We start from the raw sequence: 57671 nt of genomic DNA, 5'->3' as shown, positions 1-57671 counted from the left end.
TTCAGCATGCCCGGGGTGATGGCCGCGCGCAGCTCCTCCACGGTCGGGAATTCCGAGGTGGAAAGGCCCGCCAGATCGCTCAGCTGCCGGCGCACCGCCAAGGTCAGCGGTTCCAGGCGATCGAGATATCGGGTGAGCGCCTCGACCACTTCACGGGTCGGATTGCCACGCTCACCCTTCTCCAGATGCGTTATGTAACTCGCGCTCACGCCCGCGTTGAAAGCCAGGCGTTCGCGGGAAAGGCCCCGATCGTCACGCAGCCGCCGCAGCAGATTCCCGAAACTCGGAGCTTCGATTTCCCGAGAATCCCGCCCACACGCCGCATCCGCGACCACCGCAGCCTCCTTCACTTCGCCCGGCCACAACCACCCCCGTCGAGGTACGGCCGAGTACAGATTCAGTGGGGATGGTTCCACGATCGCGTGGTAGGAGGCGTGCTGAAAACTGTCCCTGTTTGTATCAGTGGGGAATCCTGTCAGGAAATCCCTATGCGCCCAGCGCCAGTGCGCGCGGCGGAGTTTCCGGCCGCCGTCGCGCCGGATCCGGTGCGGGCACCGCATCCAGCAATCGGCGAGTGTAATCCTGGCGCGGTTGCCCGAAAACCTCGCCGACCAGGCCGGTCTCCACCATTTCACCGCTTTTCAGAACGACCACGCGATCGGCCACCTGATGCACTACCGCCAGATCATGACTGATGAAGAGGCAGGCGAAGCCATATTCGGCGCGCAAGTCCGAAAACAGGTCCAGGACTTGCGCTTGCACCGAGACGTCGAGGGCGCTGGTGGGCTCGTCGGCGACCAGTAGGCGCGGGGCCAAGGCCAGCGCACGCGCCAGTGCGACGCGCTGCCGCTGACCGCCGGAGAGCTCACCGGGCCGGCGGCCGGCGTAATCGCGTGGCAGGCGCACCGATTCGAGCAGGTCGCCGACGCGGGACCGGAGCAGTGCACCCGAGGCGACGCGATGGACCAGCAGCGGTTCACCGATGGAGTCTGCCAGGGTGCGGCGGGGATCCAGCGAGGCGGTGACGTCCTGGTGCACCAGCGCGACCTGTTTGCGCAGGCCGCGCAGTTCTCGTGCGGACAGTCCGGTCAGCGGGGTGCCCTGGAGGACCACTTCGCCCGTGGTGGCCGGGACCAGGCCGAGTGCGGTGCGGCCCAGGGTGCTCTTACCGGAACCGGATTCGCCGACCAGGCCGATCACCTCGCGCGGGGCCACGGTCAGGGCGACGTCGCGCAGGGCCTGGAAGTGCTTGCGGCCCTGACGGTAGACCACGGAGACATGGTTCAGGCGCAGCACCGGCTCGGGTTCGGGTTCGGACCTCGCGGGCGGCGGCACGATATCGAGGGCGGCGGGCTCCTTCGGCAGCGTGGGCACCGCGGCCAGCAGGGTGCGGGTGTACTCCTCGCGCGGATCGGCGAAAAGGTCGTGCACGGTACGGGTTTCGACGATTTCCCCGGCGTTCATGACCACCACGCGATCCGCGATGGCCGCGACCACGCCGAGATTGTGGGTGATGAACAGGATGGCGGTGTCGTTGCGCCGCTGGAGATCTCGCAGCAGTTCGAGGATCTCGGCCTGCACGGTGACATCCAGGGCGGTGGTGGGTTCGTCGGCGATCAGCAGATCGGGTTCGCCGGACAGGGCCAGTGCGATGACCACGCGCTGCTTCTGACCGCCCGAAAGCTGGTGCGGGTACCAGTCGATGCGCTTCTCGGGTTCGGGGATGTCCACCAGCCCGAGCAGTTCGACCGCGCGGGCCCGGGCCTCGGCCTTGCCGATCGGGCGGTGCGCGCGCAGCGCCTGGGTGATCTGGGTGCCGATCTTCTGCACCGGGTTCAGGGCGGTCTGCGGTTCCTGGAACACCATGGCGGCACGGGTGCCGCGCAGTGGGCGCAGTTCGGCGTCGCTCGCGCCGACGATCTCGTTGTCGCCCAAGCGAATCGAGCCATCCACTCGCGCGCCGTCGGGGAGCAGCCCGAGTACGGCACGAGCGGTCAGTGACTTGCCCGAACCCGATTCGCCGACCAGCGCGACGGTTTCGCCGCGACCGACTTCGACATGCACCCGGTCCACCACGACGCGTTCGCCGAAGCGCACTACCAGGTCGCGGATTTCGAGCAGGGGCCGCTGGTCTTCGTCGCTCATCCGATCCTCCGGGCGCGGCCCAATGCCTGGGCGATCAACAGGAATCCGAGGGTGAGGCCGGAGACCACCAGCAGCGGTCCGACCGCGAACGCCGGATTGGCGTCCAGATCGCCGATGGATTCGGCGATGATGGAGCCCAGTGACGGGTCCGGCGGGCGGACGCCGATACCGATGAAGCTCATCGCGCCCTCGACGAACACCGCCAGCGACATGGAGAGCGCCAGCTGCACGGCCAAGGGCTCGATCACATTGGGCAGCACATGCTTTCGCAGTGTCCACCAGGTGCCCGCGCCGATCACCTCGGCCGCCTCCACGAACGGCTGTTCGCGGACGGCGAGGATGGCGGTGCGGATCTGGCGGCCGAAGATCGGGATCTCGGCGGCCACGATCACGATGATCACCGCGTGCGCGCCCGGGCCGGTGACGGCCGACAGCGCGATGGCGAAGATGAGCGCCGGGAACGCCAGGATCAGATCGAAGACGCGCTGGGTGATGACGTCGGCGACGGTGTTCACGCTGGCCAGCAGTCCGGCCAGGGCGCCGATCAGCGCGCCCAATGGCACGGCGATCAGGCAGATGAGCAGGTTGATGCGAATGCCGTAGAGCACGCGGGTGAACACGTCCCGGTTGACATTGTCGGTGCCGAGCCAGTGCTCGCCGCTCGGACCGAGCAGGTTCGCGCCCGGAATCTGTTCCAGCGGACCGTATTTCGTGAGCACTCCGGCGAACAACCCGGCGGCAGCGATCAGCCCCACCAGCAGCACGCCGGCCAGTCCCTGACCACGGGTCAGCGCCCGCAGCAGCGGCTTGGACGGATTCGATTCCCGCCCGACGATGTCGATCGGCTCGGCCACCGTATCGGGTGCGATGACGAGTTCACTCATGCCCGGCCGCCGATCCGGATGCGCGGGTCGAGCCAGGCGTGCACGATATCGGTGGTCAGCTGGATCGCCACGAACACCGCCACCGAGAACAGCAGCAGCGCCTGCACCACCGGATAGTCGCGCCGGTTGATGCCCTGTTCGATGAGCTGCCCGATGCCCGGCCAGGCGAACGCCGCCTCGACCAGCACCGCGCCGCCGAGCAGCTGGCCGGTCTGGATGCCGAGCGCGGTCAGCATGGTGGGCAGGGCATTCCGCAGCGCGCCCCGGGTGACGATCTGCCGGTGCGAGATGCCGAGCGCCCGCGCGGTCAGTACGTACGGCTTGCGGAGTTCGGTGCGCAGCGATTCGGTGAGGAATCGGGTGAGGGCGGCGGCGACCGGCAGCGCCAGGCAGATCGAGGGCAGCAGCAGGTACTGCACGGTGATATCGGGTTGCGCGGCGAAGCCCCGCGGCGGGATGCCGCCCGCCGGCAGCACCGGCAGGATGATGGCGAACACCAGCACCAGCAGCACGCCGGTCACGAAGACCGGCACCGCCACCGCGACCGTATTCGCCGCCGCCACAATGGCATTCAGCCAGCGCCTGTCCCACAGCACGGATGAGACGCTGACCGCGAGGCTGACCACGACGGCCAGCAGTAGCGCGGCGGCGGTGAGCACCAGGGTGTTGGTGAGCCCGCGCCCGACCAGGTCGGAGATCTGGCCGCCGATGATGTAGGAGCGGCCGAGGTCACCGGTGAGCACGCCGTGCAGCCAGGTCAGGTACTGCGCGGGCCAGCTGCGGTCCAGGCCGAGCTGATGCCGGATCGCCGCAATGGTCTCCGGGGTGGCGTCGGGCCCGGCCAGGGTGGTCGCCGGATCGCCGGGCACCAGCCGCAGCAGCAGGAAGATCAGCACCGAAGCGCCGAACAGCACCGCCAGCGCGGACGGCACCCGGCGCAGCAGATAGGCGATCATGCCAGGAAGGTCTCTCGCAGATCCAGTTCCCGGCGCTTGGTCCAGCCGACGCCGTGCAGCCGCTTGCTGGTCGCGCCCTGCGCCCAGCGCACGCCGATCTCGATGAGGAACAGCCCGTCCAGGAGCTGGTCGCTGAGCGCCTGATACGCCTTGACCGCGTCCGGTCCGGTGCCGCTGGGCAGCTTCCAGGCGGTGTCGGCGGCGGCTACGTAGGCGGGAGAATCGTAGTGGGAGGCATTCTTTCGCGCATTGAACGGGTAGGCGCTGACCGTCAGGGTGGAGGGCACGAACTGCGCCCAGGAATGGTCGGTGATCCACAGGCCGGGGAATTGCGCGCCGATCAGCTGCTTGACGAAGGTGGCGTTCTCGGTGGGCACCAATTCGGTGTCGATGCCGATCTCGGCCAGATTGGCCTGCACGATCTGCGCGGTCGCCTCATAGGTGGAGACGCCGGCATTGAACGCCAGCGGCAGCTTCGGCGGCTTGGGCAGGCCCGAGAGAATCTGCTTGGCCTTGTTGACATCTCGCTTGAATCGGATGTTGCGGGTTTCGTCGTAGGCGGGAGAGTTCTTGGGCCACGGCACATTAAGCGCGTAGCCCGCACCCCGGAACACCTCGGCGATGATCCGCTCACGGTCGATGGCGTACGCGATCGCCTGCCGGAGTTTCACGTCGGCGAGCGCCGGATCCTGCACGTTCGCGCCGACGTACAGCTGCAATTCCGCGCCTTCGTACGGGATCACCTTGAAACCGTCGGTCTTGGCCAGGTTCTCGTTGTCGCGGTAGCTGATGCCGTCCGCGAATTGGATCTGCCCCGACTTGAGGGCATTCAGCTGCGCCTGATTGTCGCTGATCACACTGAATTCGACGCGATCCAGGTAGGGCCGCTCCGGCACCCAGTACGCGGGGTTCTTCTCGAAAATCAACTGCGAGTTGGGGATCCGGCTGACGAACCGGAACGGTCCGGTGCCGACGATCTTCTCGCCGCTGCCCAGCTGTTCGATCGATTCGCTGTCCAGGATCGGTGCGGTATCCAGCAGATCGAAGAGGTTCCCGACCGGATGCGCCAAAGTCAGGGTGATCTTGTGCGGGTCGGTGGTGTCGAATCCGGTAATGGCCGCGGCGGTGCTCTTGAGCTGCGCCGACCATTTCGGATCGGCGTAGGTGCGCAGCGAGAACTCCACATCCTTGGAGGTGAACGCGCGCCCGCTGTGGAATTTCACGTCATCGCGCAATTCCAGGGTGATGGATTGCCCGTCCGGCGCGAGCGTCCATTTTTTGGCCAGCAGCGGCTGCGGCTCCAGCTTGTCGTGCGGGTACCGGACCAGCGTCTCGAAGACCAGACCGACCACCCAGGGCGTGGTGCCGGTATTGGTGAGAATGTTCGCGGGCACCAGATCGAACTGCACGCCGTACTTCAGGGTGCCGCCCTTGACCGGCTGCGCATTGTCGTCGCCGCCGCCCTTGGCCTGCTCGACCGCCGAATTGCAGGCCGCGAGCGCGCCGCCGCCGAAAATGGCCAGGGCCGCCACGGCCGAGGAGCGCAGGAAACGACGACGATCGAGTCCGCCGGGGGACGAAGTCATGGAAAATCCTCGAGATACGAGCCGCACTACGCGGCGGGGGTGCCGAAAGCACCTGGGGGACTGTGAGAGCGGAGGGGACGCGCGGGCCTGCGCGTCAGGCACAAAGACGACAGTCGGCGCCGGGCGCGCAAAGGTGACCGGTGTGCATGGTGAGCGACGCTAACAGCGGGTGAGCGGGCGATCAGCGGTTGCGCGCAGCCAGAATCAAACCCTGGCGAGCAGGCCGGATCCGGTTCTTTGCTGAAAGCATGCCTGTCCCCCCTCATGCTCGTGGCTACGAAAACTTCACCGGCGAGATCGGCCGCACCACCGCCGAATCCACGCCGGAATGGCTCTACCCTCCGCAGGCCCCGGAGGGTGCGCCCAATATCATCGTGGTGCTGGTCGACGATATGGGTTACAGCGATATCGGGCCGTTCGGCTCCGAGATCGACACCCCGACTTTGGATCGCCTCGCCGCCGAAGGTTTGCGGCTCACCAACTTTCACACCACGCCGCTCTGCTCGCCGTCGCGGGCGGCATTGCTGACCGGTGTCAATTCCCATCGCGCGGGCTTCGGTTTCGTCGCCAATGCCGATCCCGGCTATCCGGGGCTGCGGCTGGAATTGGCCGATGATGTGCTGACGTTGCCGGAGATCCTGCGCGCCAACGGTTATGCCACCTACGCGGTCGGGAAATGGCATCTGGTCCGCGATGCCACGCTGCACCCGGCCTCGCACCGCGATTCCTGGCCCACACAGCGCGGATTCGATCGCTATTACGGGTCGCTGGAGGGGCTGAACTCCTTCTACCATCCGAATCAGCTGATCTCCGATGCGTCGGCGGTGGATTTCGAGGAGTACCCCGAGGGCTACTACCTGACCGACGATTACACCGATCGCGCCATCGGGTATCTGAAGGATCTCCGCGCGCACGACGCCGGCAAACCGTTCTTCCTCTACTTCGCGCACACCGCCATGCACGGGCCGTTGCAGGCCAAGCCCGAGGACCTCGCCAAGTATCGCGGTAAGTACAAGGAGGGCTGGGATCGCCTGCGGCAGAGCCGTTTCGCGTCCCAGCTGGCACAGGGCCTGTTCCCCGAGGGCACCCAGCAGAAGCCGCGCAATACCGAGCCGGGATACGAAGCGCAGGAATGGGATTCGCTCACCCCGGAGCAGCAGTCCCGGTTCGAGCGTTACATGGAGGTGTACGCGGGCATGGTCGACAGCATCGACCAGAGCCTGGGCCGGATCGTCGAAACCCTCGAAGAATTCGGCGAACTCGACAACACCATCATCGTCTTCACCTCCGACAACGGCGGCACCGCCGAGGGCGGCCCCGAGGGCACCCGCACCTACTTCGCGCAATTCGCCCAGGTGGACGAACCGGATTGGGAGCGCGACGTTCCGCACGACGACGAACTGATCGGCACCGCCAAGCTCGGCGTGCACTACCCGCGCGGCTGGGGGCAAGCCTCCAACACCCCGTTCCGCTTCTACAAGGGCCAGACTTTCGCCGGCGGCGTCCGCGTTCCCTTCCTGCTCTCCTGGCCGAAGGGCCTGCCGCGCACGGCCGGGGACAACGGCATTCGCCAGGAGTACACCTACGTGACCGACCTCGCCCCGACCCTGTTGGAGCTGGCCGGACTGCAACGCCCGACGGTTCGTAATGGCCTGCCCGCCAAGGAATTCGACGGCGTCTCGGCGGTCGATGTACTCCGCGACCCCGAGGCTCACACCCGGCACACCGAGCAGTACTCGGAGATGACCGGCCACCGCGGCTTCTATCGCGACGGCTGGAAACTCCTGGCCCTGCACGAACCCGGCCGCGATATCGACGACCCGCACTGGCAGCTCTTCGACGTCCGCACCGACCCCACCGAACTCCACGACGTCTCGGCGCAGTTCCCGGAGAAGGCCGCCGAACTCGCTGCCGCCTGGGACGAATCAGCTTGGCACAATACGGTTTTCCCGCTCGTCACCCGCAAGGACCTGGCCCGCCGCCGCCCCGAGGAATCCCGGCTGCGCGATCAGGTGCGCATCCTGCCCGGCACCCCGACCCTCGAGCGCTACCGCTCCCAGCAGTTGATCGCCTACCGCGACTTCACCATCGCGATCGAACTCGACGGCTATCGCCCCGGCGACGAGGGCGTACTGGTCGCTCACGGCGACCCCCAGGGCGGTTATCTGCTCTACATCGAGACCGGCCGACTCCTGTTCGGCTACAACGCCTACGGCCGCTACACGGTCGCCGATGCGGGCCCGGTTCCGGTGGGCAGCCGCCTGCTGACCGTCTCCGCCACCGTCCGCCCGCACCTGCGCTGGGATTTCGGCATCGGCATCGACGGCGTTCGCGCCGCCGACCTGCCCGACCGCGTCCAACTGGTCGGCATGGCGCCGTGGACCGGCATCTCCGTCGGTCTCGACGCTCGCGGTCCGGTCGCGTGGGAACTGCGCGAACGGCGCGGCGTCTTCCGGTACACCGGCGCACTGCGTTCGGTCACCTACCGCCCCGGTGCGATCGGCGTGGACGAGGACACCCGCCGAGCCCTCGATACCGAGGCGGAGCTGGTCGCCGAGTAGGCGATGCCGTCGAAGGTGGCCCGGACCGGGATGCGACCGCCGCCGCCGAGCGCCGCGATGATCTCGGTGGGAATGGGGATATACGCGCCGCCACCGTTCGCGGCTGCGATCGTGCCCTCGAATCGCTGCATGTTCGCACCCTATTGTGCCGCCTCCGGCAGCGCCGGTAGGGCAATGCCGCAACTTCCCGGCTATCCGGAAAACGTGTTAACAAATGTAAACCGTCGAAGAACCAGCCGTTTCCAAAGCTTCACCGATGGCGCGCCGAAACGCCTGGCAGTGGCAGCATTTCACGCGTTCCGAAGACATTTCGCCAGGTCAGCGCTACCCTTGCGAACCCCGGGGGCTACCGTCCAGTGACCGGGAGGTTGCGCCGACCTCACAGCTCACAATCCCCTCGAGCGCACTGTGAGAGAACCGTTTTGATGGCTGCTGGGACGTCTTTACAGTCGATCCAGCAGCCCGGTTTTTCACACTTGTTAGGGGCGTCATGGCTAACACGAATACCGCATCTTCGTCTGCGGATGCCCTGCTTCGGCTCGGAAAATACTTCAATCGCGGTGAGGTTTCCAGCGATCTGCGCACGGTGCACAAGACCGGCGGCCGCAGCGCGGACGAGTTCTACCGGGATCGATGGGCGCACGACAAGGTGGTGCGGTCCACGCACGGTGTCAACTGCACCGGATCGTGCTCGTGGAAGATCTACGTCTCCGACGGTGTGATCACCTGGGAATCGCAGCAGACGGACTACCCGTCGGTCGGTTCGGACAAGCCGGAGTACGAACCGCGCGGCTGCCCGCGAGGCGCGTCGTTCTCCTGGTACACCTACTCCCCCGCCCGCATTCGCTACCCGTACGTGCGCGGCGCGCTACTGGAGTTGTACCGGGAGGCCAAGGAGCGGCTCAAGGATCCGGTGCTGGCCTGGGAAGCCATCGTCGAGGATCCGGAGCAGGCCCGGACCTACAAACATGCCCGCGGCAAGGGCGGTTTCGTGCGCGCCGAATGGTGGGAAGCCGCCGAGATCGCCGCCGCCGCCCACGTGCACACCATCAAGAAGTACGGCCCGGACCGGGTGGCCGGCTTCTCCCCGATCCCCGCCATGTCGATGGTCTCCCACGCCGTCGGCGCGCGCTTCGTCTCGCTCATCGGCGGGTCGATGCTGTCGTTCTACGACTGGTACGCCGACCTGCCGGTGGCCTCGCCGCAGGTCTTCGGCGACCAGACCGACGTGCCGGAGTCCGCGGACTGGTTCGACGCCGGATACCTGATCATGTGGGGCTCCAACGTCCCGGTCACCCGAACCCCGGACGCGCACTACATGACCGAGGCCCGCTATCGCGGCCAGAAGGTCGTGGTGGTCTCCCCCGACTACGCCGACAACACCAAGTTCGCCGACGAATGGGTGGCCGCGCGACCGGGCACCGACGCGGCGCTCGCCATGGCCATGGGTCACGTGACGTTGCGAGAGTTCTTCGTGGACAAGGAAACTCCGTACTTCACCGACTACGTCAAGCGCTACACCGACCTGCCGTACCTCATCACGCTGGAGGACAAGGACGGCGTCGCGGTGCCCGGCAAGTTCCTCACCGCGGCCGACCTCGGCCACACCGGTGAGGGCGTCGAGCATCAGACGGTGCTGCTGGACGCGGATCGTAATCCGCGGGTGCCCAACGGTTCGCTCGGCCATCGCTTCACCGAGGCCGGCAAGGGCAAGTGGAATCTGGATTTGGGGGACGTGGATCCCCTGCTGACCCTGCACGGTCACACCGAAGATGCTGCGGCCGTGCAGTTCCCCCGCTTCGACGGGCCCGCCGCGGATGTGCTCACCCGCGGCGTGCCGACCACCGTGGTGGCGGGCAAGCGGGTGACGACGGTGTTCGATCTCCTACTGGCGCAATACGGTGTCGCGCGGCCGGGCCTGCCCGGCTCCTGGCCGACCGGGTACGACGATGCGAGCGAGCCCTACACCCCCGCCTGGCAGGAATCGATCACCGGCGTCCCCGCCCAGCAGGCCGAACGCATCGGCCGCGAATTCGCCGACAACGCAATGCGTTCCAAGGGCCGCTCGATGATCCTGATGGGCGCGGGCACCAACCACTGGTTCCACTCCGATCAGATCTACCGCTCCTTCTTCACCCTGACCCTGCTCACCGGCTGCCAGGGCGTGAACGGCGGCGGCTGGGCGCACTATGTCGGACAGGAGAAGTGCCGACCGGTAACCGGCTGGGCCACACTGGCTTTCGCCTCCGACTGGCAGCGGCCGCCGCGCCAGATGCAGGGCACCGTGTTCTGGTACCTGACCAACGATCAGTGGCGGTACGACCCGTTCACCTCCGAAGCCTTCGCCTCGCCGCTGGGCGACGGGCGCTTCGCCGGGCGGACGGCGGCCGACAATATCGCGCTGGCCTCGCGGTTGGGCTGGATGCCGTCCTACCCGACGCTGAACCGCAATCCGCTCGACCTCGCCGACGAGGCCGAAGCCGCGGGCATTCCGGCCGCCGATTACGTCGTGCAGGGCCTGAAGTCGGGTGAACTGCGTTTCGCCTGCGAGGATCCCGACGCTCCCGAGAACTTCCCGCGCGTGCTCACCGTGTGGCGCGCCAACCTGCTCGGCTCCTCCGGTAAGGGCAACGAGTACTTCCACAAGCACCTGCTGGGCGCGGACTCCAACCTCCAGACCGGCGAAACCACCGGGGTGCGGCCGCAGGAGCTGGAGTGGCGGGAGGAGGCCGCCACCGGCAAGCTGGATCTGCTGCTGTCGCTGGACTTCCGCATGACCTCCACGACGCTCTTCTCCGATATCGTCTTCCCGGCGGCCACCTGGTACGAGAAGCACGATCTCTCCTCGACCGATATGCATCCGTTCGTGCACGCCTTCACCCCGGCCATCTCGCCGCCGTGGGAGGCCAAGACCGACTTCGAGGCGTTCCACCGCATCGCGCGCGGGTTCTCGTGGCTGGCCGAGAAGCACCTGGGCGTGCGCAAGGACATTGTGGCCGTGCCGCTTCAGCACGACTCCGCCGACGCGCTGGCGCAGGCGGGCGGCAAGGTGCTGGACTGGAAGTACGGCGAATGCGAGCCCGTTCCGGGCAAGACCATGCCGAAACTCGTTGTGGTCGAACGCGACTACCCGAATGTCGCCGAGAAGATGGCGGCCCTGGGTCCGCTCGTCGAGACCCTCGGGGTGACCACCAAGGCCGTCACCACCATTCCCGACGCCGAGGTCGAGTACCTCAAGGGCATCAACGGGACCGTCGTTTCCGGTATCGCACAGGGGCGTCCGTCGCTGGCCAAGGACACCCATGCCGCGGAGACCATCCTGGCGCTCTCCGGCACCACCAACGGGCGGCTCGCGGTGGAGGGGTTCCACGCGCTCGAGCAGCGCACCGGCACCCAGCTCGCCGATCTGGCCGCCGAGCACGAGGGCAAGCGAATCACGTTCGCCGACACTCAAGCTCGCCCCGTTCCGGTCATCACCTCGCCGGAATGGTCGGGCAGCGAGACCGGCGGACGGCGGTACTCGCCGTTCACCATCAATGTCGAGCGCAAGAAGCCCTGGCACACGCTGACCGGGCGGCAGCACTTCTATCTCGACCACGATTGGATGGTCGAGCTGGGCGAGCAGCTGCCGATCTACCGGCCGCCCCTCGATATGACCGCGCTGTTCAGTGAGCCGGGCATCGGCAAGGTGAGCGAGAACGGTGTGACGGTGCGCTATCTGACGCCGCACTCCAAGTGGTCGATCCACTCGGCGTACCAGGACAACCTGCACATGCTCACGCTTTCCCGTGGCGGCCAGGCGATCTGGATGTCCGACGTCGACGCCGCGAAAATCGGTGTGGCGGACAATGATTGGATCGAGGCGATCAACCGCAACGGCATCGTGGTGGCGCGCGCCATCGTCTCGCACCGCATGCCCGAGGGCACGGTTTTCATGTACCACGCCCAGGACCGCGCGGTGAACGTGCCGCGCATCGAAGGCGCGGACGACACCAAGGCCGGCAAGGGCAAGCGCGGCGGCATCCACAACGCCCTGACCCGCATCATGATCAAGCCTTCGCACTTGATCGGCGGTTACGCCCAGCAATCCTTTGCCCTGAACTACCACGGCCCCACCGGAAATCAGCGCGACGAAGTGACGACCATTCGTAAGCGCTCGCAGGAAGTGGAGTACTGATATGCGCGTCATGGCTCAGCTCGCCATGGTCATGAACCTGGACAAGTGCATCGGGTGCCACACCTGCTCCGTCACCTGCAAGCAGGCGTGGACCAACCGTGGCGGCACCGAGTACGTCTGGTTCAACAATGTGGAAACCCGTCCGGGGCAGGGTTATCCGCGCCGGTACGAGGATCAGGAGAAGTGGAAGGGCGGGTGGGTTCGCGACAAGAAGGGCCGCCTGTCACTGAAGTCCGGGTCGCGAATGAAGCGGCTGCTCAATATCTTCGCCAACCCGGATCTGCCCACCGTGTCGGATTACTACGACCCGTGGAGCTACGACTACGACAATCTGCTGTCCGCCCCGCAGATGGACACCACCCCGGTCGCGCGGCCCAAGTCGCTGATCACCGGTGAGAACACCGATGTCACCTGGGGTGCGAACTGGGACGACTCGCTGGGCTCCGGGCCCGAGCAGGTCGGCAAGGATCCCTTGCTGGCCAAGCTGTCCGAGCAGGTGAAGCTGGAGTTCGAAGAGACCTTCATGTTCTACCTGCCGCGCATCTGCGAGCACTGCCTCAACCCCTCCTGCGCGGCGGCCTGCCCGTCCGGGGCGATCTACAAGCGCTCCGAAGACGGCATCGTGCTCGTCGATCAGGACAAGTGCCGTGGCTGGCGGCAGTGCGTGTCCTCCTGCCCGTACAAGAAGATCTACTTCAACCACAAGACGGGGAAGGCGGAGAAATGTACCTTCTGCTACCCGCGCGTGGAGGTCGGCATTCCGACCGTGTGCTCGGAGACCTGCGTCGGGCGGCTGCGCTACATCGGCGTCATGCTCTACGACGCGGACAAGGTCCTGGAAGCGGCCTCGGTCGAAGAGAACAAGGACCTGTACCCGTCACAGCTGGGCGTGTTCCTCAACCCGCACGACCCGCGCGTGATCGCCGAGGCCGAGCGGGCCGGTATCTCGCCGGAATGGATTCAGGCCGCCCAGGATTCGCCGGTCTACAAGCTGATCGTCGACTACAAGATCGCGCTGCCGCTGCATCCGGAGTACCGCACCATGCCGATGGTCTGGTACGTGCCGCCGCTGTCGCCGGTGGTGGATGTGCTGTCGCAGACCGGGCACGACGGGGAGGATCACAGCAACCTCTTCGGGGCCATCGACGCGCTGCGAATCCCGGTGGAGTACTTGGCGGAACTGTTCACCGCCGGTGAGATCGAGCCGGTGCGCGACTCGCTGCAACGACTCGCGGGCATGCGGTCGTTCATGCGCTCGATCAACCTCGGGCAGGAGCCCGACCTCTCCATTCCGGAGGCGGTCAACCTGGAGCCCGAAGAGATCGAGGCGATGTACCGGCTGCTGGCCATCGCGAAGTACGAGCACCGGTACGTGATTCCCTCCGGCGCGACTTCCCGTGCGCACGAACTGGATTCGCTCGCCACGGGCTGCTCGCTCGATACCGACGGCGGCCCCGGCATGACCGCCTACGACTATGTCGCCGAGAAGTTCCATCTCTCCGACACCAATGGCGCTGCGCCGGACGCGAAGTCGTCGCGCATCAACCTGCTCAACTGGGACGGCAAGAAGACCGACGGTCTATTGCCCGGCAGCGGAAACGGCAACGGCGGCAATGGGAACGGCAACGGCGCCAACGGTCACGCCGCCACCGACGCCGAATCGACGGCTCCCGAACCCACCGGAGCCCCGCGATGAGCCTGCTCAAGCTGCGCCGCCGCCCCGAACCGGCGGTGAGCATGACCGACCAGCAGCGACGCGTGGTCTGGCGCGCCGCCGCCCTGCTCCTCGACTACCCCGGCGAGCAGACGCTGGCCCTGGTCGACGAGCTGGCCGCGGTCGTTGCCGAGCTGCCGGAATCGGTTCGAGCCCAGCTGAATCCGATCCTGGACCACCTTCGCCACACCTCCCCCATCGCGCTGGCCCAGGAGTACGTCGAAACCTTCGACATGCGCCGCCGCGCCAGCCTGCACCTCACCTTCTACGCCTACGGCGACACCCGTAAGCGCGGCATGGCCCTGCTCCGCTTCAAACACGCCTACCGTCACGCGGGCGTCGAACTGGGCGACGAGGAACTCCCCGACCACCTGGCGGTGCTGCTCGAATTCGCCGCCACCGTGGACCCCATCGGCGGCGAACGCCTGCTCGGCGAACACGTCCCCGTGCTGGAACTGCTGCGACTCTCGTTGTCCGACACCGGATCCCCGTACTCCGGCGTCCTGGGCGCGGTAACCGCCACCCTCCCCCCGGTGACCACCGCCGACCGCCGCCGCATAGCCGAATTGGCCGCCCAGGGCCCACCCGAGGAAGAGGTCGGCCTCGACCCCTTCGCCATGGACCCCGTCAGCTTCACCGGATCGGAAGCCCGTCGATGACCCCCACCCTCTGGCTGATGCTGCCCTACGTGGCCTTCACCTCCTTCATCCTGGGCCACCTCTGGCGGTACCGCACCGACCAATTCGGCTGGACCACAAGGTCTTCCCAGGTCTACGAATCCCGCCTGCTCCGCCTCGGCAGCCCCCTGTTCCACTTCGGCATGCTCGGCGTGATCGGCGGCCACGTCCTGGGCGTCCTGATCCCCGAGTCCTGGACCGAGGCGGTCGGCATCTCCGAACACCTCTACCACGTGGTAGCGGTCTCGGCCGGAACCGTCGCCGGCATAGCGGTAATCGCCGGCATCGCCATCCTGCTCTACCGCCGCTGCACCGTCACCGCGGTCCGCAAAGCCACCACCACCAACGACAAGTTCATGTACGTCCTGCTGGCCGGTGCGCTGATCACGGGCCTGCTGAATACGGTCGGCAGCAACCTGCTCTGGGGCACCTACAACTACCGCGAAACCGTATCCCCCTGGTTCCGTTCCCTTTTCACCCTGCACCCGGAACCGGAACTGATGGTCGGCACCCCCTGGACCTTCCAAGCCCACGGCCTGATCGTCCTGACCCTCATCGGCGTCTGGCCCTATACCCGCCTGGTCCACATGTTCTCCGCCCCCATCGGCTACCTGGTCCGCCCCTACGTCGTCTACCGCAGCAAGGAAACCAACGCCCTCGACAAGCGCCGCTACGCCCGCGCCTGGGACTCCCCGGTACTGCCCCCTCGATAGTCGTCCAGCTCGAAGATGATCACGTTTATCTGTGATTCGTCCCTTTGATCCACTTCGACGCCCCACGACACGCCGAGACCGCCTAACCTCGCGGGTGCACAAGTGTTGGCTGGAAGGTGGCAGTAGGCGTGATCGGTACGCGGGCGAAGCTGGATGAACTGGTAAAGATCCTGGAGATCGCTGCGGAACCGGCGGGTGAGGCCGGGGTCGCGAAGCGGGCGAAGAAGGGGATTCCCAGTGTTCGCCAACGGGTGGAGATGCTGCTCGATCGGGGCACCTTCGTCGAGACCGGGGCGCTGGCCCGGCAGCCGGGGCAGCAGGACGCGCTTTACGGCGATGGGCTGGTCACCGGGCACGGGCTGATCGGGGGACGGCCGGTGGTGGTGATCTCGCATGATCAGACCGTGTACGGCGGGTCGGTGGGTGTCACTTCGGCGCAGAAGTTCATGCGGGCGTTGAAGTTCGCGTACGACAATGCGTGCCCGGTGGTGACGATCAACGATTCGGGTGGGGCGCGGATTCAGGATGCGGTGGGATCCATCGCTTCGTTCGGCGATATCTCGCGGGTGCTGGAGAAGCTGTCGGGGTATGTGCCGCAGGTTTCGATCATTCTCGGCAAGTGCGCGGCGGGGTCGGTGTACGGGCCGATCAATACCGATGTGCTGATCGGGACCAAGGATTCGTACATGTTCGTCACCGGGCCGGATGTGATCAAGGCCGTCAACGGTGAGGATGTCAGCGCCGAGGAGCTCGGTGGGGCGGCGGTGCAGGCGCGGCGCGGGACGCTGCACCATGTGGCCGAGACCGAGGAGGCGGCTTACGAGTGGGCTCGGAACTATCTGAGCTACATGCCGACGAGTTGTCTCGAGCAGCCGCCGATCGTGAATCCCGGTCTGGAGCCGGAGATCACGGCGAGTGATCTGGAGCTCGACAAGATCATCCCGGACTCCGATCGCGCCGGCTACGACATGCACGAGATCCTGCTGCGGCTCTTCGACGATGGTGAATTCCACGAGGTCCGGGCCGCATTCGCACCCAACCTGATCACGGGGTTCGCCCGCGTGGACGGCTATCCGGTGGGCGTGATCGCCAATCAGCCACTGGTGCTGGGCGGTTCGATCGATGCGGCCTGCTCGGACAAGTCGACCTACTTCATCCGGCTCTGCGACGCCTTCAATATTCCGCTGGTGTTCGTCGCCGACACCCCGGGCGTGCTGCCGGGGCTGTCGGAAGAGGAAGCGGGCGTGATCATTCGGGGCGGGCGGGTGCCGCGCGCGATCATCGAAGCCACGGTGCCGATCATCAACCTGGTGGTGCGCAAGTCCTACGGCGGCGCGTACGGCATGATGGCGGCCCGGCAGGTCGGGGCCGATATCAGCTTCGCCTGGCCGACCGCCCGCATCGCGGTGATCGGCGCGGAGAGCGCGGTCGATCTACTGGGCAAGCGCCAGCTGGCGGCGGTGGCCGAGGAACATCGCGCCGCGGCGCGCGAGTTCCTGGTCAACCAGTACAACGAGAACATCGCCACCCCGTGGATCGCCGCCGAACGCGGCTACATCGACGCGGTGATCGAACCCTCGACCACCCGTCTCGAAATCCGCAAGGCGCTGCGCCTGCTGCGGGACAAGCCGCCGGTCAAGCCGGAATTCAACCCGCGCAAGCACGCCATCTACCCGATGTAGGGGCTACTTCCCGTACTTCTGGTAGATCGCGTTCGCGACCACCGCATCACCCTGACTCGACGGGTGGAAGAACAGCCCGTCGAGATCGGTGCGGGGATCGAAGACGCCGTTCACCCAGGGCTGCGCGCTGCACAGACCGTGGCCGGCGGTCAGTGTCCGGGCGTCGAGGAAGTCGATGCCCAGCGTGCGGGCGGCATCCTGCTGAGCCTGGTCGATGCGTTCGAAGTACTCGACCACGGCCCGGCCCCGCGGCTGGATGAACGGTGCGACGCCGAAGAAGTTGAGGCAGATGGTCTCGGTGCCCACGGGGAAGAGTTCCTGGTAGCCGACCAGGACGATGCGGGCATTGGGTGCGTAATAGCGGATGTAGGCGACCGTATTGCGCATCCGGGACGCCAGCAGGGCCGCGGAGACGCCGTTGTAGTCGGTCATCCGGCCTTGCGCGACCGACTCCGGACCGCAGCCCTCCGCCAGGTTGAAGACGCAGGTTTGCAGGGACTTCCAGAGCGTCTGGTCGGAGTCGCCCCAGCGATCGTTCAGGCCGAATTGCAGGGTCACCAATTTGGTCCGCGGCCCGAAACCGCCTGCCTCATCGGCCTTTTTGGCCTCCTGAGCCATGCTCCAGCCGGGTCCGCTGTCGATCGAAGCGCCCGGACAGGACACATCGACCATCTGATCGGTGCCGAAGACGCCCATCAGCTTGCCCAGCTGCGCGGGGAAGGCGTTCTTGCCGCGGCGCAGGCAGGTATTGCCCTCGTCCATGAAGTCCCAGGCGTTGGCGGTGAACGAATCACCCAGTACTACAAGTTCTTTCCCCTCGGGGGCCGGACCCGCCCCCACGTTCGCGGCCCCCGTCACCGAGGCCGTGACCGCCACCGCGGCGGCGCACAGCCAGCGTCCACTCTTGCCGAACACCTGAATTCCCTTGTCCCTCTCAGTATCCGGCGCGCGGTTCGAAACCGGGGACGTCGAGGGTGGGCGGGGCCTGCTGGGTCTGCGGCGCCTGCTGGGTCTGCGGGGCGGGCTTGGGTGCGGCGGCCGGCTGGGTCACCACGGGTTCGGGCGCGGCGGGAGCGGCGGGCGCGGCCGGTTCGGTGGCGGCGGGCGCGGGGGCCGGAGCCTCGGTGGTCGGCGCGGGCGCGACCGAGGTGGCCGTGGGCGCCGCGGGGGCGACGACCGCGGTGGTGGTCGTGGGCGTGGCCTCCGATCCGCCGGACGCCTTCTCACCGCCGCAGGCCGCCACCGTACCGAGCAGCAGCACCCCGCCGATCACGGCCGTCACGGCACGCGCGGCGAACATACCCCGGGAAACAGACATCGTCACTACCTCGAATCAGATTCTGAAGTGTCCACATTTCACTTCAGCGGGGATTGTACAAACCCCATCCCCGTTTCCGCCCCGAATCGGAGAACTCCGAGGTAGCGCCCGACGCGGATCAGCTGGCCAGCTCGGCCAAGTTCGGGAAGTTGCTGACCTCCCAGCCGCCGTCCACCACCAGTTCGGTCCCGGTGATGTAGGAGGCGTCGTCGCTGGCCAGGAAGAGACAGGGCGCGGCCACCTGCTCCGGGGTCGCGGCCGCACCGAGCGGGATCCGATCGAGGAACATCTGTTTGGCCGGATCGTAGCCCATGATCGCCGCCACCAAGGGCGTGTCGACGAGGCCGGGCAGCACCGCATTGACGCGAATCCGGTGCGGGGCCAATTCCAGGGCGGCGTTCTTGGAGAACATCACCACGCCCGCCTTGCCGGTGGCGTACGCGCTGCCGCCGGGCATGGGGATGCGGCCGTCCAGCGACGAGATGTTCACGATGGCCCCGCCGCCGCTGTCGCGCATCAGCCGGGCCTCGTGCTTGGTGCAGAGGAAGACGCTCTTCTGGACCAGATCGACGGTGAAATCCCAATCCTCCACGGCGAGATCGGTGATCGCGCCGATCCGGGAGCCGCCCGCCACATTGAACGCCGCATCCAGGCGGCCGAAACGCGCCGCCGCCGCGCCGATTCCGGCTTCGATCTGATCCTCGGCGGTGACATCGGCGACCACGGGCACGAAGGCTTCGCCCAGTTCCGCGGCCTTCTTCCGGAGACCGGGCTCGTCGATATCGAGTCCGACCACGTTCGCGCCCTCGGCGATCAGCGCGGCCGTGATGGCCGCGCCGATGCCGGAGGCCGCACCGGTGACGACCGCGGTGCGGCCATCGAATCTACGTGCAGTCATGAGGTTCTCTCCGAGTTCAGTGCCGGCCGGCGCGCAGGAACTCGCCGGTCCGTTCGGTGCCGAGGATGTCGGCGCGCTCGCCTTCACCGAAGACGTAGCGGCCGTTCACCAGGACCGCGGTGACGGTGGCGTCATTGCGATTCACCATGCGCGACAAGCCGTTGTATTCGGGGACCGGGTTCTCGGCATACTCCTCGAGGCTGTCGTCCAGGCGGGCCGGATCCACGATCAGGACGTCCGCGCGGTCACCGACCCGCAGATGCCCGGCGTCCAGGTCGTACCAGTCGGCCAGCTCACCGGTGACGCGATGGATGGCGTGCTCCACCGTCATGAACGGCCGCCCGGCCTCCTGGGCGCGATGCACCCGCTTCAGGAACCGCAGCCCGAAGTTGTAGAAGGCCATATTGCGCAGATGCGCTCCGGCATCCGAGAAGCCCAGTTGCACACCGGGATCCACCGCCAGCTTGTCCAGCACCGCGGGCCGGTGATTGGAGATGGTGGTGCGCCAGCGGACCTTGGAGCCGTGCTCGACCAGCAGATCCAGGAAGGCATCCACCGGATGCAGTCCCCCGCGCTCCACGCCCACCTGTCCGAAGGTCTTGCCGATCACGGCATTGTCCGGGCATTCGGTGATCTCGGCATCGAAGAAGTCGCGATGCCACACCCGCGGCCCGTACTTCTTCTCGTAATCCTTGCGGAACCAGCGCCGGTACTCCTGATCGGCGAACAGCGCCTGCCGCTTCTCCAATTGGTTGGACAGGTGCAATGCCGCTGCGCCGGAACCGAATTCCTCGAACACCGGCAGATCGATACCGTCCGAGTAGACCTCGAACGGCACCGGCAGATGCTGCCAGCGGAAGTCGCCGCCGAGGCCGTTCAGCACCTTGGCAATCAGCGGGAACATATACGCCACACCGGGAATCGCCTTGATATCGGCGGCCGAGAGCAGGCTGACCTTCAGCCGCGGCCGGAACCAGCCCAGGGTGCTGGCCGCCATGGCGACCAGGCTCTGCGGCCGGGCGACATCGGGACCACCCTGCAAGGCGCGCTTGCGATCTCGCAGAATGCGATTCAGCCGGCGGCGCTCCTTGGTGGTGGCGTAGGTGGACGGCAGCGTGCGCGAACGGCAGGTGTCGCCGTCCAGCTTGTCGAAAAGCAGCTGCTGCGAGGACATTCCGACGAAACCCGCGTCCAGGGCCTCCGTGAGTTTCTGCTCCATGCCGCGCACTTCGGCCTCGGTCGGCTCGGTCTCGGGCCGAGTGGCCCGCTCCAGGCCCATCTGCGCGACCCGGATATCCGAATGCCCGATGAACGCGGCGAGATTCGCGCCCAGCGGCAGGGACTCCAGCGCCGTCACATAGCTGTGCGCGCTGTTCCAGGTCTTGAGCCGGTCCACCGCCTCGACCACGTGCGTCCGCGGGATGGCCTCCACCCGCCCGAAAAGATCCCCGGCAGCGGTCCCGCCGACGTGCACGGTGGAGAGCGAACAGGAACCGAGCAGGATGGTGGTGACGCCGTGCCGCAACGATTCCGACAGCGTCGGGTCGAGCAGCACCTCCACGTCGTAGTGGGTGTGGATATCGACCATGCCGGGCAGCACCCAGCGATCGGCGGCGTCGATGACCCGCCCGCAACCGGTCTCGTCCAGGGGTTCGGCGCTCACCGCCGCCACCCGGCCGTCCTTGATGCCGAGATTACGGATGGCCGAGGGCGCACCGGTCCCGTCGAACCAGCGCCCGTTCTTGATAATGGTGTCGTACATGGCGATTCACTCCCCCAATGTCAGTTCGCGCCGCAGTACCTTGCCGGTGGCGTTGCGCGGCAGGGAATCAGCGGTGATGAGCCAGCGCGCCGGCACCTTGAAGTAGGCCAGCCGGTCGGCGACGTGAGCGCGCAGCTCGTCCTCGGTGATCGCCTCCGGATCGGCGACCACCACGATGGCGGCCACCTCCTGCCCGAGATCCTCGTGCGGGATGCCGATCACGGCCGATTCCAGCACCTGCGGATGCTCGTCCAGGGCGTTCTCGATCTCCTGCGGATAGACGTTCTCGCCGCCGCGCAGCACCAGGTCCGAACGGCGGCCGGAGATGTAGAGCTTGCCTTCGCGCAGGGTGCCGTAGTCGCCGGTGCGCAGCCAGCGGTTCTCGTCGATGGACGCCTTGGTGGCGGCCTCGTCGTTCCAGTAGCCGAGCATGACGTACGGGCTGCGGATGCAGATCTCGCCCTCTTCGCCGTCCGGCGCGGTCCGGCCCTCGGGATCGCGGATCTCGAGCGCGACGCCGACCACCGCGCGGCCCACCGTCTCGTTGTCGGCGGCCAGCTCCGGCGGGGTCGCGACGGTCGCCGCGGTACCGGATTCGGTGCAGCCGTAACTGGTGGTGAGGCCCTGGAGGGCGACCGGGAAGTGCTCGCGCAGCCGCTGCACCAGCGCCGGGGAGGCCGGGGCGGAGTTCAGCGAGAACGCGGTCAGCGAGGACAGATCGAACTTCGAGATGTCCACGCCCAGAATGCGATTGGCCAGCGTCGGCACCGCCGCCCAGTTGGTGACCCGCTCGGTCTCCACCAGTCGCAGCAGCGATTCGGCGTCGAAGGCGCCGGAGGTCGGGAAGACCACGGCGTCGCCGGTGGTCAGGCGCGGGATCGACAGGTTGTGCAGGCTCGCGATGTGGAACAGCGGCATGGTGGCCAGATAGCGGCGGCCGGCCGGGGAGCCGTCCCAGGCCAGACCGCGGAATCCGGCGGCGAGGGCATCCATGAAGCGGTGGTAGTCGGCGACGGCCACCATATTGCGCTGGGTGTGCACCACGCCCTTGGGCCGCCCGGTGGTGCCGGAGGTATAGAGGATGACCGCGGGATCGTCCTCGGACACTTCGGCGGCCGGGGTTTGACCCGCGAATTCCGCGATCAGCGCGGGCAGGTCGGTCTCCATGGTGAGCACCGGGATATCGGTGCCGGTCGCGGTCGCGGCGGCGGCGCGCTTGGCGTCGGCGATCACCACCTTCGGCGCGGAATGCTCCAGGCCGTAGGCGATTTCGCGCGGGGCCCACCAGGCGTTGTACCCGACCGGGATGGCACCCAGGCGCTGCGCCGCCCAGAAGGTCAGCACCCATTCGGGGTTGTTGGCGGCCAGGATGCCGACCCGGTCGCCCTTGCCGACCCCGTACCGCTGCGCCAATGCGGCGGCCAGCGCGCCGGCGGCGGCGTAGTGCTCGGCGAAGGTGTAGCGGGTGCGCTCGGACACCAGATAGTCGCGATCACCCAGCGCCCGTGAGGCTTCCAGCAGTTCCAGCAGTGAACCGGCGCGCTTGCGGAACACCGGCTGCGGTGCGCCCAGCACCTGTTCGACGGTCATCTCGAACGGCCCGTCGGGCCCGGTCAGCTTCCCGGCGACTTGGGCCGCGAGTGCCTGGAGGTCAACGGCATTGGTCATGAGTCAAGTCCTCGAATCTCGTTCAGTTGCCGTGGACCGCCGCGAACGTCGCCTTCAGGTAGGCGTCGGCGCGTTCGGAACCGATCAGGCCGGGGGCCATGCGGTTCATGGCGTAGGCGAAGGTGACCCGGTGGTCCAGGTCGTTGACCACGAAGGCGCCGCCCAGTCCGGCCCACCAGCACACCCGGCCGTCCGGAACGTGCGGAGCGGTCTGTTGCTGGGGCAGACCGTAACCGATGCCGAAGCGCAGCGGCAGCATGATCGCCAGATCCACGCCGTCGATCTGCTGCTCGAAAATTCGGTCGATGGTCTTGGGCGACAGCAACTCCCGGCCGCCGAGCGTGCCGCCATTGCTGATCAGCGACTGCACGCGGGCGATGGAACGGGCATTGCCGTGCCCGCCCATGCCGCCCAGCTCGGCGGCCTGCCATTCGGGGGTGCCGACCTCGGCGAAGTCCAGCAGCGGCTGGAACAGCGTCTTGAACATGACGCTGTCCTGCGGCAGCAGCGACTGATCGAACTCCGGCAGCTCCGGCGGGATCAGCGCGGCGATCCGATCGAATTCGCTTGCGGGCGTGCCGATATGGAAGTCGGCACCGAGCGGCCCGGCCAGCTCCTCGGCGAAGAACCGGCCCAGCGGCCGGCCGTCGATGCGCCGGATCAGCTCGCCGATCAGATGCCCGTAGTTCATGGCGTGGTAGCCCGACGCGGTGCCCGGCTCCCACCACGGGGCCTGCGCCGCCAGCCGGGCGGCGGCGGCCTCGGTGTCGTAGATATCGGCGAGCACGATCGGCGCTTCCCACCCGGACACCCCCGAAGTGTGCGAAAGCAGGTGCCGCACTTCGATATCCGCCTTGCCATTGGCCGCGAACTCCGGCCAGTACGCGGCCACCTCGGCATTCAGGTCCAGCTCGCCGCGCTCGACCAGCAGCAGCGCGCACAGCGCCGTCATGGTCTTGGTGATCGAGAAGGTATTGACCAGGGTGTCGGCCTTCCAGCGCACCGTCCGCTCCCGGTCGGCCCAGCCACCCCACAGATCGACCACCGGTTCGCCGTCCACCACCACGCAAACCGACGCGCCCAGTTCCGCACCGGACTCCACCTGTTCGGTGAAAACGGTTCGGAGCTCGGCGAATTCGTCGCCGCAGAATCCAGCCACATTGCTCATCTGCCCGCTCCCGTCTAAACCTTGACCGCGGCGCGGCTCTTGACCGGCAACTCGTGACCGTAGGTGGCGGCGCGCTTGGCGCCGGCCGCCAGTTCCTGCTTCAGCTCGCGGACGTAGACGTCGAAGTCGATCTGAATGGTGTGCCGGGGCGAGTTGTAGTAGCGCTCGGCGCGCAGTGCCTCGGCCTGCTTCGCGGCGGCGGTCATCTCGGTCTCCGAGGGCAGCCGGTAGTTGCCGGTCAGATAGGCGGCGACCAGCTTGGACTGCTGCTCGGCGAAGTTCACCAGCGTCGGCATCGGCTGGGCCAGACCGAGATAGAAGAGATTGTCGATGCCCGGCTTGACCATCTGCCGCCACAGCGGGAGCTTGTTCGCCTCGTCCGGGCGCAGCGCCGGATCGGTGAAGAACGGGAAGCTGATGTGATACCCGGTGGCGCACACCACCACATCGACCTCTTCGGTGCTGCCGTCCGCGAAATGCACGGTGCGGCCCTCGAATCGGGTGATGGCGGGCTTGAAATCGATATCGCCGCAGCCGACCCGGTGCAGGAACTCCTCGCTCGCCGACGGATGCGCCTCGAACGGCAGATGATCCGGCTTGGGCAGGCCGTAATCCTCCATGCGGCCGCGGTTCTTGACCACGAAGCGCTGCTTGAGCTTGAGCGCCACCTTCGGCGGCATCCAGGCCGGAACCACCTGCGTGTCACCGACTTTGCCGTTCACGTACTTGGGCAGCACCCAGACGCCGCGGCGAGCCGAGACCCACAGCTTCTCGGCGATGAACTTCTGCGACAGCTCCGAGGCGACGTCCAAGCCCGAATTGCCCATGCCCACCACGACGATGCGCTTGCCGCGCATATCGATCGGGTCGAACGGGTCGTTGTAGGCATGCGAGTGCAGCAGGACGCCGTCGAATTCACCCGGATAGTCGGGGGTGCGGGGGTCCCAGTGATGGCCGTTGGCCACGATCAGCGCGTCGAAGATCTCGGTATCGCCCTGGTCGGTGGTGACCGCCCAGTTGCCGTCGGCATCCCGCTCGGCGCCGATCACCTTGGTGTTGAACCGGATTCGGTCCCGGAAGCCGAAATGATCGACGTAATCCTTGAAGTACTGATGCAGCTGCGAGTGGTGCGGGAAGTCCGGCCACTCCGCGGGGGCCGGGAAGTCCTCGAACTGCAAGCGGTACTTGGAGGTGTCGATGTGCAGGCTCTGATAGCAGGCCGACATACCGTTCGGGTTCTTGTAGTACCAATTGCCGCCCACCTCGTCCGAGGCTTCGTAACAGACGAACGGAATGCCGTATTCGGCCAGTCTTTTCGCGGCGGTGATGCCCGACGGACCAGCGCCGATGACGGCGACCCGGGGCAACTCACGTGTATCCAATTGACTCTCCTGCGGGACGTGACGTGGCACACACGCTAGCACTCGCTAGACAGCGTGTCTAGTGAGTGAACGTGCGTCTATCATCAGTGGCGTGACCCGGATATCAGACGTCGATCCCACCGCCCGCCGCACGTCGCTGCGCGATGAACAGAAACGGCTCACCCGCAGCCGGCTCATCGAAGCGGCCAAGGGGCTGTTCACCATCCAGGGCTACGCACCGGTCCGGGTGGACGACATCGCCGCGGCCGTCGGATGCAGCCGCGCCACCTTCTACCTGCACTTCACCGGGAAGCCGGATGTATTGCGCGCCATCGCCGCCGAGGGGACGCTGCCCAGCGTCCAGCACTTCTACGAGGACCTCGACCATGTGCTCGACACCGGTTCGCGGGAGGAGTTCGCGGCCTGGATGCGGCGGGCCATCGACTGGTTCCAGGAGTACAAGGACCTGCTGCCCGCATGGGACGAGGCGACGACGCTGGAACCGGAGTTCCGGGAGGTGGCGCGGGAGGGCATCACCTCGCTGCCGAATGTGATGACCTCGTATCTGTCGCGCTGGCCCGCGGGGCGGCAGCAGGAGGCGCGGTTGCGGATCGAACTGCTGGTGGCCCAGTTGGAGCGGTTCTTCACCCGCTGGGCCATGCAGGGCACCATCGACGTGTCCGCCGAGGAGGCGGCCACGGTGCTCACCGACATCTGGTTCCCGGCCCTGCAAACCCCGGGCGCCGAGTAAAACTAAAAGATCCCCTTTCACATTCTCCGGAATGCTGAAAGGGGATGCGGAGTGGGTAGTTTCGAACCCTTACGAGGCGGACACCCGGGCGCGTTCCAGTTCCCAGAATGCGCGCAATGCGGTCACCCGGCCCTGCTCGTTCACGCGATAGGTGGCCACCAGATCCACTTCGACGACGCGGCCGGGCTGGGCGCTGACAATGGTGCCGACGAATGCCACCTCGGCGCCGCAGGCGTACGAATCGGCCCAGCGGAATTCGATGGCGCTGGGCGCGATGGCCCTGTCCCAGAACGCCGCAATGGCTTCGAGGCCCGAATGACCCTCGCCCGCCGGGTCGTACGGGGACTTGCCGATGGGATCCTCGACCCGCGCATCCGGGGCGAAGAGCGCCAGCCAGTCGGCCTTACGATGGGCGCGGACGGCGGCCTGCGAGGCGAAACCGGCTCGGCGGGCGGGATGTTCGGCGGACATGGGCAAATCCTGCCGCGCGGGCCCGCCGCGGCCGCGCGCCGGTTCCGGCCAGCGGGAATCCGATTCGGCTCACCGATATCGGACCTTGATCCGGCCGTGAACGTTGCATGATGAGGCCCGCAAACGTTGCATTGCGATAGCTAATCGCTAGTAATCGTGATGGAGATCACCGGGCACGAATCGGGCCGATGCCCAGCGGCACCGGCCCGAATCGAATTGTGAAATTCACGCGTTTCAGCGAATGACCCCGGTGTAACCGGTCCACGCCTGCCCCTGGAAGGAGGCGCCGACGCCCGGGTGGGTCATGACTTCCTGGCACTGCTCGGCGGTCAGGCCGTAGAAGGCACAAGCGTTCGCCGGGTCGGCGCCGATGATGCCGTCCTCGGCCGAAGCGGTACCGAAAGTACCGGCGGCGACAGCGGCGAACAGGCCCGCGGTGACAGCGAATTTCTTCAAGATGGGATCCTCCCGATCAATATGGAAATGTCTCTCCCGAGAGTCGCACGTAATCGTGCAACCGCCAAGTCATCGTAGTTTCCCGCGTTTCGTTTCATCCCGTTCCCGCTACCGAATTCGGATGCGCCGCAGCGCCATAGCGATCTCCCAGCAAACCTGCTGGCAGCCGGTACGCCCGAGACAGGCCGGTCTGAACCGCGCTTCGAGGCAAGAAGGAGATAAGACGGTGGCCCGCCCTGAACGGGCGGGCCACCGGGACAAATGAATTCGCGGTCGACCTGAGCGCGGCGATCAAGCCACGCGCGGGGCGGTCAAGCCGCATGCCGCAGTCAAGCCACGCGGGGCCGTCAACCACGCGCGACGGTCAAACCACGCAGGCCCGTCGAGCCACGCGGGGCCGTCAACCACGCGCGACGGTCAAACCACGCAGGCCCGTCGAGCCACGCGGGGCCGTCGAGCCATGTGCGACGGTCAAACCATGTGCGGCGGTCAAGCCACGCGTGCGGCGGTCAGGGTACCGGCGGCGGCGTAGTAGCGGTCGGCCAGTAGCCGGACTACGGCCGGGTGGACGCCGATGGGTTCGGCTACGCCGTCCGCGCCCGCGTTGTGCAGGCGCTCGTGAAAGAGGCCGTGCGCCAACAGGTATGAGGCGACGAATACTCGTTTCGCGCCGGCGGCTCGCAGTTCTGCGATTACCTCGGGCACTCGTGGCTCGCCGGTGGCGATGTAGGCGACCCGGACGGGGGCCGCGATCTGCTCGGCCAGCAGGCCGGCGGCGCGCCGGACATCGTGGCGTGCACGGGCATCGGAGGATCCGGCTGCCGCGAAGACGACGGCGTCGCCGGGGCGCCAGCCCGCGCTGCGCAGCCGCATCCGCATGACGGCGGCCAGGGCCGGATCGGGGCCCATGGCGGGGGTGACCGCGACGGCGTCGTGCTCGCTCGCCGTCACTTCCCGCGGGACGTCCTGGTAGACGTGGTAGCCGGAGGCGAGGAAGGCCGGAACCAGTACGGCCGGAACGCCTTCCAGGTCGCGGAGCACCTCGGCGGGTGAGGGGCCGAGGACATCCACGAAGGCCGTCCGTACGCGCGGCGCGTCGGCGGCGAACCCACGCGACGGTGACGATGCGGCCCCGAAAGCCGCACCGGCACCGGTCAACTCCGCGCTCGGACCGAACGCGGGAGACGGTGCGCCGAGCTCGCGGGCCACGGCCTCGGCGAGCTCGGCGATCATCTGCACGCCCTTGGTGCTTCTGGTCCCGTGGGCGACGAGCACCAGGGCGGGGGTGCTCACCATGCCCCCGATATGGGAGCCCGGCGAATCCCGCGCACCGGCACTCCGGAACCCGAGACCGGCGACGACGGGGCCGGATAACCCGCGCCCCGGGGGCGTGGCGGAATCGGCTGGGCCGCAGCTCTTCCCGCGGCCGACGGTGCTGGGTGGTGAGGCGTGCCGGCCGGCGCGCCCGGAATGCCCTGCGGTGCGGCGGCGCCGGGGACGGCCGACGGGCGGCCCGTGGCCGCGGCGTTACCACGCGCGGCACGCACTGCGGCCGGGTCGACGCCCGTTACCGGATGCGCCACAGCAGGATCGGTGGCCGCGGATGCCGGGGTCGGAGCGGCCGCGGGGCGACCCGGGAGGGGTTGGGAGGCAATCGGTCCGGTGCCGGGTGCGATGTCCGGCGTGGCCGGGAGGCCGGTGCTCGCGGGGCGTCCGGGCAGGCCCTCGGATGAGGGGCGGCGGGCGGCGGGCGACGATGCGCCCGGACGGGCCACGCTCGTCGGATGCGTCGATCCCGCGGACGGTACGGCCGCCGGGCGCGCGGCGCCGTTCAGCGGACGATCGGGGCGCTGGGTGGATTGCGACCGGGTGTAGTCGGGACGGTTGCCCAGACCGGGGGTACGGCCCGGGAAAGCGTTGCGGGCGTTGAGGTTCGATCCGGGCTGCCCGGCCGGGTGGGGTGCGGTCAGGTGCGGCGGGTCGGAGCGGTTGTCGTCGGCGCATTCGGCCGGGTCGAGGGCGAGGCGATAGCCGCGTTTGACGACGGTTTGGATGGCTTTGGGAGAGCCGAGGCCGGCGCGCAGGCGGGCGATGGCGGTCTCCACGGCGTGGGTGTCGTCACCGCCGCCGGGGAGGGCGGAGAGCAGGTCTTCGCGGGAGACCACCCGGCCGGGCTGGCGCGCCAGGGAGCGCATCAAAGCCATTGGGGCGGGGGCCAATTGGCGAACCTGGCCGTCGACCACCACGCAGCCGCCGCGGACGCTCAGGATGTGGCCGGCGGCCTGGATGCGGTTGGCGCGCCGGGGCAGTTCCTCGGCGACGTGGCGGGCCAGCGCGCCGAGGCGGGCGCGGCCGGGCATGGAGCAGGGGACGCCGAGTTCTTCCAGCGGTGCGGCGGTGATGGGTCCGACGCAGGCGGGCAGGACGCGGGTGCGCAGGGCGTGCAGGACGGCCTCGAGCAGACCGGTTTCCTTGGCGCGCATGAGCAGTGAGGCCACGGCGGGGGCGCTGGTGAAGGTCACGCAGTCCAGGCCCGCGGTGACAATGCCCTCGATGAGGCGATCCATCGGGGTGCGGTCCTCGGGCGGAATCCACCGGTAGACCGGGACCGGCACGACATCCGCACCGGCACAACGCAATACCTCGCAGAAGTCCGGGACCGGCTCCCATTCGGTGGTGGCCCCGTGCAGCTGCACCGCGATCCGCACGCCTTCGACGCCCTGAGCCAGCAGGTGATCGAGAACCTCGGCGGAGGATTCGGAGGCGGGTGACCACTCCTCGCGGAGTTCGGCGGCGCGAATGGCGCCCTTGGCCTTCGGGCCGCGGGCCAGCATGCGGTGTTCGCCGAGCGTGTTGCGCAGGTCCTCGGCCAGGCCCCAGCCTTCGGCGGCCTCCATCCAGCCGCGGAAGCCGATGCCGGTGGTGGCGACGGTGATCTGCGCGGGTTCGTCCACCAGCTGGCGGGTCACCCGCTCCAGCTCGGTGTCGTCGGCCAGCGGAATGATCCGGATGGCCGGTGCGGTGACGATATTCGCGCCGCGCCGGGTGAGCAGCGTGCCGAGCTCGTCGGCCCGGCGGGCGGCGGTGATGCCGACGGTGAAGCCGGCCAGCGGGGTTCCAGGGTCGGTCTCCGTCATGCCCCACCGTCCAGCGCGATGGGCTCGTTCGACACTCCGACCACACCATCCGACACGCGCACCGCGTAGACCGGCAGCGAGGCCGTGTCGTCATCCAGGCAGCGGCCGTCGATCAGCGAGAAAGCCTGCTTGAGCAGCGGCGAGGCCACCACCGGTTCACCGGAGCGATCGCCCACGATGCCGCGCGACATCACCGCGGCCCGGCCGAACGGATCGATATTGCCGACGGCGTACAGGTTTCCGTCGGTGCTCAGGAACAGGGCGGCCTGCCGGCCACCCTTCAACAGAACCGCCACGCCGCGGCCGGGAATCAGGTAATCCAGTCTGCATGCCTGGGTCCAACCCGCGATGGATGCGGTAGCAGTGCTGGGTGTGTCGATCACGGTCATCGGTAACTCTCCTCCGAACGCCTTAACTATTGGTACCGACGTCCTGTTTCCAGGCGGTTAAGCGGTCATTTCCCCTGAGTGGCGGCGGCTGCGGTTTCCGCCACACCGACCGGAATGTCCGGAATTCCGAGCAGTACGGGCACCTTGCGCTCGCCGCTCTCGTCGAACGAGATGGTCGGGTCCGACTCTTCGGGCGCGTTCACGAAGGAAACGAAGCGCGACAGCTTGCCCTCGTCCTCGAGCACGGCGGCCCATTCGTCCTTGTAGCCGTCGACGTGCTTGGCCATGGCCGCCTCCAGCTCGTCGGCGATACCCAGGCTGTCGTCGCAGACCACGGCCTTCAGGTAGTCCATGCCACCCTCGAGCGCCTCCTGCCACGGCGCGGTGCGCTGCAAGCGGTCGGCGGTGCGGATGTAGAACATCAGGTAGCGGTCGATGTACTTGATCAGCGTCTCGTCGTCGAGCTCACCGGCGAGCAGCACCGCGTGCTTCGGGGTCAGACCGCCGTTGCCGCCGACGTACAGGTTCCAGCCGTGCTCGGTGGCGATGACGCCGACGTCCTTACCGCGCGCCTCGGCGCATTCGCGGGCGCATCCGGAGACGGCCAGCTTCAGCTTGTGCGGGGAACGCAAACCGCGGTAACGCTTTTCGAGCAGCACCGCCATGCCGACCGAGTCCTGCTGGCCGTAACGGCACCAGGTGGAGCCGACGCAGGACTTCACCGTGCGCAGCGATTTGCCGTACGCGTGCCCGGATTCCATGCCCACGTCGACCAGGCGCTTCCAGATGGCCGGCAGCTGCTCGACGCGCGCGCCGAACAGGTCGATGCGCTGACCACCGGTGACCTTCACGTACAGGTCGAACTCCTTGGCCACCTCACCGATGGTGATGAGCTGCTCCGCGGTGACCTCGCCGCCGGGCATGCGCGGCACCACCGAGTAGGTGCCGTTCTTCTGGAGGTTGGCCAGGAAGTGATCGTTGGTGTCCTGCAACGCCGCCTGCTCGCCGTCGAGGATGTGATCGCTCGAGGTGGAGGCCAGAATCGAGGCCACGGTCGGCTTGCAGATATCGCAGCCGGAGCCCTTGCCGTGCTTGGCGATCAGCTCCGAGAACTTGCGGATGCCGGTGGACTGCACGATGTGGAACAGTTCGGCGCGCGACTGCGAGAAGTGCTCGCAGAGCGACTTGGAGACCGCCACGCCCGACTGCTCCAGGAGCTTCTTGAGCATGGGAACGCAACCGCCGCAAGAGGTTCCGGCATTGGTGCAGCTCTTGATGGCCGGCACATCGCAAGCCCCGTCCGCGATGGCCCCGCAGATCGAACCCTTGGAGACGTTGTTGCAGGAGCAGATCTGGGCGTCGTCGGGCAGCGCGTCGGCACCCAGTTCCGCACCGGCCGGGGAGATCAGCGCGGCCGGGTCGGCGGGCAGCGGGCGGCCGACCAGCGGACGCAGCGCCGAGTACTGCGAGGCGTCGCCGACCAGGATGCCGCCGAGCAGGGTCTTGGCATCGTCGGAGACGACGAGTTTGGCGTAGGTGCCCTTGGCGGCGTCGTGCAGCACCACCGAGAGCGCGCCCTCGGTCTTGGCGTGCGCGTCACCGAAGCTGGCCACGTCCACCCCGAGCAGCTTCAGCTTGGTGGACATATCGGCGCCCGGGAACTCGCCCGCGCCGCCGAGCAGCCGGTCCGCCACCACTTCGGCGGTGCTGTAACCGGGAGCCACCAGGCCGTAGCAGACACCCTCGACCGCGGCGACCTCACCGATGGCGTAGATGTTCGGGTCGGAGGTCCGCAGCCCCAGGTCGGTGATGACGCCACCGCGCGGGCCGACCTCCAGGCCGGCGGACTTGGCGATCTCGTCGCGCGGTCGCACACCGGCCGCGAAAACCACCAGGGCCGCGCGCAATTCGGTCTCGTCGGAGAAGGTCACCTTGAGTCGTTCGGCGGCCGCGGCCTCCGCATCGGCCTCGATGGAGGAGGTGCCGACGCCGGTGTGGATCTCCAGCCCCAGCCCGGAGACCAGCTGGTGCAGGATCGCGCCGCCGCCCTCGTCGACCTGGGCGGGCATCAGCCAGTTGTTGAATTCGACGACGTGCGGGGTCATGCCCAGCAGGCGCAGCGCGTTGGCCGCCTCCAGGCCGAGCAGACCGCCGCCGACCACCAGGCCGACCGCGCCCGGACCGGCCGCCTCGGCCGCCGCGCGGATGCCGTCCAGGTCTTCCAGGGTGCGGTAGACGTAGCAGCCTTCGCTGTCGTGGCCCGGCACCGGCGGCACCCAGGCGTAGGAGCCGGTGGCGAGAACCAGTGCGTCGTAACCGATCACGTCGCCGGTGGAGGTGGTGACCTTGCGGGCGGCCTTGTCGATGCTGTCGGCCTTCACACCGAGGCGCACCTCGACCAGGTCGTCGCCCTCGTACTCGTTGCCCGGCAGGGCGAGCGCGGAGGTCTCCCAGGTGCCGACGTAGGACGAGAGCCCGACGCGGTCGTAGGCGGCCAGCTTCTCCTCGCTGAGCACGATGATCTGCCAGGCGCCGGCCTCGTCACGGGAGCGCAGGGCCTCCACGAAACGGTGCCCGACCATGCCGTGGCCGACGACGATGGCTGTCTTGCGTTCGATGCTCTGGGTCATGACAGTCCCTTTCGCGGTTGGTCGAGTCAGGCTCGCGTGGAGGTGGACGTGGAGTCGGTGGCGGAGGCGCCGGATTCGGCCTCCAGCACCAGGGCCTCGGCCTCGACGACGACGTCGGAGTCGGAGGCCAGCGAGCGGACACTCGGACGGCGCATGAAGACCGTCCAGCAGACCACCGCGCACACCACGTAGAAGGCCATGAACACCCAGAACGCGGTGGTGGCGGATTTGGTGGAGGCGTAGGAGGTGCGCAGCATCAGGTTGATGCCGACGCCGCCGAGCGCGCCGATGGCGCCGACGAAGCCGATGAGCGCACCGGAGGTGTTCTGGGCCCAGGCCGCGCGAGTGGCCGAATCACCGGGCACCGAGCGGGATTTCGCCGCGAACACGGAAGGGATGATCTTGGTGACGGCCCCGTTGCCGAAACCCGAGATGACGAAGAGCGCGGTGAAACCGATGATCATGGCGCCCAGCACCGCGCCCTTGGGGCTGCCGGTCCCGTCACCGATGGTGGAGGCCACCGCCACCACGATCGCGGCCGCGGTCATCGCGCCGAAGGTGTAGAGGGTGACCCGGCTGCCGCCGATCTTGTCGGCCCACTTGCCGCCGTAGGGGCGGGCGAGCGAACCGAGCAGCGGCCCGATGAAGGCGATCTGCGCGGCGTGCAGCGCGGCCTGCGCGGGGGTCTCGCCGCCGGCCTTGAAGCTGATCTGCAAGACCTGACCGAAGGCGAAGCTGTAGCCGATGAAGGAACCGAAGGTGCCGATGTAGAGGAAGGCGATGGCCCACGACTGCGGCACCTTGAGCGCCTTCAGCATGTAGGACAGGTCGGCCTTCTGGTTCTTGACGTTGTCCATGTACATCGCCGCGCCCATGGCCGCCACGATGACCAGGGCCAGGTAGATCAGGCAGATCACCGAGGCATTGCCGTAGGCGTTGCCCAGCGTCGCGATCACCGCGAGGCCGATCAGCTGCACCACCGGCACGCCGATATTGCCGCCGCCCGCGTTCATGCCCAGCGCCCAGCCCTTCAGGCGCTGCGGGTAGAAGACGTTGATGTTCGACATCGACGACGAGAAGTTGCCGCCGCCCAGGCCCGCGAAGGCCGCCACGATCAGGAACGTCGTGAACGAGGTCCCCGGCTGGTTGATGAAGTACAGGGTCAGCAGCACCGGCACCAGCAGCGCCAGCGCGCTGAAGATGGTCCAGTTGCGGCCGCCGAACTTGGCGGTGGCGACGGTGTACGGGATTCGCATGAACCCGCCGACCAGGGTGGGCACCGCGCCCAGGAAGAACTTCCCGGCGGTATCGATGCCGAACTGATCGGTCGGCATGAACAGCACCATGACCGACCAGATGGACCACACCGAGAATCCGATGTGCTCGGCGAAGACCGACCAGATCAGATTCCGGCGGGCGATGTCCTTACCACCGGCTTCCCAAGCCTCGACATCTTCCGCATCCCAGTGCTCGATGTCGTGCTTGCGCTTGAGCGTCGTCAACAAGGGGGCCCTCCTGAAATCTGGATGACCCAAAGGTAGGAAACCGGTATTGCGCCGATGCTGCGCGAAATGACCGTTAAATCAACGGTTGCTCACGATTCCCCGGGATAGAGCGTGAGAAGTGGGCTTATGTTTCGCCCATGTGACACAAGCGTTTCCGCGCGTCACGAAACGCCTGAAAACGCGAAAACGACCCGTGAGGTGAGAGCCCTGCCACAAAGCATGGGCGAAACCTCACGGGTCGGCAACTCGAAGCGTGAAATCAGTTCCAGGTGTCCTCGAGCATGCGCGGCTTGCACGCCAGCCAGGCGCCGCCGACCAGAACCAAGACGGCCAGGGTGAGGAAGGCGAAGGGCAGCAACCAGCCACCGGTCATCGAATGCAACGCCCCGAACAGCACGGGACCGATGCATGCCACGGCGTAGCCGACGCCCTGCGTGAAGCCGGACAGCGCGGCAGAACCGGCGGCGGTCCGGGTGCGCAGGTTGATCAAGGTGAGGGCCATGGGGAAGGTCGAGGGACCCAGGCCCAATGCGATCACCCACAGCAGCGGCGCGCTCATCGGCGCGATCAGCAGGCCCGCGAAGCCGATGAAGAAGAAGACGGCGCAACCGATCACGACGGGGAAGGGATTGGCCATGCGGCCCACCACGATCGGCGCGGACAGGGCGGCCACCAGGCCGACCAGCGCGAAGATGCCGACCATACTGCCGCCGAAGGAGGCGCCGGCCCCGGCATCGCTGAAGATGGTGGGCATCCAGGTGAACATGGAGTAGGTGGTCAGTGAGGTCATGCCGAACATCAACGCCATGCCCCAGGCCAGCGGCGACTTCCACACCTTGCCGATGGATTCGGCTGTGTCCGCGGGCATTTCGGTGCTGTCCGCACGGGCGGCCTCGCGCCGGACCCGCAGCACGCCGATCCACGGCAGCGCGGCCAGCACCGCCAGCAGCGCCCACATGCCGAGCGAGACCCGCCAGCCGTGCGCGTCCGCGACCGGCACCGTGATCAGCGCCGGGACGACCGTGCCCAGCTGCACCATGACGATATAGACGGCCGACAGCAGCGCGAGGCGATCGGAGAAGTACCGCTTGACCAGCGGCGGGATCACCACGTTGCCGATGCCCATGCCGGTCAGCGCGAGCGCGGAGAAGGCCAGCAGTTCCCAGGTCTCGGGGACCAGGGCGCGCACGGCCGAGCCCGCGGCGGTCATGCCCATGGCGATGAGCGCGGTCTTCTCCAGGCCGAAACGCCGGGTCATGATGGGGGTGAGCAGGCCGGCGACCGCGAACATGGCCGTCGGCAGCATGCCGAAGACGCCGATGACGGCGGTGCCGTAGCCGATGTCGTCGCCGATGCGGGATGCCAAGGGCGTGAACGCGGTGACGGCGATGCGCAGGGTGAGCGCGGACATCAGGATGGCGGCCAGTACCAGCAGGCGGCCTTCGACGAGACCGCGCCGGGTGCGGACCTTGCGATGCGCTTCGGCCGGATGGCGTTGGTCGAAGGGCAGGCTCCGCCCGGTGGCGGTGGTCTCATCGAAGGTCGCAGTCACCGACAAATCATAGGATGACCCGATGATGTGATGCAACGAATGTGAGGCACGGTACGCTGTCAAACGTGCAACCAGTCCGGCGCACGAGCCTCATCGCCCAGGTGACAGAGCAGCTTCGTGCCGAAATCCGTTCCGGCCGTTGGCCCGTCGGCTCCCGTATCCCCACCGAGCCGGAGCTCACCGAGCTCACCGGCACCGGTCGGAATACCGTCCGCGAGGCCGTGCAGGCGCTCGTCCACGCGGGGATGGTCGAGCGCAGACAAGGCTCCGGGACCTACGTCATCTCCACCTCCACCCTCGGCGGCGCGCTCACCGAGTACTTCGCCGATGCCGAGCAGCGCGACATCCTCGAACTGCGCCGCGCCCTCGACACCACCGCCGCCTCACTCGCCGCACAACGCCGCGACGACGCCGACGTGGCCGAGCTGGAGCGGCTGCTGGAAGAACGCCGGCGGTGCTGGGAGAGCAACTTCGAGGCCGCCATCGACGCCGATGTGCAGTTGCATCGAGCCATCGTGGTCGCCAGCCACAATGCGGTATACCTCGAGTTCTACGACTCGCTGCTGCCGGTCATCGAGGCCGGGATCCGTTCCCGCAGCGAGAAATAGGGCGAGGCGTACCACGCCGAGCACGCCGAGTTGGTGCGAGCGGTGGTGGACGGCGACGCCGAGCGGGCGGCGCGGGCGGCAAATTGTTTCCTTGGTTCACTAATTGCCGAATACCCGGACGCACGATAAGAATTCCAGGTAACCGAGAGGTCACCGTGCGAAACGCCGAGAGGTGAGCCGGAATTACCCCGGTCGTCACCGAAAGCGACGTCGGCGTAACGACGCCTTCGTACGGTAGATCGCGACCGCAGGGACACTCCCGGGCAATACATTTCAGCCCGGGGCTCACGATGAGGGGCGGTCGTCATCTCGAGAGGAACGCGCCCATGGCAACCACCGCCGCGCCGGAAATAAGCAGCTTCACCTACCAGAAACGGGGCCGCTGGCTCAAGACTTGGGAGCCGGACAACGCTGAATTCTGGGAAAACGGGGGTAAACAAACCGCCCGCAAAAACCTGATCTTCTCGGTATTCGCAGAGAATCTCGGATTCAGCATCTGGGTTATCTGGGGCAGCATCGTAACCGCCATGGGCGCAGCCGGATTCGACTTCCTCGCCGGTCTCGGCAAAGGCAATCCGACCGCCGTCAGCAATGCCCTGATCCTCACCTCCACCCCCACCCTGGTCGGCGCGGCACTGCGCATTCCCTACACCTTCGCCATTCCCAAATTCGGCGGCCGGGCGTTCAGCGCGTTCAGCGCCGCCATGCTGCTGGTGCCCGCACTGGGCATCATCTACTTCATCAATCAGCCCGGCACGCCCATGTGGGTGTTCGTGCTGCTGGCCGCCATCGCCGGTGTCGGCGGCGGTAACTTCTCCTCGTCGATGGCCAATATCAACTTCTTCTTCCCCGAGGGGAAAAAGGGTGCGGCCCTGGGCATCAACGCCGCCGGCGGTAACCTCGGCGTGGCCCAGACCCAGCTGCTGGTGCCGCTGATCATCACCCTCGGCACGCACATCATGGCCAAGGACGCCGCGGGCTATCGCTTCGGCATCACCCTCTCGGTGCTGGTGTGGATTCCGTTCATCCTGGTCGCCATGTTCGGCGCGCTGCGGTACATGGACTCGATCGAGGGCTCCAAGGCCGACGGCAAGTCCTACAAGCTGGCGCTCACCAACCGCCACACCTGGGTGATGTCGGTGCTCTACATCGGCACCTTCGGCTCCTTCATCGGCTTCTCCTTCGCCTTCCCGACGCTGCTCAAGGCCAACTTCCCGGAGCTGGCCAAGATCGGCTGGATGAGCACCATCGGCAACCTCGCCTTCCTCGGCGCGCTGGTGGGCTCCATGAGCCGGCCGTTCGGCGGCTGGATCGCGGACAAGATGACCGGCGCGAAGATCACCGTGTACGTCTTCGGCGGCATGTCGATCTCGACCCTGCTGATCATGGTCGGCCTGGCGGCCAAGAGCTTCCCGCTCTACCTCGCGGCCTTCCTGCTGCTGTTCGTCTTCACCGGCGTCGGCAACGGATCCACCTACCGCATGATCCCGTCCATCTTCGGTGCCGAGGCCCGGCGCTACGCTTCCGAGCACGGGCAGGACGTCACCGAGGCCATGGCCTCGGCCAAGCGGCAGGCGGGTGCGGCCATCGGCGTCATCGGCGCGGTCGGCGCCTCCGGCGGCTGGGTGGTACAGCAGGCGCTGCGCCTGTCGAACGTGCACTACCACAGCATGAACCCGGCGTTCTGGGCTTATGCCGCAATCTATCTCGCCATGGCGGGCATTACCTGGTGGTTCTACCTGCGGTCGTCCTTCGCGATCGGGCGGGCGCCGTCCCTCGCCCACGCGAACGTGTGACCGGGTGAAAACGACTGTCGCGCCGAGCGAAATGCTCGGCGCGGCAGTTTTTTTCGGGGTTGCAGGGGGTTGATCACCGAGAGTTGTTCTCGCTCAGAGCATCAGGCGGATCATGTCCGCGGTGCGCGCCAATCCGGGGAAGGCTTCGGGGGTGGAGCGCGGATGCAGGGCATGCACCGCGAGCCGGAACATGACCGCGCGCACCAGCATCTGCGGCCATTCGGGCAGTGAGACCCAGCGCTCGAGCAGACCGTCGTCGGCACCGCCCCAGGAGAGCGCATCGACCACGATCACCGCCGCCGCCCACGGAACCGGACGCCAGTAGGGGGTGATATCGGTCAGGCCAGGCGCGAAATTGCCGGAGAAGAGCACTGTTCCGAACAGATCGCCGTGCACCAGCTGCGCGGGCGAGGTCACCGGTTTACGCAGGGTGGACAGCTGGGTGATCAGGGTCAGGCTGCGATCGCCGTCGGGTGAAGTGGAGGGCAGCATGCCGCCGACCTTCAGGCTGCGCAGCGGCACGGCCTCCCAGGCGGCGCGATCCGCGGCGACGAACACATCCACATCCACCCACGGAGCGACCGGCTGCTGCATCAGGAAACGCGGGCGCTCCAGCGCGGCCGTCATCTGATGCAGTCGCAGCGATACCGAAACCACCTCGTCGTGCCGGGGCTCCGGCACGCCTTCGAGGTAAGTGTCCGCACGCCAACCGGATACGACGTACCGGCCGTCGGTGGCGCGCACCGGCCGCGCCAGCCGGATGCCGTCCACCTTCAAGGTCTCGCGCACCTTGGCCGACCACGCGGCGCGCGCGTGATCGGTCACGGGGCTCAATACGACATCCCCGCACTTCCAGCCGCCGTCCCAGTTCCCCAATGGAACCGGCGCGACTTCGCGCAACCCGAAGGTCGCACGCACGTGCTCCGGAGGTTCCACAGTAGTAAGGGTCACGGCCGTAACCTACCGCTCTCCCGCCTCTCCGGGACTTAAGGCCAGACCGCGCGCCGTCAACTGTTATACGGCGCGTCACGCCGCGTGTCGTGCCCGAATTTCGGACATCCCCGGTGAGTTACCCCGATTCTCACGAAATCGGTTGTCCCGCCGGGTCAATAAACCGGCAGGCTCGTATCGACCTGGTTGGCCCAGGCCACGATTCCGCCTTGCAGGTGGGTGGCGTCGGAGAAGCCCGCGTTCTTCAGCGCGGCGAGGGCCTCCGCGGAACGGATACCGGTCTTGCAATAGAGCACGATCGGCTTGTTCTGCGGCAGTTCCGAGAGCACTTCACCGGAGAGAATGCGGTCCTTGGGGATCAGGGTCGCGCCCTCGATCTTGACGATCTCCCATTCCACGGGCTCGCGCACATCGATGACCGCCAGATCCTTACCGGCCTCCAGCATTTCGTGCAGCTCGCGCGCGGTCAGGGTGGAACCGATCGCGGCCGCCTGGCCCTCCTCGGACACCACGCCGCAGAAGGCTTCGTAATCGATGAGCTCGGTGATCGGCTGCCGCTCGGGATCGCGGCGCAGCTTGATGGTGCGGTAGTTCATGTCCAGTGCGTCGTAGACCATCAGACGGCCCAGCAGCGTCTCGCCGATGCCGGTGATCAGCTTGATCGCCTCGGTCACCATCACCGAACCGATGGAGGCGCACAGCACGCCCAGCACACCGCCCTCGGCGCAGGACGGGACCATGCCCGGCGGCGGGGCCTCCGGGTACAGGTCGCGGTAGTTGATGCCGCGGCCGTCCGGGGCGTCCTCCCAGAAGACCGAGACCTGGCCCTCGAAGCGGTAGATGGAGCCCCACACGTACGGCTTGCCCGCGAGCACGGCGGCATCGTTGACCAGATAGCGGGTGGCGAAGTTGTCGGTGCCGTCGACGATCAAGTCGTATCGACCGAAGAGTTCGACCGCATTGTCGGGTTCGAGGCGAATCTTGTGCAGCTCCACATTGATTCCGGAATTGATCTCCAGAATCGAATCGCGGGCGCTGTCGGCCTTGGAACGGCCGATATCGGATTCGCCGTGAATGATCTGGCGTTGCAGGTTCGAGGCGTCGACCTCGTCGAACTCGACGATGCCGAGGGTGCCGACACCGGCGGCGGCCAGATACAGCAAGGCGGGGGAACCGAGCCCGCCCGCGCCGATCACCAGCACGCGCGCGTTCTTGAGTCGTTTCTGACCCGTCACCCCGAGATCCGGAATGATCAGGTGACGGCTGTAGCGGGCGACCTCTTCCCGGGTCAGCTCCGCGGCCGGTTCCACCAGCGGCGGCAAGGGGGCATGCGATGACACGTCTGGGGACTCCTCAATCGAATTCGCCGATAACTCGCGGCCAAAGGTGCAACACCGCGACTCGGAGCGTTCTTCCCCAAAGCGTAGGTCGTGCTAACCGCGCGGATACGGCCAGGGGTTGAAGCGGCACTTCTTGCCGTCCATCGGCACCACGCCGCTCGGATCCAGCTTCGCGATGTCGTCGTTCCTGGTCCCGAAGGTCTGCTGCATCATGATCGGCGCCAGCCCGCCGTCGGTATCGCACGGCTGATGCTCGTGGTAGCCGATGGCATGCCCGACCTCGTGATTGATCTGGTACTGCCGATACGACCCGATATCGCCCTCGTAGGCCAGCGCGCCGCGCACCCAGCGCGCCTCGGAGACCACCACGCGACCCAGGTCCGCGTTGTAACACGAAGAGTCGATGGGGATTTCGAAACCGCATGCCGTGCGGGTGGTCTGGCGCGAGGTCAGCGAGATCCGGAAATCCGGGTCGCCGGCATCGATGCGCTGGAAGGCGAAGCGCGAATCATGGGTCCAGCTCTTGGGATTCGACAGCGTCGCGTCGATCATCTTGGCCACCGCGTCGTCCCCGCCGATGCCCGCCGTATCGACCCCGTCCTCGATCTCGACGGTGTAGCGGAAGACATGATCCGAACCGGTCCCGGCCTGTGCCGAACTCCCCCGCACCACATGCCATGTCCCCGCGCCGGCCTCGGTGAACGGACCCCCGCCGGGCACCGTGCCGGTCGGCAGATCGGCCGCGAACTTACCGTCCCCCTTGGGCGGTGCGCCGTAGATGCCCGTCTTGTCGGTGTGCTGACTCAGGACGCCGAAACCCGGTACCCCCGCGACACTGTCGGCCCCGCCGCGCAGCGCGTCCACCGCCACCAGCACGGTCACCACCAGCAGCACCGGCAGCGCGTAAGCCCGCCAGCCGTAGGTCGAGACGAACCGCCCCAGCGCGCTCTGCTTCTTGGTCTCGCGCTCCGGCCGCTGCCGGGACCGGGCGTCCTCGGGGGGTGCGGTCGGGTCCCAGCGCGCCCGCAGTGGTTCATAGGGCGCCGGCAAGCGGTCGCCGGAGGTGACGGGCAAGCCCGCGGGGCCGGTCTGCGACGGTGCGTTCTCGGTGTAGAGACCGAGCGGGTCGTAGATCGGCCCGCTGGGTCTTCCCCGTCGCTTCGAGCCGGCTCCCCGGGGCGCGACCGCCCCCACCGGGCGGCGTGCGTCGCGCCCGCCGGAGTTACTGCCCCCATCGTCGGTCACGCCCACCAGGTTCTCACAGAGCGCCCGTCGGCACTCGGGGGCGGGGTCGGACCCCCTATTGCTGCGAGATATCTCACGCAATCGGGATGTAACTCACATACCGGGACAGCACTTCCACTTCTGTGACCGGCCTCGCATAATCGACTCGGCGATCTCGCTCGAAACTTCCACCTCGGGTACGCCGAATACACACATCAAATATTCGGAACCTGGATCGGCATCGGCCCATCGAGCGAGTATCGTTCGGGGGATACCCCCGGTGACATCCTCCGACCGGGCTGCGTCGCCGAACTGATCGACTGGGAGATTCGGAAAATGACTGACCTCGTGGACCGGATGACAGCACACCGCACGTCATCCGAGGCCATGGCGCCGAGCAAGCGCGGCACCCGTATGCCCCGCGAGGCGCGCCGCGCTCAGCTACTCGCAGCGGCAGGTGAGGTTTTCGTGCTACGCGGCTACCACGCCTCCGGCATGGATGAGATCTCACAGTGCGCCGGCGTGAGCAAACCCGTGCTGTACCAGCACTTCACGAGCAAGCTCGAGCTGTATCTGGCCGTCCTCCAGAACTACGTCGACGCCCTGGTGTCGAGCGTGCGCCAGGCGCTGCGCTCCACCACCGACAACAAACAGCGCGTACGCGCCGCCGTACAGGCGTATTTCGACTTCGTCGATCACGAAACCCAGGGATTCCGACTGGTTTTCGAATCCGACCTCACCAATGAGCCGCAGGTGCAGCGCCGCGTCGAGCAGGCCACCGAAGCCTGTGTGGACGCCGTCTTCGACCTGGTCTCGCACGACTCCGGTTTCGACCCCTACCGGGCGCGCGTACTCGCCGTCGGCCTGGTCGGCGCGAGCCAGCTCAGCGCCCGCTACTGGCTCGAGGCCGATCGCCCGATCACCAAGGAAGACGCGGTCGACACCACCGTCATGCTCTGCTGGGGTGGACTGTCGCACGTGCCGCTGCACCCCATCGACTGAATTCGCCCCGATCGAAAAGCAATGCCCCGCCGAATTGCTCGGCGGGGCATTGCTTTTGGTTCGTCGATCAGACGGCGGCGAAACCGACGCGGCCCGAGGTCGGGGTGCCGATCTCGACGTAGGCCACCTTGGCGGCCTGGATCAGGTACTTGCGGCCCTTCTCGTCGGTCAGTGCGACCACGCCGGTATCGCCCGCCAGCGCACCGGTAACCAGCGCCTCGACCTCGGCCGGGGTCTGCGAGCTGTTGATGACCAGCTCACGCGGGCTATCCGAAATACCGATCTTGACCTCCACGGCCAACCTCCGAACCTAGAGTCCTGTGCTGTCTCGAATCAGGCTATACCGCCTCCCCGGGTCTTCAACGCCGGACAGAGAGCCGTTCGCTGTAAGCATGCGGACCGGCGGATCGGGAGCAACCCGATTCTGGACGCACCCGGCGAGTTACCCTCGACTCACGAGATCAGTAGTCCCGCTGGTACCTATCCGAGGCCCAGCACGCGCATGCGTTCGGCGTGGGAGTCCTGCATGCGCTCGAAGAGGGTGGCGATGCCGTTCAGGTCGCCGGTGGCGAAGAGCACCAGTTCGGTCAGCTCGTCGCGCTGCGCCATCACGTACTGCGCCTGGGTGATGGCCTCGCCGAGCAGGCGGCGCCCCCACAGGGTGAGGCGGTCGCGCTCGGAGCGATTGGCCTCGACCGCGCCTCGCACCTCCTCGATCACGAACTCGGAGTGGCTGGTCTCGGCCAGCACATCGCGCACCACGTCGGCGACCTCGGGAGCGAGGGCGCCGGCGATCTCGGTGTAGAAGTCGGCGGCGATGCCGTCGCCGACATAGAACTTGACCATCGACTCCAGCCAGGTGGAGGGGTCGGTGGAGGCGTGGTAGGCGTCCAGGGCGCGCACGAAGGGGGCCATGGCGTCGAAGACGTCCACGCCGCGCTCGTCCAGGGCGCTTTCCAAGGTCTCGAAATGGCCCATCTCATTGGCCGCCATCTTGGCGACGGCCACCTGGCCGCGCAGGCTCGGCGAGAGTTTCGCCTCTTCGGTCAGCCGGTAGAAGGCCGAGATCTCGCCGTAGGCGAGGACCGCGAAGAGGTCGGTGACTCCGGGGTGTGCGGCCGCGAGGCGGCTGTCGGCAGATTCCGACGCCGCGCCCAGCGCGGTAGACGAGTTTGCTCCCATACGCCCACCCTAGCCCGTGCGGGTGAACGACATTCGGCCATCGGCGGGGGCTAGCGCAGGTCGCGCAGGAACTTGTCCAGATACGTCCAGGTGCTGTCCCGGGCGATGAGAATGCCGAGGTGGGAACCCGGGGCGGTCTCGTATCGCAGGTCCGGCGAACCGGTCAGCGTTCGCAGCCCGTGTTCGACGGCGGCGGCGGGGGTGATGACATCGGAGGGTCCGCCGACCAGCAGCACCGGCACGTTCACCGCGGCCAGTTCCACGGTGCGCGCGCCGAAATGCACTACGCCGTTGCCGATGTCGTTGTTGAGCATGAACCGGCCCCACAACTGGTTGTAGAAACGCCCCGGATAACCGGGCAGCGAATTCTGGAATCGATCGATGGTCTCCATCCGGGCCAGCGTCGCGGTGTCGGCGAGATTGCTCGCAATGAAGAAGGGGCGCTTGAGTTCTCGATCCCACGCCGTCGCCCGGTAGGCGACCCGGGTCAGGCGCGCGGAGACCCCGCCCACCGCGCGAATGGCGGCGGTCGCGGTGCGGCCGCCGTCCACCCGGGCCAGCGCGCGCAGCTCACGCACGCCCACCATGTGGTTGTAGCTCAGCGGCGCGCCGACGGCGGTGACCGAGCGGATCGGCAGGGTCGGATCGGCCGCGGCGGTCAGCAGGGCCAGCACGCCGCCGATGGACCAGCCGACCAGATCGACCGGCGCGCCACCGCGATCGGCGGAGACCTGGCGGATCGCCTCGGGCAGGAGGTCGTCGATCCAGTCCTCGAAGCCCATGCGGCGATCGTCGAACGTGATGTCGCCGTAGTCGACCAGGTAGGGGGCGCGACCGGATTCGAGCAGGAAGCGCGCCATGCTCTGATCCGGGCGCAGGTCGAAGCAGAAGGCGGGGGCGGCCAGCGGCGGCACCAGCAGTACGGCGGGGGCGTCGGGATCGGCTCCGTCGTAGCGGCGCAGTTCGCGGTGCGGGGCGTCGGACAGCACCGTCGAGGGGGTGGGTTCGGGGGCTTCGATGCCATCGCCGAAAGTCAGTGCCCACGCGTTACGGGCTGCGGTCGTCACGGATTCTGCCAAGCTCACGCGCACAACATCCCACATATGAGCTACAACGTGTAACACGTATGTGAGCAACTCAACTGCGGAGGCCGGAAACAGACCGCACGGCGGGATCGAATTATGCTGCGGCACAATACTTAACGACCGTGCGAAGATCTTCCTGCGGGTAGCTGAAGATCGACGCGAAGGCGCTCACCAGCGCAATAGCGACGGGCAATTGCGGTGGCGGAAAACCGGGCGAAGACCGTATCACGCTACAATCTCTGCGGACAGCGAAAATTTGCGCCCGATCGAGTTTGCCGGTTACCCGCGAACCAGGGCCGCAGCGCTCGTAGTCCACGGAAAATGTGCGCGCACTCCGATCCGGAATAGCTGCGCCGCGCCAGGTAGACGCTACCGGTCAGAGACCGGATACGGCATCCCGCAGCGGCGAATGAGAAACGGATCAGTGGTTCGTCGCGGGCCGGCCGGTCCGCCCCACACCTCGTGCGCGCGAGACGCGATAACGAGGAAAGGCAAGAACCTGAGCAAGATCACCGTAGAGCAGGAACCCGGCGTGGCCGACACGCTGTTGACCGCCGAGCTCGACGAAACCCACCTCGCCCCCACCTTCGCCGAACTCGGCGTGCGCCCCGAAATCGTGCGCGCGCTCGGCGAGAAGGGCATCGAACGCACCTTCGCCATCCAGGAACTCACGCTGCCGCTCGCGCTGGCCGGCGAAGACCTGATCGGGCAGGCCCGCACGGGCATGGGCAAGACCTTCGGCTTCGGCGTGCCGCTGCTGCACCGCGTCGCCACCGCCGCCTCCGGCACCATGCCGCTGGACGGCACCCCGCGCGCGCTGATCATCGTGCCGACCCGCGAACTCTGCGTGCAGGTCACCGAGGATCTGGAGACCGCCGCCAAATACCTGAACACCGTCTCCGGCAAGCCGCTCAATGTCACCGCCATCTACGGCGGCCGGCCCTACGACTCGCAGATCGAGGCGCTGCGCCGCGGCGTCGACGTCGTGGTCGGGACCCCGGGGCGACTACTGGACCTGGCCAACCAGGGGCATCTGATCCTGGGCAAGGTGCAGGTGCTGGTGCTCGACGAGGCCGACGAAATGCTGGACCTGGGCTTCCTGCCCGATATCGAGCGCATTCTGACGATGGTGCCCGAGGCGCGGCAGACCATGCTGTTCTCGGCCACCATGCCCGGGCCGATCATCACCCTGGCGCGCACCTTCCTGAACCGGCCCACCCACATCCGGGCCGAGGAGCCGCACGACTCCGCGGTGACCGACCGGATCGCCCAATTCGTCTATCGCGCGCACGCTTTGGACAAGAGCGAACTCGTCGCCCGCATCCTGCAAGCCGAGACCCGCGGCGCCACCATGATCTTCGCGCGCACCAAGCGGACCGCGCAGAAGGTCGCCGACGATCTCGCCGAGCGCGGGTTCGCCGTCGGCGCGGTGCACGGTGACCTCGGGCAGATCGCCCGCGAGAAGGCGCTGAAGAAGTTCCGCGAGGGCAAGATCGACGTTCTGGTCGCCACCGATGTGGCCGCCCGCGGCATCGATATCGACGATGTCACCCACGTCGTCAACTACCAGTGCCCCGAGGACGAGAAGACCTACGTCCACCGCATCGGCCGCACCGGTCGCGCGGGCCGCACCGGCGTCGCGGTGACCCTGGTCGACTGGGACGAGCTCACCCGCTGGGCCAGCATCAACTCGGCCCTCGACCTCGGCATGCCGGAACCGGCCGAAACCTACTCCCGCTCCCCCCACCTCTACGAGGAACTCGGCATCCCGCAGGGCATCACCGGCATCGTGCGCAAGCGCCCCGCCGCCCGCGACGAGGACGCCGTAGTGGTGGAGCGCGAATCCCGCGCCCCGCGCAACCGCAACCGCCGTCGCACCCGCGGTGGCCGTCCCGACGGCGTGGAAACCACCGAATCGCTTACCACCGAATCGAATTCGCGCTCGGAAGGTGTTGCCACCGGCACCCGCGCCGATGACGCGGGGATCGAAGGAGACGGCGAGAAGTCCGGTCGTCGCCGTCGCCGCCGCCGCGGCAAGGGCGGAGCCGAAGGCGTGAACAACGCGGTCGAAGCCACCGCCGCCACGGAAGCGCCCGCCGCCTCCGAGCCGGCCGCCGAGACCACCGAAATCGCCGACACCGCAACAGATTCCGAATCCCGCTCCCGTCGCCGTCGCCGCAATCGCCGCGGCAAGGGCTCGAGCGGCGACCACCCCGAAACCACCACCAACGGTTCGGAGACCGCCAGCGAGTCCCCCCGGGAAACCGAAATCGCCGGCGCGGCAACCACCCCTGCCCTCTTCAGCGACACGGCTGCGGCCGCCACCCCGGAGGCAACCGCCCCGGCAGCAGGCCCCGCGCCCGAGCCCGCCGACGAACCGTCGGATGCCGCAAAGACCAACGGCCGCAAGCGGACCCGCCGCAACACCCGTTCGGAAACCGCCGAGCACGGCGCGGAGTCCGAAAGCACCGCGACCGCAAGCACTTCGTCCGAGGCGGCCGACTCGGCGCTCAGCACCGGAACCGCCCCGGAACCGGCAAAGGCCACGGCCCGCAAGCGAACCCGTCGCACCGCCGACCGGAACGAGTCCACCGCCGCGGCCGACGCCACCGCCGGATCGGCCACCCAGGCCGACTCCGCGCCGGCCACGGCCGTCACGGCTCAGGCAACCTCCACACCGGTGGCAGCCGCTGCGACCCAAGCGTCGTCCAAGGCCGCGACGGTTACCCCCGCGGTGAGCGAGGTCGCCGTGACCACGTCTGCCAACGGCACCGCGGGCACGACTTCGGCGGCGGCGACCACCGTGGGCGAGCAGCCCGCCGAGGCCACCGCGGCAACGATTCCGGCCCGCCGGCAGCCGCGTCGCGCCACCCGCGCGGCCGGTGACCCGGCAGCGGTCGCCCCGGTGACCGAAGCCCCGGCGGAGCCGACTCCGGTAGCCGAAGCGCCCGCCGCTCCGGCCCGCCGCACGTCTCGCAAGGCCACTCGCGCCGCCGGTGACGCCGCCTCGGCAGTGGCGGACGCCGCCGTCGCGACGGGCACCACCGCCGCGGAATCTTCGGCCCCGGCCGCTTCCACCACGGAATCGGCCAACACCCCGGCCGCAGCCGAGCCCGCAAAGGCGCCCGCCCGCAAGCGAACCCGCAAAGCGGCCGAGCCCACCGTGGCGGCCGCCGCCGCCACCGAAAGCCCGGTAGCCGCGGCGGAGCCCGCCAAGGCCCCGGCGCGCAAGCGGACCACCAAGGCGACGAAGGCCGCCGCTGCCACCAATGGCACGGCCGAGCAGGAATCGACCACGGCGGACGTGAACACGGAAGCGGCGGACGCCCCCGCCAAGGCTCCGGCCCGCAAGCGGACCACCAAGGCAGCCAAGGCGATCGAGGAGACCACGACCGGCGGCGATGCCGCCGAGGCATCCGCCCCCGCGAAGCGGACCCGCAAGGCCACCAAGGCGACCGCCGAGGCCGACGCCGATGCGACCGCCCCGGCCGAAGCAGCAGCGGAAGCCCCGGCCCGCAAGCCCCGGAAGTCGGCCAAGACCGCCGAGGCACCCGCGGACGCCGCCATGGCCGCCGAACCCGCGAAAGCGCCCGCCCGCAAGCGCACCACCAAGGCCAAGGCCGAGGTAACCGCGGAAGCGGCGGACGCCCCGGTCGAGAAGCCGGCCCGCAAGCGCGCCACCAAGAAGGCCGCGGCGGCCACCGCGGCACCGGCGGAGGAATCGGCCGAAAAGCCGGTCCGCAAGCGCGCGGCCAAGAAGGCCACCAAGGCAGCGGAGCCCGCAGCCGCCGAGGCCGACGCGGAAGCCAAGCCCGCCAAGGCGCGTCGCAAGAAGGCCGACCCCACCGACGTGGTGGTCATCGCCGAAACCGCAGTAGCCGCAATGGCCTGACGGCACCAACGGCAAAGCGCCCGCACCCCGAGGAATCCCGCCCGGTCCCCGAGACCGCCGGAACCTCCCAAGGGTGCGGGCGCTTTCGTGTCCGGCATCCGCCGACACCGATCGGTAAGCCGAACGGCGAAGGCGCGCCGCAGAAGTCCGGCGCCGGCGTCGCAGTCACCGAACCCGCAGTTACCGCCATGGGCTTACGGCACGAGCGCGAAAGCACCCGCACCCCAGACCAATCCGGCCGGGTCCGGTAGCCCGTCGGAATCCTGCCCGAAGCACGGCCGCTGTTTGTTCCAACATCCACCGGCACTGATTCGGAAGCCGAAGGGGCAAGCGGGTCTCGGGAAAGTCCGGCACGACCGATGTCGTAGGCATCGCCGAGCCGCCTCGGCGGCCTCCATCGATACGTCGGCCGCCGGCGCGCTATCCGGGGAACCGCGACGGCCGCCGCGCGACTTCGGGCGTCGCGGGATGGTAAGCGGCTTGGCGGGGTGGGGATTCGGCGAGGTGGGAGGGGTTCGGGAAAGTCTTGATAGTCTCGCTGTCGTGCTCGCACCCGAGCGGCGGACGCGCGCCGATATTCGTGTTGCTGTCGCGATCGCTGTTTTGGTGGCGGTCGTGGCGGGGGTTGTCTGGTGGAAGAGCGCGGCTCGGCGGACCGAGTCGGTGACGGCGGGGCAGACGTTGTCGGCATTGCCTACGCCGGAGCGGGTGCCGGATTCGGTGCACGAATTGTGGTCGGCGGCGGATTCGGGGAGTGCGCGGGCGATCGTGGTGGGGGGCGTGTTCGTGACCGCGGATGGCGGGACGGTCACGGGGCGGAATCCGGTTTCGGGGGAGCAGGTTTGGAAGTATCGGCGGGATCTGCCGTTGTGCGGGATCGAGTCGCAGTTCGGGACGGTGGTGGCGACCTACCGGGACGGGCGGGGATGTAGCGAGACCACGCTGTTGAACGCGGAGACGGGGCAGCGGCTGACGGCTCGGTCCAGTTTCATGGATGATCGGATCCGGTTGTCCGTGGATGGGACTTACACGCTGGCTTGGGGCGACGATCGGCTGGAGATGTGGCGGTCGGATCTGGTGCGAACCCTGGAGTACGGGTACGTGGACGCGCCGGTGAATCCGCATACGCAGCCGCGGAGCGGGTGCACGCTGGTTTCGGCGGGGTCGGCGCCGAGCCGGCTGGCGGTGCTGGAGCGCTGCCCGAACGAGCCCACCGATCGGTTGACCGTGCTGAATCCGGCGCCCAAGGATGCGACGGTTCCGGAGGAATACAGTTCGCATCGGATCGAACTGCCGGGTGCGGGGGTGGACGGAGCTCGGGTGCTGGCGGTGTCGGACAGCCGGATCGCGGTGTATCTACCCGGAAGCGGCTCCAACGCACCGGAATTCGTCATCTTCGATACCTCGGGAAATATCGTCGGCACCCATCCGCTGTCGGCTCCGATCTCCGATCAGGCAATGGTTTCCCGGCTCAGCACTTCGTATTTCGTATTCACCGGCAACAGCCTGATCGCCCTGAACGCCACCACCTTCGACCCCATGTGGGGCATTCCGAACGTGCTGGGCACCCCGGCCCTGATGTCGGGCAGGCTGCTCGTCCCGGTCGCCGACGGCCTGTCGGTACTGGATCCGGTCACCGGCGCGCAGACCGGCCGAATCGCGGTGCAGCGCAGCGACTATCACGGCGAACCGATTTCGCCGGCCATCCTCGGCCCCATCATCGCCGAGCAGCGCGGCGGCAAGCTGTACGCCCTGGGCACCGGCGCGGCCCAATCCGGTTCCTGAGGTTCCGGACCCCATCCGGCATGATCAACTCATGGCTGACGAATTCCGGCTGGTACTGCTCCGGCACGGCGAAACCGAATGGTCGCAGGCGCACCGCCACACCGGTCGCACCGACATTCCGCTGACCGCGACCGGCGAGGCCCAGGCCCGCGCGGCCGGGAAGCTGCTGGCCGGACTGCACCTGCGGAATCCGCTGGTGCTCAGCAGCCCCCGGCAGCGCGCCACCCGCACCGCCGAACTGGCGGGCTTCCCGAACCCCATCATCGACGACGATCTGGTCGAATGGGATTACGGCGAGTACGAGGGCCTCACCACCCCCGAGATCCGCAAGATGGATCCGGGCTGGACCATCTGGACCGGCGCCGTCCCCGAGGGCGAATCCGCGGCCCACGTCCGCAAACGCGCCGACCACGTATTGGCCACCGTCACACCGGAATTGGCGACCCGCGACGTACTGCTGGTCGGTCACGGCCACTTCTCCCGCGCCCTCATCGCCCGCTGGGCCGAGTTCGAGGTCGTCGAGGGGCGGCGATTCTTCATGCTGACCGCCGCGGTTACGTTACTGGGGCACGACCACGACGCTCGAACGGTGCTCGCGCACAATCTCGTTCCGCCGCTCGACCAGTAGAAGGAGCCGTCCCATGATCCGCCGCGCCACCCCCGCCGATGTCCCGGCCCTGGTCGAGTTGATTCACGGATTGGCCGATTACGAGAAGCTCGCCGACGAATGCCACGTCACGGCCGAGCAATTGCAGGCCTCGCTGTTCGGCCCCGCCCCCGCGGTCTTCGCGCATGTCGCCGAGACCGATCAGGGCGTGGTCGGCTGCGCCATCTGGTACCTGAGCTTCTCCACCTGGGAGGGCACGCACGGCATCTACCTGGAGGACCTGTACGTCAAGCCGGAGGCCCGCGGCCTGCACCTGGGCCGCGATCTGATGGCCGCGCTGGCCCGGGAGGCCGTCGACAACGGCTATGCCCGCTTGGACTGGGAGGTGCTGGACTGGAACGCCCCGTCCATCGACTTCTACCGGGCGCTGGGCGGACAGCACCGGGCGGAATGGTTCAGCTACCGCCTCGCCGGCAATGCCCTCACCCGCCTGGCCGGGCACGCCGACGACTGATCAAGGCCGAAATCGGGCGTCTGCCGCGTTCGGAGCGCGGAGCCGGTAAACGTTACTGGACAACCGACCAGCAATCGCCCAGCGTGGCATTCAGCCCGGTTTACGACCTACTCGGCGGTATCGCCGTACCCCGCCGCCATCCACCGGTTGGAGGCCGGCGCGAACAGCAGCACCAGCGCCGCGATCGCGACCAACCCGAGCGGCACGCCGAAGAGCGGCTGGCTCGAGGTGAGCATGTACCAGGCCACCGGCACCAGCAGCAGATTCGCCAGCACCCCGATGGCTCGCGGCCAGCGCTTCCCGCGCAGCAGCCCGATACCGGCCGCCAGCACCGCGCCCGCCAGAATCGCCAGGTAGGCGGCGGTCCCGTACCCGTTCACCACATGCTGGTCGGCCCCGCCGATCGCCCGTATCAGCAGCACGATCGCCACGATCAGCCCGACCGCGCCCTCCAGGGCGACGAGCGCTCCGGCTCCGCGCACGGTCCCGGGCACCACACTGTTCTGCTCAGCCACGGGCATCAGCCTACGACCGCGCGTCGTTACCCGAATGCCGGGAGCCCGGGGTGACGCGGGCCTCAGTACCCTGTTTCGAGTGCGGACGCTGCTGATCGTGAACCCCAATGCCACTTCGACCACCCCCGCCACGCGCGACCTGCTCGCGCACGCATTGGAGAGCCGCACCCAGCTGACCGTCGCGCATACCGAGCATCGCGGGCATGCCGCCGAATTGGCGAAGTGGGCGGCCGACACCCGGATGGATCTGATCGTGGTGCACGGGGGCGACGGCACCGTGAACGAAACCATCAATGGCTTTCTGCCGCTACCCGGCGAGCCGGAGCGGGAATGGCTGCCGCGGCTGGGAATCATTCCGGGTGGTTCGGCGAATGTGTTCGCGCGCTCGCTGGGTATCGAACCGGATCCGGTGACCGCCACCAATCAGCTCATCGATTTGCTGGCCGATCATGCCGACCGCCGCATCGGCCTGGGGCTGGCCGAGGATCGCTGGTTCTGCTTCAGCGCGGGCGTCGGCTTGGACGCGGATGTCTGCGAGGCCATCGACGACAAGCGCGCCAATGGCAAAGCCGCCACGCCGGCGCGCTATCTGCGCACCACGGTGAAGCAGTTCTTCCGGGCCAAGCGCCGGGATCCCCAGGTGCGCCTGATGATTCCGGGTCACGAACCGGTCACGGAAGTGCATTACGCATTCGTGACCAATGCCAGTCCGTGGACCTACCTCGACAACACGCCGGTGATCACCAACCCGGGGACCACATTCGAATCCGGTCTCGGGGTGTTTGCCATGCGCACCATGGGCATCCTGCCCACCCTGATGATCGCTCGGCAGTTGCTGTCACCCGAGGCAAACCCCAAGGGCCACAATTTGTTTCGCGATGACGACGTGCCTTCGGTGCGAATCGAGACGGACGAACCGATCGGGTTGCAAATCGACGGCGACTTCATCGGACGGCGCAACATGGTGAATTTCACAGCCGTCCCGGATATCCTCGATGTGGTCGCGCCGAAGCCTTAGAAGGCCCGACACACCTGAGAAACATCGGTGTTGCGCTGCGAAAACCGGCGCGACAGAGTAGAAAAGACACGGCAGTCCCCCCATGTAGGGGTCTTACAGCGTGAGCTTCCCCACGGTGCACCAGGTATCTATTGACATCTACGGTGTTCGTGAAAGCATTCACAAGCAACCGTGCGGAAACATTCGAGTCGCACAAGTGAACGGACCACAAACCCGAGGGGCAGCGCCATGCGCGCCCTAGCAAAGGAGCAGAGGAATGGACTGGCGCCACAAGGCCATCTGTCGCGACGAGGATCCCGAACTGTTTTTCCCGGTGGGTAACAGTGGTCCTGCGCTCGCGCAGATTGCCGATGCCAAGCTGGTCTGCGCTCGCTGCCCCGTCACTGCCGATTGCCTGTCCTGGGCCCTGAAGTCGGGCCAGGATGCCGGCGTGTGGGGTGGTATGAGCGAAGACGAGCGTCGTGCGCTGAAGCGTCGCAACGCGCGCACCCGTACCCGCACCGTCGTCTAGCTTTTCCTAGGCGACACGGCGTTACGACCGACCCCAGCCTCGCGGTCGCAACGCAATTCAGCCCGGCACCAATACAGGTGCCGGGCTTCTGTGCGTAAAGGGGCTGACAACGGAATTTTCGGACAGCGACTTAACGGGCGGACCGGCGACCGAGCGGAACTCGCAAAACGGCGTCGGTGCCGACATCCGCACCCGGGTGCAGGCCGATCGAACCGCCTAGCTCGGCGGTAACCAGAGTCCGGACAATTTGCAGTCCGAGCCGGTCCGACGCTTCCAGGCTGAATCCGTCCGGCAGGCCGCGGCCGTCGTCGCTGATGATCACATCCAGCCAACGGGCCGAACGCTCGGAACGGATTGTTACCGTACCGTTTTCACCGGAATCGAAGGCGTGCTCGATCGCGTTCTGTACGAGCTCGGTCAGCACCATGACCAGCGGCGTCGCGCGTTCGGCCGAGAACACGCCGAGCGATCCGGCGCGCCGGACCTTTATCCGCGCGGTATGCACCGTCGCCACGTCGGCCATTATCGGCAGCAGGCGATCCACCACCTCGTCCAGATCGACCTCTTCGTCAACCGACATGGACAACATTTCGTGCACGGAGGCGATCGAGGTGACGCGCCGGACGGACTCGGTCAGCGCGAGCCGCGCCTCCTCGTTCTCGGTGCGGCGGGCCTGCAATCGCAACAAAGCCGCGACCGTCTGGAGATTGTTCTTCACCCGATGGTGGATCTCGCGGATGGTCGCGTCCTTGGACAGCAGCGCGCGGTCGCGGCGCTTCACCTCGGTCACATCGCGCACCAGCACCGCCGCGCCCTTGAGTTCGCCGTGCGGGCGCAGCACCAGCGTGCGCAACAGCACCGTCGCCCCGCGCGCCTCGACTTCCATTCGGCGCCCGGCCTTTCCGGCCAGGGCGGCCTGGATATCGCCGACCACTTCCTGCGCGTCGAACGGGTCGGTGATCAACGACCGGGTGGTCAAGGCCAGATCCTGGCCGACCAGATCGTTCTGCAAACCCATCCGGTGATAGGCGGAGAGCGCGTTGGGGCTGGCGTAGACGACGCTGCCCTCGGTATCGAGGCGGATGAAACCGTCGCCGGCGCGCGGGCTGGAGTGCGATCCGGTGCGGTCCTCGAGCGCGGGCCAGGTGCCGTCGGCGACCATCTGGCACAGGTCGTCGGCGCAGGACATGTACGCGATCTCCAGACCGGAGCGCATCTTGTGCCGCTGGGCGTCGGTGTCGCGGCTCAGAATGGCGATCACATCGTCGCCGACCCGGACCGGAATGGCTTCGCGAATGGCGTGCCCGGTGTGCGGGTGGTAGACGGCGGTCTTCTCCGAGTCCAGATCCACCCGCACGATATCGCCGGTGAGCAGCGCCTCGAAGATGTGCGCGTGGTTCTCCCGGCTGGCCAGCGAGCTGACCAGGTCCTCGGGGTGCACGGTCGGCGCGGTGGTCGGGCGGCACTGCGAGACGCACACGATGTCCGCGCCCTCGGCCACCGGACCGGTCCCCACCCAGAGCGTCAGGTCGGCGAAGGACAGATCCGCCAGCAGCTGCCAGTCCCCCACCACCCGCTGCAAGTGATCGACGGCCGCACCCGGCAGGTCGGTGTGTTCAGCCAATAGGTCGCTCAGTGTCGACAATTCACCCACGCTCCTCTGATCCCACGTCGGGTGTATGTTCCCACGCTGCGCTACCCATAGTGCTCCGCGCTCCGGCCGAGGCGGCGGGAGCGCGGAAAAGTCGTGGCGAACCGGGGTGACCGGTCAGGAGATGACGGCGATCAGATCGCCCTGCTGGAGCACGTCACCGGGCTTGACATTGATGGAGGCGACGGTGCCTTCGGTCTCGACGATGACGGGGATCTCCATCTTCATCGACTCCAGCATGATCACCGGCGCATCGACGGCAACGTGGTCGCCGACGGACACCAGGATCTCCAAGACGGTGGATACCATCTCGGCGCGCACTTCCTCAGCCATGAACACCTCTCACATCGTGTGACCTGTAGCCCCTGACGGTACAGCCAACCACACATGAAAGAATGTGTCGGACCGAAGGGAGATTTATCAATGGGTAAGCGTGGACGTAAGAAGCGTGGACGTAAGAAGAATGCCGCTAACCACGGCAAGCGTCCGAACAGCTGAGCTGGGGCAATAGCCTCGAAAACTGCTGAGCGGCACCACTTCCCCTCCGGGAACTGGTGCCGCTCAGCTGTTGTACGGGTGTCCTATTCGACCGGTTCGATGCGGGTCTCGACCGCGGTGAAGGTCGTCCGGATCTCCATGGTCAGGCGCGCGCGCAGCGACTCCGGTGCCTTCTCGCCGCCGCACTTGCGGTTCAGCAGCGACTTGAGCTTCTCCTCCAGGCCGTACGCCTCGATACACGGCGAGCACCGGTCGATGTGCTCCTTGAGCCGCGCCTTGGCGGTCTCGTCGCACTCGTTGTCCAGGAGCAGCCACACATCGGCGAGCACCGCCGAGCAGTCCAGGTCCATCTCGTCGCTCACTGGGTTACCTCCTGACGCGCATCGCTACCCGAGCGGTTGAAGCCACGTTCCCGCGCCACGTCCGCGAGCAGGCCCTTGAGCTGCTTGCGGCCACGGTGCAGCCGCGACATGACGGTACCGATGGGAGTTCCCATGATCTCGGCGATTTCCTTGTAGGGGAAGCCCTCCACGTCGGCGTAGTACACCGCCATCCGGAACTCCTCCGGCAGCTCCTGCAAGGCGTGCTTGATGTCGTCGTCCGGCAGCGCCTCCAGCGCCTCCATCTCGGCCGAGCGCAGACCCGTGGAGGTGTGCTCGGCGGTGGCGGCCAGCTGCCAGTCGGTGATCTCGTCGGTCGGATACTGCGCGGGCTGGCGCTGCTTCTTCCGGTACGAGTTGATGTAGGTGTTGGTGAGGATGCGGTACAGCCAGGCCCGCAGGTTGGTGCCCTCGCGGAAGGACTTGAAGCCCTGGTACGCCTTGGCAAAGGTCTCCTGCACCAGATCCTCGGCATCGGCCGGATTGCGGGTCATCCGCAGGGCCGCGCCGTAGAGCTGATCGAGCAGCGGCAGCGCGTCGCGCTCGAACCGTCGCGCGAGTTCGGCGGTGGACTCGGTGCTGCGCGCACCGGTTTCGTCGCCGTCGCCCACTTCGTCAATGTCGACCGCTGAGTCCCCGCCGGCGTCGATGTCGTCGCGGTCGTCCGCGTCGTCATCGCGCAGGCGATCGACCATGTCGTCGTCGCTCGTCACGCTTGTCCCTTCGATCGCCGTAGCAATTGAATCTACCGCGAAAGGGGAACCCGCCTCGAAACCGGCGGGGGGCGCGAACAGCCAGGCCCGGGTTGTTGCCGGGGGATCTAGGACCGGAGCGGTCACCGATTTCTCCTTCGATCTACTGGACCATTGCGCGCATCGGATGCAACAGGCCGGACGCGGACCCTGTTCCCGGCGGCGCGAAAACCGTTTGCGGGCGCTGCTTAAGGTGAGG

At 67.4% G+C, this 57671-nt stretch carries 46 protein-coding genes and 3 pseudogenes (1 of these 49 cut by a window edge); 17 read left to right on the top strand and 32 right to left on the bottom strand.

What is annotated here, in order from left to right; genetic code table 11:
• From NI1_RS10995 to NI1_RS10975, 5 genes are all read right to left on the bottom strand, one after another.
• Positions 1-335, bottom strand: the start of a protein-coding gene (locus tag NI1_RS10995; protein WP_169815561.1) for a helix-turn-helix domain-containing protein. The gene continues 451 nt to the left of window position 1, outside the view; the window shows 335 of its 786 coding nt (coding positions 1-335); its start codon is at positions 333-335; its stop codon lies off the left edge, out of view.
• A gap of 151 nt (positions 336-486) precedes the next feature.
• A complete protein-coding gene (locus tag NI1_RS10990) occupies positions 487-2145 on the bottom strand; it encodes a dipeptide ABC transporter ATP-binding protein (RefSeq protein WP_067817616.1) in 1659 nt (552 codons plus the stop codon).
• Positions 2142-3029, bottom strand: coding sequence for an ABC transporter permease (locus NI1_RS10985; RefSeq protein WP_084522902.1), 888 nt, complete (start codon positions 3027-3029; stop codon positions 2142-2144). The genes NI1_RS10990 and NI1_RS10985 overlap by 4 nt, the downstream gene beginning before the upstream one ends.
• Positions 3026-3985: an ABC transporter permease gene (locus NI1_RS10980; protein ID WP_067817613.1), complete on the bottom strand. Its 960-nt coding sequence runs from the start codon at positions 3983-3985 to the stop codon at positions 3026-3028. The genes NI1_RS10985 and NI1_RS10980 overlap by 4 nt, the downstream gene beginning before the upstream one ends.
• Complete coding sequence (locus tag NI1_RS10975) at positions 3982-5571, bottom strand: ABC transporter substrate-binding protein (protein ID WP_067817611.1); 1590 nt, start codon at positions 5569-5571, stop codon at positions 3982-3984. The genes NI1_RS10980 and NI1_RS10975 overlap by 4 nt, the downstream gene beginning before the upstream one ends.
• Positions 5572-5819: 248 nt before the next feature.
• Between NI1_RS10975 and NI1_RS10970 the strand changes: the two genes are divergently transcribed.
• The gene (locus NI1_RS10970) at positions 5820-8132 is read left to right on the top strand and encodes an arylsulfatase (RefSeq protein WP_067817608.1); all 2313 of its coding nucleotides are present in this window, start codon (positions 5820-5822) and stop codon (positions 8130-8132) included.
• On the opposite strand, the gene NI1_RS10965 is transcribed toward NI1_RS10970, so the two are convergent.
• A complete protein-coding gene (locus NI1_RS10965) occupies positions 8054-8263 on the bottom strand; it encodes a DUF1905 domain-containing protein (protein ID WP_067817604.1) in 210 nt (69 codons plus the stop codon). The two genes, NI1_RS10970 and NI1_RS10965, sit on opposite strands and share 79 nt — an antisense overlap.
• Before the next feature lie 359 nt (positions 8264-8622).
• On the opposite strand from NI1_RS10965, the gene NI1_RS10960 reads away from it, so the two are divergent.
• From NI1_RS10960 to NI1_RS10940, 5 genes are all read left to right on the top strand, one after another.
• Positions 8623-12309: a nitrate reductase subunit alpha gene (locus NI1_RS10960; RefSeq protein WP_067817601.1), complete on the top strand. Its 3687-nt coding sequence runs from the start codon at positions 8623-8625 to the stop codon at positions 12307-12309.
• 10 nt (positions 12310-12319) lie between these two features.
• On the top strand, positions 12320-14005 hold the full coding sequence (gene narH, locus NI1_RS10955) for a nitrate reductase subunit beta (protein ID WP_067818226.1): 1686 nt from the start codon (positions 12320-12322) through the stop codon (positions 14003-14005).
• Entirely contained in the window at positions 14002-14682 is a 681-nt protein-coding gene (gene narJ / locus NI1_RS10950) for a nitrate reductase molybdenum cofactor assembly chaperone (protein ID WP_067817598.1), read from the top strand. Before narH ends, narJ begins: the two co-directional genes overlap by 4 nt.
• Complete coding sequence (narI, locus tag NI1_RS10945) at positions 14679-15413, top strand: respiratory nitrate reductase subunit gamma (protein WP_067817595.1); 735 nt, start codon at positions 14679-14681, stop codon at positions 15411-15413. Before narJ ends, narI begins: the two co-directional genes overlap by 4 nt.
• A gap of 128 nt (positions 15414-15541) precedes the next feature.
• Complete coding sequence (locus NI1_RS10940; RefSeq protein WP_067817592.1) at positions 15542-17095, top strand: acyl-CoA carboxylase subunit beta; 1554 nt, start codon at positions 15542-15544, stop codon at positions 17093-17095.
• A 3-nt stretch (positions 17096-17098) separates the two neighbouring features.
• Here NI1_RS10940 and NI1_RS10935 read toward each other — a convergent pair whose 3' ends face one another.
• From NI1_RS10935 to NI1_RS10905, 7 genes are all read right to left on the bottom strand, one after another.
• Complete coding sequence (locus NI1_RS10935; protein ID WP_067817589.1) at positions 17099-18010, bottom strand: SGNH/GDSL hydrolase family protein; 912 nt, start codon at positions 18008-18010, stop codon at positions 17099-17101.
• 19 nt (positions 18011-18029) lie between these two features.
• Complete coding sequence (locus tag NI1_RS37850) at positions 18030-18413, bottom strand: hypothetical protein (protein ID WP_157535042.1); 384 nt, start codon at positions 18411-18413, stop codon at positions 18030-18032.
• A gap of 118 nt (positions 18414-18531) precedes the next feature.
• Entirely contained in the window at positions 18532-19311 is a 780-nt protein-coding gene (locus tag NI1_RS10925) for an SDR family NAD(P)-dependent oxidoreductase (RefSeq protein WP_067817584.1), read from the bottom strand.
• Between the two features lie 16 nt (positions 19312-19327).
• Positions 19328-21073, bottom strand: a complete 1746-nt coding sequence (locus NI1_RS10920) for an N-acyl-D-amino-acid deacylase family protein (RefSeq protein ID WP_067817581.1) — start codon at positions 21071-21073, stop codon at positions 19328-19330.
• Positions 21074-21079: 6 nt separating this feature from the next.
• A complete protein-coding gene (casG, locus tag NI1_RS10915) occupies positions 21080-22741 on the bottom strand; it encodes a steroid-24-oyl-CoA synthetase (protein WP_067817578.1) in 1662 nt (553 codons plus the stop codon).
• A 22-nt stretch (positions 22742-22763) separates the two neighbouring features.
• Positions 22764-23909, bottom strand: a complete 1146-nt coding sequence (locus NI1_RS10910; protein WP_067817575.1) for a serine hydrolase domain-containing protein — start codon at positions 23907-23909, stop codon at positions 22764-22766.
• A gap of 14 nt (positions 23910-23923) precedes the next feature.
• The gene (locus NI1_RS10905) at positions 23924-25291 is read right to left on the bottom strand and encodes a flavin-containing monooxygenase (protein ID WP_067817572.1); all 1368 of its coding nucleotides are present in this window, start codon (positions 25289-25291) and stop codon (positions 23924-23926) included.
• 91 nt (positions 25292-25382) lie between these two features.
• On the opposite strand from NI1_RS10905, the gene NI1_RS10900 reads away from it, so the two are divergent.
• On the top strand, positions 25383-26021 hold the full coding sequence (locus NI1_RS10900) for a TetR/AcrR family transcriptional regulator (RefSeq protein WP_157535041.1): 639 nt from the start codon (positions 25383-25385) through the stop codon (positions 26019-26021).
• A gap of 69 nt (positions 26022-26090) precedes the next feature.
• On the opposite strand, the gene NI1_RS10895 is transcribed toward NI1_RS10900, so the two are convergent.
• From NI1_RS10895 to NI1_RS10860, 8 genes and pseudogenes are all read right to left on the bottom strand, one after another.
• On the bottom strand, positions 26091-26492 hold the full coding sequence (locus tag NI1_RS10895) for a nuclear transport factor 2 family protein (RefSeq protein ID WP_067817569.1): 402 nt from the start codon (positions 26490-26492) through the stop codon (positions 26091-26093).
• Between the two features lie 234 nt (positions 26493-26726).
• Positions 26727-26948 carry a hypothetical protein gene (locus tag NI1_RS10890; protein WP_067817566.1) on the bottom strand — a complete coding sequence of 74 codons (222 nt, stop codon included), beginning with the start codon at positions 26946-26948 and terminating at the stop codon, positions 26727-26729.
• 489 nt (positions 26949-27437) lie between these two features.
• Complete coding sequence (locus tag NI1_RS10885) at positions 27438-28241, bottom strand: sirohydrochlorin chelatase (protein ID WP_067818220.1); 804 nt, start codon at positions 28239-28241, stop codon at positions 27438-27440.
• A gap of 701 nt (positions 28242-28942) precedes the next feature.
• Positions 28943-30085 (bottom strand): annotated as a pseudogene (locus tag NI1_RS10880) (uroporphyrinogen-III synthase); the annotation flags it as partial.
• Positions 30082-30474 (bottom strand): nitrite reductase small subunit NirD, encoded by a 393-nt coding sequence (gene nirD / locus NI1_RS10875; RefSeq protein WP_067817563.1) that lies wholly within the window; start codon positions 30472-30474, stop codon positions 30082-30084. The pseudogene NI1_RS10880 and the gene nirD, both read right to left, overlap by 4 nt.
• Positions 30475-30539: 65 nt before the next feature.
• Entirely contained in the window at positions 30540-33104 is a 2565-nt protein-coding gene (gene nirB, locus NI1_RS10870) for a nitrite reductase large subunit NirB (protein ID WP_067817560.1), read from the bottom strand.
• A gap of 26 nt (positions 33105-33130) precedes the next feature.
• Entirely contained in the window at positions 33131-34609 is a 1479-nt protein-coding gene (locus tag NI1_RS10865; protein WP_169815559.1) for a nitrate/nitrite transporter, read from the bottom strand.
• Between the two features lie 259 nt (positions 34610-34868).
• The gene (locus NI1_RS10860) at positions 34869-36020 is read right to left on the bottom strand and encodes an MFS transporter (protein WP_067818217.1); all 1152 of its coding nucleotides are present in this window, start codon (positions 36018-36020) and stop codon (positions 34869-34871) included.
• A gap of 206 nt (positions 36021-36226) precedes the next feature.
• Between NI1_RS10860 and NI1_RS10855 the strand changes: the two are divergent.
• Positions 36227-36898 (top strand): annotated as a pseudogene (locus tag NI1_RS10855) (FadR/GntR family transcriptional regulator).
• Positions 36899-37095: 197 nt separating this feature from the next.
• Entirely contained in the window at positions 37096-38565 is a 1470-nt protein-coding gene (locus NI1_RS10850; RefSeq protein WP_067817554.1) for an MFS transporter, read from the top strand.
• 93 nt (positions 38566-38658) lie between these two features.
• Here the strand turns inward: NI1_RS10850 and NI1_RS10845 are convergent, their stop codons facing one another.
• The 3 genes from NI1_RS10845 to NI1_RS10835 all read right to left on the bottom strand — a co-directional run bounded on the left by NI1_RS10845 (position 38659) and on the right by NI1_RS10835 (position 42101).
• Complete coding sequence (locus NI1_RS10845) at positions 38659-39516, bottom strand: TIGR02569 family protein (RefSeq protein WP_067817551.1); 858 nt, start codon at positions 39514-39516, stop codon at positions 38659-38661.
• A gap of 155 nt (positions 39517-39671) precedes the next feature.
• Positions 39672-40856: an adenylyltransferase/sulfurtransferase MoeZ gene (gene moeZ, locus NI1_RS10840; RefSeq protein ID WP_067817548.1), complete on the bottom strand. Its 1185-nt coding sequence runs from the start codon at positions 40854-40856 to the stop codon at positions 39672-39674.
• A 93-nt stretch (positions 40857-40949) separates the two neighbouring features.
• Positions 40950-42101 (bottom strand): DUF3152 domain-containing protein, encoded by a 1152-nt coding sequence (locus NI1_RS10835; RefSeq protein ID WP_439957239.1) that lies wholly within the window; start codon positions 42099-42101, stop codon positions 40950-40952.
• 315 nt (positions 42102-42416) lie between these two features.
• On the opposite strand from NI1_RS10835, the gene fasR reads away from it, so the two are divergent.
• Positions 42417-43082: an HTH-type transcriptional activator FasR gene (gene fasR, locus NI1_RS10830; RefSeq protein ID WP_067817545.1), complete on the top strand. Its 666-nt coding sequence runs from the start codon at positions 42417-42419 to the stop codon at positions 43080-43082.
• A gap of 67 nt (positions 43083-43149) precedes the next feature.
• Here fasR and NI1_RS10825 read toward each other — a convergent pair whose 3' ends face one another.
• The 3 genes from NI1_RS10825 to NI1_RS10815 all read right to left on the bottom strand — a co-directional run bounded on the left by NI1_RS10825 (position 43150) and on the right by NI1_RS10815 (position 45367).
• Positions 43150-43377, bottom strand: a complete 228-nt coding sequence (locus tag NI1_RS10825) for a DUF3107 domain-containing protein (RefSeq protein ID WP_067817541.1) — start codon at positions 43375-43377, stop codon at positions 43150-43152.
• Between the two features lie 185 nt (positions 43378-43562).
• Positions 43563-44264 carry a ferritin-like fold-containing protein gene (locus tag NI1_RS10820; protein ID WP_067817539.1) on the bottom strand — a complete coding sequence of 234 codons (702 nt, stop codon included), beginning with the start codon at positions 44262-44264 and terminating at the stop codon, positions 43563-43565.
• A gap of 50 nt (positions 44265-44314) precedes the next feature.
• Positions 44315-45367, bottom strand: a complete 1053-nt coding sequence (locus NI1_RS10815; protein WP_067817538.1) for a PHA/PHB synthase family protein — start codon at positions 45365-45367, stop codon at positions 44315-44317.
• Positions 45368-45881: 514 nt separating this feature from the next.
• Between NI1_RS10815 and NI1_RS38790 the strand changes: the two are divergent.
• The 4 genes and pseudogenes from NI1_RS38790 to NI1_RS10795 all read left to right on the top strand — a co-directional run.
• Positions 45882-47246, top strand: a pseudogene (locus NI1_RS38790) (DEAD/DEAH box helicase); the annotation flags it as partial.
• Positions 47247-49784: 2538 nt separating this feature from the next.
• Entirely contained in the window at positions 49785-51026 is a 1242-nt protein-coding gene (locus NI1_RS10805) for an Rv3212 family protein (RefSeq protein WP_067817536.1), read from the top strand.
• Between the two features lie 31 nt (positions 51027-51057).
• Positions 51058-51654: an acid phosphatase gene (locus NI1_RS10800; protein ID WP_067817533.1), complete on the top strand. Its 597-nt coding sequence runs from the start codon at positions 51058-51060 to the stop codon at positions 51652-51654.
• A 13-nt stretch (positions 51655-51667) separates the two neighbouring features.
• Entirely contained in the window at positions 51668-52147 is a 480-nt protein-coding gene (locus NI1_RS10795; RefSeq protein ID WP_067817530.1) for a GNAT family N-acetyltransferase, read from the top strand.
• Positions 52148-52254: 107 nt separating this feature from the next.
• On the opposite strand, the gene NI1_RS10790 is transcribed toward NI1_RS10795, so the two are convergent.
• Positions 52255-52668, bottom strand: a complete 414-nt coding sequence (locus tag NI1_RS10790; RefSeq protein ID WP_067817527.1) for a hypothetical protein — start codon at positions 52666-52668, stop codon at positions 52255-52257.
• A 73-nt stretch (positions 52669-52741) separates the two neighbouring features.
• On the opposite strand from NI1_RS10790, the gene NI1_RS10785 reads away from it, so the two are divergent.
• Both NI1_RS10785 and NI1_RS10780 read left to right on the top strand, forming a co-directional pair.
• Entirely contained in the window at positions 52742-53680 is a 939-nt protein-coding gene (locus NI1_RS10785) for a diacylglycerol/lipid kinase family protein (RefSeq protein WP_067817523.1), read from the top strand.
• 256 nt (positions 53681-53936) lie between these two features.
• Positions 53937-54191 carry a WhiB family transcriptional regulator gene (locus NI1_RS10780; protein WP_011211115.1) on the top strand — a complete coding sequence of 85 codons (255 nt, stop codon included), beginning with the start codon at positions 53937-53939 and terminating at the stop codon, positions 54189-54191.
• A 130-nt stretch (positions 54192-54321) separates the two neighbouring features.
• Here NI1_RS10780 and NI1_RS10775 read toward each other — a convergent pair whose 3' ends face one another.
• Together NI1_RS10775 and NI1_RS10770 are read right to left on the bottom strand one after the other, a co-directional pair.
• The gene (locus NI1_RS10775) at positions 54322-55836 is read right to left on the bottom strand and encodes a sensor histidine kinase (RefSeq protein ID WP_067818211.1); all 1515 of its coding nucleotides are present in this window, start codon (positions 55834-55836) and stop codon (positions 54322-54324) included.
• Between the two features lie 123 nt (positions 55837-55959).
• On the bottom strand, positions 55960-56175 hold the full coding sequence (locus NI1_RS10770) for a biotin/lipoyl-binding carrier protein (protein WP_067720423.1): 216 nt from the start codon (positions 56173-56175) through the stop codon (positions 55960-55962).
• Positions 56176-56265: 90 nt separating this feature from the next.
• Between NI1_RS10770 and NI1_RS40235 the strand changes: the two genes are divergently transcribed.
• Entirely contained in the window at positions 56266-56340 is a 75-nt protein-coding gene (locus NI1_RS40235; protein ID WP_371820987.1) for a 50S ribosomal protein bL37, read from the top strand.
• 83 nt (positions 56341-56423) lie between these two features.
• Here NI1_RS40235 and rsrA read toward each other — a convergent pair whose 3' ends face one another.
• Positions 56424-56690 carry a mycothiol system anti-sigma-R factor gene (rsrA, locus tag NI1_RS10765; RefSeq protein WP_067720421.1) on the bottom strand — a complete coding sequence of 89 codons (267 nt, stop codon included), beginning with the start codon at positions 56688-56690 and terminating at the stop codon, positions 56424-56426.
• Positions 56691-56698: 8 nt separating this feature from the next.
• The gene (locus tag NI1_RS10760) at positions 56699-57514 is read right to left on the bottom strand and encodes a sigma-70 family RNA polymerase sigma factor (protein WP_169815567.1); all 816 of its coding nucleotides are present in this window, start codon (positions 57512-57514) and stop codon (positions 56699-56701) included.
• Between the last annotated feature and the right edge of the window lie 157 nt (positions 57515-57671).

It is taken from the genome of Nocardia inohanensis NBRC 100128, from assembly GCF_001612945.1.
In the GTDB taxonomy this organism is placed as follows: Bacteria; Actinomycetota; Actinomycetes; order Mycobacteriales; family Mycobacteriaceae; genus Nocardia; species Nocardia inohanensis.
Note: the sequence above shows the minus strand (reverse complement) of the source record. Positions and strands in the feature narration are given on the sequence as shown.

Excerpts from the sequence above, each read along its gene's own strand:
- NI1_RS10990 (WP_067817616.1), bottom strand. The coding sequence starts at position 2,145 with ATGAGCGACGAAGACCAGCGGCCCCTGCTCGAAATCCGCGACCTGGTA.
- NI1_RS10985 (WP_084522902.1), bottom strand. The coding sequence starts at position 3,029 with ATGAGTGAACTCGTCATCGCACCCGATACGGTGGCCGAGCCGATCGAC.
- NI1_RS10980 (WP_067817613.1), bottom strand. The coding sequence starts at position 3,985 with ATGATCGCCTATCTGCTGCGCCGGGTGCCGTCCGCGCTGGCGGTGCTG.
- NI1_RS10975 (WP_067817611.1), bottom strand. The coding sequence starts at position 5,571 with ATGACTTCGTCCCCCGGCGGACTCGATCGTCGTCGTTTCCTGCGCTCC.
- NI1_RS10970 (WP_067817608.1), top strand. The coding sequence starts at position 5,820 with ATGCCTGTCCCCCCTCATGCTCGTGGCTACGAAAACTTCACCGGCGAG.
- NI1_RS10965 (WP_067817604.1), bottom strand. The coding sequence starts at position 8,263 with ATGCAGCGATTCGAGGGCACGATCGCAGCCGCGAACGGTGGCGGCGCG.
- NI1_RS10960 (WP_067817601.1), top strand. The coding sequence starts at position 8,623 with ATGGCTAACACGAATACCGCATCTTCGTCTGCGGATGCCCTGCTTCGG.
- narH (WP_067818226.1), top strand. The coding sequence starts at position 12,320 with ATGGCTCAGCTCGCCATGGTCATGAACCTGGACAAGTGCATCGGGTGC.
- narJ (WP_067817598.1), top strand. The coding sequence starts at position 14,002 with ATGAGCCTGCTCAAGCTGCGCCGCCGCCCCGAACCGGCGGTGAGCATG.
- narI (WP_067817595.1), top strand. The coding sequence starts at position 14,679 with ATGACCCCCACCCTCTGGCTGATGCTGCCCTACGTGGCCTTCACCTCC.
- NI1_RS37850 (WP_157535042.1), bottom strand. The coding sequence starts at position 18,413 with ATGTCTGTTTCCCGGGGTATGTTCGCCGCGCGTGCCGTGACGGCCGTG.
- NI1_RS10925 (WP_067817584.1), bottom strand. The coding sequence starts at position 19,311 with ATGACTGCACGTAGATTCGATGGCCGCACCGCGGTCGTCACCGGTGCG.
- NI1_RS10920 (WP_067817581.1), bottom strand. The coding sequence starts at position 21,073 with ATGTACGACACCATTATCAAGAACGGGCGCTGGTTCGACGGGACCGGT.
- casG (WP_067817578.1), bottom strand. The coding sequence starts at position 22,741 with ATGACCAATGCCGTTGACCTCCAGGCACTCGCGGCCCAAGTCGCCGGG.
- NI1_RS10910 (WP_067817575.1), bottom strand. The coding sequence starts at position 23,909 with ATGAGCAATGTGGCTGGATTCTGCGGCGACGAATTCGCCGAGCTCCGA.
- NI1_RS10895 (WP_067817569.1), bottom strand. The coding sequence starts at position 26,492 with ATGTCCGCCGAACATCCCGCCCGCCGAGCCGGTTTCGCCTCGCAGGCC.
- nirD (WP_067817563.1), bottom strand. The coding sequence starts at position 30,474 with ATGACCGTGATCGACACACCCAGCACTGCTACCGCATCCATCGCGGGT.
- nirB (WP_067817560.1), bottom strand. The coding sequence starts at position 33,104 with ATGACCCAGAGCATCGAACGCAAGACAGCCATCGTCGTCGGCCACGGC.
- NI1_RS10860 (WP_067818217.1), bottom strand. The coding sequence starts at position 36,020 with ATGTCCGCGCTCACCCTGCGCATCGCCGTCACCGCGTTCACGCCCTTG.
- NI1_RS10850 (WP_067817554.1), top strand. The coding sequence starts at position 37,096 with ATGGCAACCACCGCCGCGCCGGAAATAAGCAGCTTCACCTACCAGAAA.
- fasR (WP_067817545.1), top strand. The coding sequence starts at position 42,417 with ATGACTGACCTCGTGGACCGGATGACAGCACACCGCACGTCATCCGAG.
- NI1_RS10820 (WP_067817539.1), bottom strand. The coding sequence starts at position 44,264 with ATGGGAGCAAACTCGTCTACCGCGCTGGGCGCGGCGTCGGAATCTGCC.
- NI1_RS10815 (WP_067817538.1), bottom strand. The coding sequence starts at position 45,367 with ATGTGGGATGTTGTGCGCGTGAGCTTGGCAGAATCCGTGACGACCGCA.
- NI1_RS10800 (WP_067817533.1), top strand. The coding sequence starts at position 51,058 with ATGGCTGACGAATTCCGGCTGGTACTGCTCCGGCACGGCGAAACCGAA.
- NI1_RS10795 (WP_067817530.1), top strand. The coding sequence starts at position 51,668 with ATGATCCGCCGCGCCACCCCCGCCGATGTCCCGGCCCTGGTCGAGTTG.
- NI1_RS10790 (WP_067817527.1), bottom strand. The coding sequence starts at position 52,668 with ATGCCCGTGGCTGAGCAGAACAGTGTGGTGCCCGGGACCGTGCGCGGA.
- NI1_RS10780 (WP_011211115.1), top strand. The coding sequence starts at position 53,937 with ATGGACTGGCGCCACAAGGCCATCTGTCGCGACGAGGATCCCGAACTG.
- NI1_RS10770 (WP_067720423.1), bottom strand. The coding sequence starts at position 56,175 with ATGGCTGAGGAAGTGCGCGCCGAGATGGTATCCACCGTCTTGGAGATC.
- rsrA (WP_067720421.1), bottom strand. The coding sequence starts at position 56,690 with ATGGACCTGGACTGCTCGGCGGTGCTCGCCGATGTGTGGCTGCTCCTG.